We start from the raw sequence: 57,671 nt of genomic DNA on the forward strand, positions 1-57,671 counted from the left end.
TCTGCCCGGAAGTAGACGTCGGGATATTCGCCGTCGACGACGTACGCCGCCCCGGAGGCCAACATCTTCTCCACGGCCTCGACCACTTCCCCGATGGCCTCGCTCGCCGCGACGTAGTCGTGTGGTGGCAGCACCCGCAGCGCCGCCATGTCCTCGCGAAACCGCGCGACCTCACGGGCCGCCAGCTCGCGCCAATCGATGCCGTCGCGCTCGGCGCGCTCGAACAGCGGATCGTCGACGTCGGTGATGTTCTGCACATAGTGCACCTCGTGACCGAGATCCAGCCACAGCCGGTGCACAAGGTCAAACGCCAGATACGTGGCGGCGTGCCCCAGATGGGTGGCGTCATACGGCGTGATCCCGCAGACGTACATGGTGGCGGTGCGACCGGGTGCCACCGGGCGCACCTGGCGATCGGCTGTGTCGTACAGCCGTAGCTCCGGACCGTGTCCCGGCAGTGCCGGGACGGGGGCTGCCGGCCACGAGTGCATAGCATCGACTTTAAGGTGTGGCTCCGGTGTGGCGCCGAGACGGGCCGCGCGGCAGCCGGGAAGGCACCGGCCGTAGAGTCCGTAGCGGTGTAAAGCCGTGGCGCGGCAATCGGTTCTAACCGCCCGACCGAATGGCACTCAGCAGCACATCGACGAGTTCGGGACGGCATATCAGCAGGTCGGGCACGTACGGATCGGGTCGGTTGTAGACGAGCTCAGACCCGTCCAGCCGGGAAGCGTGCAGGCCGGCCGACAGCACCACACCCACCGGGGCGGCCGAATCCCATTCCCACTGGCCCCCGGCATGGATGTACGCGTCCGCGTCGCCCCGGACCACGGCCATTGCTTTCGCCCCGGCCGAGCCGATCCGCACGATCTGGATGTCCAGCCGGTCGCGCAGCCGATGCAGCACCACGGGCGGCCGGCTGGAGCTGGCGGTGACCCGGATCGGCCCGGGGTGGGCCGTCAGGTTGGCCGTGACCGTATCGGTGCGGTAAAGCTCCCCGGCCGCGGGCAGGGCCACCGCCGCGTCGGTGATGGCGCCCCTGGGACCGCCGTCGCGCTGCCACAGCGCCACGTGAACGGCCCAGTCGGCGCGTCCGGGTGTGGAGAACTCGCGGGTGCCGTCCACCGGGTCGATAATCCAGACCCGATCAGCGCTCAACCGGGTCAGATCGTCGTGGGCTTCTTCGCTGAGCACCGCGTCGGCGGGCCGTTCGGCACGTAGCCGACGCAACAGCAGCGAGTTTGCCCGTTGGTCGCCGGCGTCGCCGAGTGCGCACGGATGATCGAACCCGATCTCCTCGCGCACCGCCAGCAGCAGCTTCCCCGCCTCTTCGGCCAGGCTCGCGGCCAGGGCCGCATCCGTCACATCGTGGGAAGCCGGGCTCACCCGACCCAGTATTGCCGAGGCGACCATCCGCCGGAAACTTCAGTCGACACGGCCTTACCCGCCCCCTGGGAAAAGAGCTCATTGACCTTGGCGGCCGGGGACCCTGGCTTCTGTTAGGCACTCACGATTGCGATTGCGTCCAGCTCAGTTGCCGACAAGCCGGCAAGACCGCCGGGGAGCTGTCCGATTGGGGTTCAGGCACCGGCAACGATGGTAGGTTCGGGCGCCGGCAACGATATGACACGATATGACGTGGATAGAGGTGGGTTGGCCCTGCCGGCTGCACAGGGCTACCTCGACGCAGTGGCAGTGGCAGTGGCCGAGCGCCGTGCCGGCGTAGCCGATAAGGGTGAGGAACACCGTTTCGGTGATGACGGTCCGCTGTCAAATGCATCGGTTTCGCAGCAACTTTGGGTGTCGCCGGGCGCTTGTCCGCGATACGTGTAGCGGTCAGCGAACGCCTCAACACAGTCAGCGCCGGTGGATTGTCCTGGGGTTTGGCGTAAATATTTCAGCGCGGTTGCAATTAGGGTCTGTGCGCCGGAGCGCAGGGTCGGGTGGGTGAGGCCATCCCGCGCAGAGGTTCGCCAAAGGTGCCGGGTCTCAGGAAGAGTGGCCAGCAGGTCGGCGGCCACGGGATCGCATGTGGCGGTGTGGACGAGATGGACGGCGGCGGCCCGTAAGTCATGGGGCAAGGCGTCGATCATGCGCAACTCCAGCCAGCCGCGGGGGCGGATGGGCGGGAAAAGCGTCGTGAGGTGGTAACAAAAATCGGCCTCGGTGGGCCACCCAATCGAGTGGCCGTGGGTGATCCAGGTACCGAAACTGAGTCCTGGGGCCACTGCCAGGCTGGCCCCGCCGTTGTTGATGTAGAACACGTCAGCTCCCAGCGCGTACCTGGCCCAGTCGAGTTCGGGGTTGGATGACAGGGGGACGGGGTTGGTGCGTGGCACGCGCTCATCGCCGTCGTCGGCATCGCCCTGCTCGTCTACGGCCTCATCGAAGCCGACCTGCGCGCCGCTCTGGGCCCCAACACCCCACTGCCCGGTCTGCTACCCGAACACCCAGACGCCGTCCCCACCGCCCGCGCCGTGCTGACCGCCTTCACCGACCTACACGCCACCTACACCACCGACGGACTCGTTCTCGACCGACTCACCACAGTCCAACGACTCATCCTCGCCCACCTCGACATCCCCCTACCATGGCACGAAACACGCAGCACCACAACAACATCCAAAACCACAAACCTAAACCCCAACTATGCGGAAAACGCGGCTAGTCTGCTACCGGTGCTGCTCGGAGACGAAGAAGGCCGCGGCTTTTTCAAAAACTCACGATCCAAACGTAATTCGGCGTTCTTTTTACGCAGAGGCTCCAACTCAGCGCGCTCATCAGCATCGAACACCGCGCCAGTATCGCCAGCTTCGGCCGCGTGGCGTTGCAGGCGCACCCAACGCCCCAGCACTGGATCACCGACCCCGATCACGGCGGCCACATGAGCCACCGGGCGGCCGGTCTCAATCACCAGGCGGGCAGCCTGCTCCCCAAACTCCGGGGTGTACTTGCGACGCTTGCCCGACACACGGACATCCTTCCCGCGGGACCAGCAGTCCCACCAGTCAGGTGTCCACCATTAGGGGTCAACCCCACGACAATCCGTGTGATCATGGGTGTGATCACGGATCGTGCGAGTCCCAGGCCCACAATCAGGTCATTTCAGGGCCCCACGGCGTGTCGCCCGAGCCTCCCCATGCCCAGGTTCGTGGAGAAGAGCCCCATAACGACAGCGCGGTCAGCCGGCGGGTCTCGACGTCATCGGACTCAAGGATCAGCCGCCATTGCCCGGGCACCGGCTCGGCCGGCACAGACCCTGGCAGCGCCAGCGTCAGTGCGTGGCGTACTCGTCTTCGTCTAAAATCCGGACGATCTCGGCCAGCTCGACGCCCATCGGCCTGGCTGGAGGATTGCGAGCGGACCGGTTGATGATGTCCTGCAGCTTTGGCTCGGTCTGCCGCTGCAAAGTCGTCTGTTTCGTCTGCCAACGCCGATCGATATTGCGCATGTCATTCTGGCGGTCCGCGACCGAACTCACCCTAAATGTCCGGTTCGTCGTCGGGGCTGACCGTCCGCATCGTCGACGGGCTAGCGCCCGTAGCCCGGGCGGCGGCGACGTAGGTAGCGTTCGAACTCCGCGGCCAACGCGTCGCCGTCGATCTTGCCTAAGGTCTCGTGCATGTCGACTTCGGCGTCGCCGCGCTGCTCCAGCGATTGCACGTATTCGGCCAGGTCCTCGTCTTCGGCGGTCATCTCGGTGACCGCCGCCTCCCACTCTTCGGCCTGCGCGGGCAAATCCCCCAGTGGAACCTCGATGTCCAGCACGTCTTCGACCCGGCGCAGCAACGCCACCGTCGCTTTCGGGTTCGGCGGCTGTGACACGTAGTGCGGCACCGCCGCCCAGAACGTCACCGCCGGAATCCCGGCCGCTACACAGGCGTCTTGGAACACCCCGACAATGCCGGTCGGGCCCTCATAGCGGGCTTCCTGCAAACCGAAGCGCCGCGCAGACTCGGGGGAATACGCTGCGCCCGAAACCGGCACCGGACGAGTGTGCGGAGTGTCGGCCAGCAGGGCCCCGAGGATCACGACGGTGTCGACGTTGAGCTTGTCGGCGATGGCCAGCAACTCGGCGCAAAACGTGCGCCATCTCATGTTGGGCTCCACCCCGTGCATCAACACAATGTCTCGGTCGCTGCCCGGCGGGCGACAGTGTGATATCCGCATCGACGGCCACACCAGTTCCCGGGTAACGCCGTTGACCTGACGGATCACCGGCCGATTGACCTGGTAGTCGTAATACGCCTCGTCGTCGATCTCGATAATCGGGTCGGCTTCCCACACGGCGTCCAGGTGCTCCAACGCGTCGCTGGCCGCGTCGCCGGCGTCATTCCATCCCTCGAACGCCGCCACAGCGACGGTGTGGTGCAATTCAGGCAACGCGGCGCTGGCGTCCGGCGGGATCACATCATCAGCCTACGGCTTTCAGCCCGGCGACGATGCGGGACGTAGCACGTCCCGGGGAGAAGCCGGGCCAGACAGCCCAGCCCGGCGACGATGCGGGACGTATTTGCATAGGCAGGCTATCCTCGCTGAGGTGACTTTCGCTGACGATCATCCATACGACACCGATCTGCTGGACGCATTGTCGCGCCGAGTCATGGTGGGTGACGGCGCCATGGGCACCCAACTGCAGGCGGCAAATCTCACGCTTGACGATTTCCGCGGGCTGGAGGGCTGCAACGAGATCCTCAATGAGACCCGCCCCGACGTCATCGCACGGATTCACCGCCATTACCTCGAGGCCGGTGCCGACGCCGTCGAGACCAACACGTTCGGGTGCAACCTGTCCAACCTCGGTGACTACGGCATCGCCGAGCGGATCCGCGAGCTGTCCCAGCAGGCCACCGCGATCGCGCGCCGGGTCGCCGATGAGTTCTCCACGCCCGAACGCAAACGCTACGTGCTGGGCTCGATGGGGCCGGGCACCAAGCTGCCAACCCTGGGCCACACCGAGTACGCGCTGATCCGCGACGCCTACGCCGAGGCGGCGCTGGGCATGCTCGACGCCGGTGCCGACGCCATCTTGGTGGAGACCTGCCAGGACCTCTTGCAGCTCAAGGCCGCGGTCCTGGGATCGCGGCGAGCGATGGCGCGCTCCGGGCGATACCTCCCGGTGTTCACCCATGTCACCGTGGAGACCACCGGCACCATGCTGCTGGGCAGCGAGATCGGCGCGGCACTGACCGCCGTCGAGCCGCTCGGTGTCGACATGATCGGGCTGAACTGCGCGACCGGGCCCGCCGAAATGAGCGAGCACCTGCGCTATCTGTCCAAACACGCTCGCATCCCGGTGTCGGTGATGCCCAACGCCGGACTGCCGGTGCTGGGCTCGGCGGGCGCGCACTACCCGCTGCAGCCCGAGGAACTCGCCGAGGCGCTGTGCGGGTTCATCGCGGAGTTCGGGCTCTCGCTAGTAGGCGGCTGCTGTGGCACCACACCCGAGCACATCCGCCAGGTGGCCGCCGCAGTCCCACGGGTGCGCCGGGCTGCGCGCGTGATCGTCTCTGAGCCTGGGGTGTCCTCACTGTACTCGATGACGCCGTTCGCCCAGGACGCCTCGGTGCTGATGATCGGTGAGCGGACAAACGCGAACGGCTCCAAGGCTTTCCGCGAGGCGATGCTCGCGCAGGACTACCAGAGATGCCTGGACATCGCCAAAGGCCAGACCCGCGACGGCGCGCACTTGCTAGACGTGTGCGTGGACTACGTGGGCCGCGACGGCGTCGCAGACATGACGGCCCTGGCCAGTCGACTGGCAACGGCGTCCACCTTGCCGATCATGCTGGACTCCACCGAAACCGCGGTGCTGCAGGCGGGTTTGGAGCATCTGGGCGGGCGCTGTGTGATCAACTCGGTGAACTACGAGGACGGCGACGGGCCGGAGTCGCGGTTTTACCAGACAATGGAGCTGGTGGCCGAGCACGGCGCCGCGGTGGTGGCGTTGACCATCGACGAGGACGGCCAGGCCCGGACGGCCGAAAAAAAGGTGCAGATCGCCGAGCGGCTGATCAGCGACATCACCACCAACTGGGGTATCGACGAGTCCGCCATCCTCATCGACTGCCTGACGTTCACCATCGCCACCGGCCAAGAGGAATCCCGGCGCGACGGCATCGAGACCATCGAGGCGATCCGTGAGCTAAAAAGGCGTCATCCGAACGTGCAGACCACACTCGGGCTATCCAACATCTCGTTCGGTCTGAATCCCGCTGCGCGCCAAGTGCTCAACTCGGTCTTTCTGCACGAATGCCGGCAGGCCGGGCTGGACTCGGCGATTGTCCACGCGTCGAAGATCCTGCCGATCAACCGCATTCCCGACGACCAGCGCAATGTCGCGCTGGATCTCATCTATGACCGCCGCCGCGACGGCTATGATCCGCTGCAGGAGCTGATGCGGCTCTTCGAAGGGGTGTCCGCCGCGTCGTCAAGGGAGTCACGGGCCGCCGAGTTGGCCAAGCTGCCGCTGTTCGAGCGGTTGGCGCAGCGCATCGTCGACGGTGAGCGCGACGGTTTGGAAGCCGACCTCGACGAGGCGATGACCCGGAAGCCGCCGCTGGAGATCATCAACGAGAACCTGCTGGCCGGCATGAAGACCGTCGGCGACCTGTTTGGCTCCGGGCAGATGCAGTTGCCGTTCGTGCTGCAATCCGCCGAGGTGATGAAGGCCGCCGTCGCCTATCTGGAACCGCACATGGAGAAATCCGAGGACGATGCGGGCAAGGGCCGCATCGTGCTGGCCACCGTCAAGGGCGACGTGCACGACATCGGCAAGAACCTCGTCGACATCATTTTGAGCAACAACGGCTATGAGGTGGTCAACCTCGGTATCAAACAGCCGATCGCCAACATTCTGGAAGTCGCCGAGGACAAGAGCGCCGATGTGGTCGGGATGTCCGGGCTGCTGGTCAAGTCCACCGTGGTGATGAAGGAAAACCTCGAGGAGATGAACGCCCGCGGGGTCGCGGACAAGTTCCCGGTGCTGCTCGGCGGCGCCGCGCTGACCCGGACCTACGTCGAAAACGATCTCGCCGAGCTCTACGACGGCGAAGTGTATTACGCGCGGGACGCTTTCGAGGGCTTGAAGTTGATGGACGTCATCATGAGAGCCAAGCGCGGTGAGGCGCCCGATGACGACAGCCCGGAGGCCCGGGAAAGGGAAGTCGCCCGCCACAAACAGGCCGAGCGCAAAGCCCGTCACGAGCGGTCGAAACGCATTGCCGCGCAACGCAAGGCGGCTGAAAAGCCCATCGTCGTGCCGGAACGCTCCGACGTCGCCGCCGACGTCGAGGTCCCCGCGCCGCCGTTTTGGGGGTCGCGGGTCGTCAAGGGGCTGGCGGTGGCCGACTACACCGAGCTGCTCGATGAGCGCGCGCTGTTTTTGGGGCAGTGGGGACTGCGGGGTGTGCGCGGCGGTGAGGGGCCGGCGTATGAGGATCTGGTCGAGACCGAGGGCCGACCCCGGCTGCGGTATTGGCTGGACCGGTTGTCCACCGACGGCATCCTGGCGCACGCCGCCGTGGTGTACGGGTATTTCCCCGCGGTCTCCGAGGGTGATGACGTCGTCGTGCTCGCCGAGCCCGGGCCGGACGCTCCCGAGCGCTTCCGGTTCACCTTCCCGCGCCAGCAGCGCGGCCGATTTCTGTGTATCGCCGATTTCGTCCGGTCGCGGGCCCTGGCCGCCGAGCGCGGCCAGGTTGATGTGCTGCCGTTCCAGCTGGTGACGATGGGCCAGCCCATCGCCGATTGCGCCCAGGAGCTGTTCGCGTCGAATGCCTACCGGGACTACCTCGAGGTACACGGCATCGGCGTGCAGCTCACCGAGGCGCTGGCCGAATACTGGCACCGGCGTATCCGCGAGGAACTGAGGTTTTCCGGGGATCGAGCGATGTCGACAGAGGATCCCGAAGCCGTTCAGGACTATTTCAAGCTGGGCTACCGCGGCGCCCGCTTCTCGTTCGGCTATGGTGCCTGCCCGGACTTGGAGGACCGGGCCAAGGTGATGGCGCTGCTGGAGCCCCAGCGTATCGGGGTGACGTTGTCCGAGGAGTTCCAGCTGCATCCCGAGCAGTCCACGGACGCCTTCGTGCTGCACCACCCCGAGGCGAAGTACTTCAACGTGTGAGCGGTGCGCGTCTCAGGGGTAATCCGCCGCGATCGCGGCGCCTGCCGGGCGCACGGCGGTGAGCTGCATGCCACGTGCCGGCCAAGTGGGCCTCCCGCCGGCTTCTGGCCAGTTGACCCGGGGAGGCCACTGCTGATGGTCGTCGCCACCCTCTTCGTCATCGCGTTGGCCGTCTCGATGCGGACCTAGCCTGTGGGGAGGGGGTAACCAGTGCCCAACCGCATCCCTGGCGGCGCCCTCGCAGTGGCGGTCGCGGCCCGGTGATGGCTGACTGAGCGGCCTATGGCGAAACCGCCGTGACTTTGCTATTCGGCGCATGACACAATCGCTGCCCGTGAAGACGTTCGAGGATCTGTTCGCCGAACTTGACGAGCGCGCGCGTACCAGGCCGCCGGGCAGCGCCACCGTGGCCGCCCTGGACGCCGGTATACACATGCTGGGCAAGAAGATCCTGGAGGAGGCCGGTGAGGTGTGGCTGGCCGCCGAACACGAGCCCGACGACGCGCTAGCCGAGGAGATCAGCCAATTGCTGTATTGGACGCTGGTGTTGATGATTTCCCGCGGGCTCACCCTTGATGATGTGTACCGGAGGCTCTGATGGCTGCCCAGCGTTGCGGCGACCAAGCGCCGATGCTGCGAGTCGCGGTTCCCAACAAGGGGGCGCTAAGCGAGCCGGCGATCGAGATCCTCACGGAGGCGGGCTACCGTCGCCGCACCGATCCCAAGGACTTGACCGTCATCGACCCCGTCAACAACGTCGAGTTTTTCTTCTTGCGCCCCAAAGATATCGCGATCTACGTCGGATCGGGGGAGCTGGACTTCGGGATCACCGGGCGGGACCTGGTGCGGGAGTCTGATGCACCGGTACGCGAGCGTTTGGCGCTGGGGTTCGGCAGATCCAGCTTCCGTTACGCCGCCCCCGCCGGGCGCGACTGGACCACGGCAGACCTGGCGGGGAAGCGGATCGCCACCGCATACCCGAACCTGGTACGAAAAGACCTGACCGCCAAGGGGATCGACGCATACGTTATCCCCCTCGACGGTGCCGTGGAGATATCGGTGCAACTCGGCGTGGCTGATGCGATCGCCGACGTGGTGGGGTCTGGCCGCACTTTGAGCCTGCATGATCTGGTGGCCTTTGGCGAGCCGCTTTGCGATTCGGAGGCGGTGCTCATCGAGCGGGCCGCGCCGGACAGCGGCCGTGGCAGCCGAATGGTCGCCGCCCGCGACCAACTGGTGGCCCGGGTGCAGGGCGTGGTGTTCGGTCAGCAGTACCTGATGCTCGATTATGACTGCCCGCGCTCGGTGCTTGCCAAGGCCACCGCGATCACGCCGGGGCTGGAGTCACCAACCATAGCGCCGCTCGCCGAACCGGATTGGGTCGCGGTGCGGGCGCTGGTGCCCCGCCGGGACGTCAACGCGATCATGGACGATCTCGCCGCGATCGGGGCTAAGGCGATCCTGGCGTCAGATATCAGGTTCTGCCGATTCTGAGCGCACCGAGGGCCCGATCGCGTTAGCGGCCCGAAGGAGGCCGAAGGAAATGGGGATCTGCCGGCCTCGCTAGCGGCGGGTCGTGGAAAGCCTTGACCGGCAACGGTTTGAATGTGTCACGCAGCACGTGGCGGCAGTCCATCACGCCGCCGGCTCGGTGCGGCCCTCATCCTCGGTAGACAGGACTAGTTGGTCCGGCCAACCCGGATAGGGTGGTGGTGTGCCCCCGAAAGCCGGGCAGTGCGCCTGGTGCGGGCACCATTCGCATAGCCGTGACGGGTTGGGGCGAAAATCGCCGGTTGCGGCCGCTGCTTGGATTGCTCTCCAGATCGCCATCAGCGTCTTCTCGAAGCGAACCAGCTCCTCGACGTTGGGGGAGTAATCCAGCAACTGGCGGTCTGCCAGATAGATCAGCCGCAACCGGGTCGGCGGTACTCCCCGCGAACGCAGCAGTGCTACCGCGTAGAACTTCAGTTGGAACATCGCCTTGAACTCGGCCATTGCGCGCGCGGCGGGCGGTGCCTTGCCGGTTTTATAGTCGACCACCCGCATTTCACCGGTCGCGGCGACGTCGATCCGGTCGATGAATCCCCGCAGCGGTGTGCCATCGGCCAGCATGACTTCGACGTGCTGCTCGCAGCCTTGTGGGTCGAACCGGGTCGGATCTTCCAGCTGGTAATAGCCGGATATCAGCGCGCGGGCCTGCTCAAGCAGTTGAGCGTGTTGGACGGCATCCAGCCCGGTGGCCAGGCCGGGTTCTTTGCCGATCACCCGCTTCCAGGCGGCATCCACGAGCGTGCTGGCGGTCTTGGGGCCGCGCTGCAGCGCGGGTAGGCGGTAAAGCTGCTCCAGCACCAGGTGCACCACCGACCCACGTAGCTGCGCCGCCGACAGCGGCTCGGGCAACCGGTCGACCACACGGAGCCGGTAGAGCAGCGGACACTGCTTGAAGTCCCCCGCCCGCGACGGTGACAGTGCCAGCCGGGATGGCGAACCCCGATCACCCACCTCATGATCCAAGCGTTTCGCGGGCGGACCCGAAATCCCCGGTGCGGGATCCCTCGTCGGCGGGATGGGGGCGGGCGGCCGGGGGCTCATACCCGCAAGACTAGGGCCGGCAGCCGACAAACCCCGCGCAGCCGGTGCGGCGCGTCGGCTGGCAGGCTAGATCACGTGTGCGCAACCGGCCCGTTCGCCGCGGGTGATCGTGTGCAGCTCACCGACGCCAAGGGCCGGCACTACACGATTGTGCTCACGGCGGGCAGCGAATTTCACACCCACCGCGGGGTGATTGCTCACGACGCGGTGATCGGGCTCGATGAGGGCAGCGTGGTCAAGTCCAGCAATGACGACCCGTTTTTGGTGCTGCGCCCGCTGCTCGTGGACTACGTGATGTCTATGCCGCGGGGAGCGCAGGTGATCTATCCCAAAGACGCGGCTCAGATCGTGCACGAGGGCGACATCTTCCCGGGCGCGCACGTCCTGGAAGCCGGTGCCGGTTCCGGTGCGCTGACCTGCTCTTTGCTGCGCGCGGTGGGGCCTGAAGGCCGGGTGATCTCCTACGAGCTGCGCGCCGATCACGCCGAACACGCCCGCCGCAATGTGCAGGCCTTTTTTGGGCAGGCACCGCTCAACTGGCGGCTGGTCATCGGTGACGTGGCCTACTGCGACCTGCCCGCCGGGTCCGTCGACCGGGCGGTGCTGGACATGCTGGCGCCGTGGGAGGTGCTTGACACGGTGTCGCGAGTCGTGGCCGCCGGCGGGGTGCTGATGATCTACCTAGCGACCGTCACCCAGTTGTCGAGGACCGTGGAGGCGTTGCGGGAGCTGCAATGCTGGACCGAGCCGCGGGCCTGGGAGACACTGCAGCGGGAATGGAATGTCGTCGGGCTGGCCGTTCGTCCCCAGCACACAATGCGGGCTCACACCGCATTCCTCGTTTCGGCGCGCCGGCTCGCCCCGGGCGTCAGCCCGCCCGTGTGGGCACGCCGCAAATACCGCGCCTACTGACTTGCGCGCTGGCGCCACCACCGGGCCGAGCCGCCTTACCTGGTGTCGTCATCGGTTTAGTCGTCGCTGCGGTGCAGGCCGCGGCGCACCGACAGCAGCTCGAATTCTGGGTGCGCGGCTACCAGGCGTTCGGCGGCGTCGAGCACTTCCACCGCGTGGCGACGGTCACCGGATACCGTCGCCACCCCAATGCCGGCGCGTCGGCGCAGATCATGCGAAGCGGTTTCGGCAGCCGACACGCTGAACTTGCGCTGCAGCTCGGCGACCACAGGGCGAATCAGCGACCGCTTCTGCTTGAGTGATCGCACGTCACCGAGCAGCACATCGAACTCAAGCCAGCCGATCCACATCGCCGCGGCCGTCAGCGGGCCGGCGTGGGGCCGGCCGACTGCGACGTGCCGACCGCTAGCAGCATGTCAGCGGTTTGTTGGGACAACTGCCATCCGCCCTGGTGGGGCTTGAACTCCATCGGAAACGAGAATCCCTGGACGCCGCGATTGGGGGTCGTGACGTTGATAGTAGCCACTACTGTGGCCGGATCCCGGTCCGACCACGCGATGTCGGTCGCCGCGAACGCCGCCGGCGCATAGCCGCCGTCACGCAATGCGGTGGCGAATTTGTCCAACGAGGCCGCACTGTCGGGTGTGGCATCTTCAACGAGGCTCAGTTTGTCGGTGCCGGGCACCGAGGGGTCGGCCAGCCGGTAGAGCACGTCGGTCAGGGCCTCCGGTGGGGGTAGCGAAGCGGTCTGCCGGGCGGGGGTCAGAGCCGACGTGCTGGGTGTCACCACGGGTGCGGCCGTCGGTGTGCCTTTGGTTTGATCCTGCGAGCAGCCGGAAAGCCCCGGCGCCACCACAACGGTGGTGACGCTCAGCGCCGCGGCTAGATATCGATGCAGACCGGGATGCATGCAGAAGGTTAGCCACTGGCCCCTTGCACGGCTTGCAGCACCGACATCGCCGACGCGCGAGACAACTTCCAGCCGCCCTGGTCCACGAACGTGACCGTCTGCGTGGTCGGCGCGAGCCTTGGGCCGGAGGCGGTCACATCCGCGGTGGCCGCGCCGGGGCCGGCGGGCTGGATGTTCGTCACGGTGAACGAAAGCGGCAGGTCGCCGTTGGCGGCGGCCTTTTGCATCTGCCGGTCCGCTATCCGGGCCTCGACCGGGCCAATGCCGCCTTCCACCAGATAGCCCTTGCTGATAAACGACACACCCGGGTTGGCGAGGCCGTAAAGCACGTTCGACAACTGCTCGGGTGTGGGCACGTCGGCTCCCGGCTGCAGTGGCAGCGGCGCGCTGAAAACGACGGGCTCGACCTGGGGGGCGGGCCGGGGACTAGATGAAACGGAGGTCACACCTGCAACGGCTGCACCGACGGCGGCGGCCGCCGCCACGCCCGTAACGAGGGATTTCACGATCACAGCTGTCCTTTCGATTAGACCGGCTCAGTAGAGCTTAACCCCGAAATCTGGGTGTCGTATTTCGAGTCCGAGCACGAATCCGAAATCACCGGTAGCGTTGAGCTATCCACCGCGCCAACTTTCGGAGCGGGAAAGGAGCGCACCATGGCTGAATCAGAGCGCGAAGTGTTCGGAGGCCCCATGTCCAGCGACGATGCCGCCGAGCTGGAGGAATTACGGCGAGAGGCGGCGATGCTGCGTGAGCAGTTGGAGAACGCCGTCGGGCAGAGTGCGGTGCGCGGAGCCAGGGATATCCGTCAACTCGAGGCACGCATCGACTCGCTCGCCGCGCGCAATTCCAAATTGATGGAAACCCTCAAAGAAGCCCGTCAGCAACTGCTGGCGCTGCGCGAGGAAGTCGACCGGCTCGGGCAGCCGCCCAGCGGTTACGGCGTATTGCTGTCGATCTACGACGACGACACCGTTGACGTGTTTACCTCTGGGCGCAAGATGCGGTTAACATGCTCGCCCAACATCGACGTGAAAGCCCTCAAGAAGGGTCAAACCGTCCGGCTCAACGAGGCGTTGACCGTCGTGGAGGCCGGCTCGTTCGAGTCGGTCGGCGAGATCTCCACCTTGCGTGAGGTGCTAGCTGACGGTCACCGGGCCCTGGTTGTCGGGCATGCCGACGAGGAACGCGTCGTCTGGCTGGCCGAGCCGCTGGTTTCGCCGGACCTGCCTGACAGTGCCCCCGACGGCGACACCGACGACACCCGCCCCCGTAAGCTGCGCCCCGGGGACTCGCTGCTGGTCGACACCAAGGCCGGTTACGCGTTCGAGCGCATTCCCAAGGCCGAAGTCGAAGATCTGGTGCTCGAAGAGGTGCCAGATGTTTCCTATGACGACATCGGCGGCCTGAGCCGGCAGATCGAGCAGATCCGCGACGCTGTGGAACTGCCCTTCCTGCACCGGGACCTGTATAAGGAATACGCGCTGCGTCCGCCCAAGGGGGTTTTGCTTTACGGCCCGCCCGGCTGCGGCAAGACGCTGATCGCCAAGGCGGTGGCAAACTCGCTGGCTAAGAAGATGGCCGAGGTTCGCGGCGACGACGCGAAAGAGGCGAAGTCGTACTTCCTGAACATCAAAGGTCCCGAACTGCTGAACAAGTTCGTCGGCGAGACCGAACGTCATATCCGGCTGATCTTCCAGCGGGCACGGGAGAAAGCCTCGGAAGGCACGCCGGTGATCGTGTTCTTCGACGAGATGGACTCGATCTTCCGCACCCGGGGCACCGGAGTGTCCTCGGATGTGGAGACGACGGTGGTCCCGCAGCTGCTGAGCGAGATCGACGGCGTGGAGGGGCTGGAGAACGTCATCGTGATCGGCGCCTCCAACCGCGAGGACATGATCGATCCCGCGATTCTGCGGCCCGGGCGCCTCGATGTGAAGATCAAGATCGAACGGCCGGACGCCGAAGCCGCCCAGGACATCTTCAGCAAGTACCTGACCGAAGACCTGCCGGTGCACGCCGACGATCTCGCCGAGTTCGGCGGTGACCGCGCGTTGTGCATCAAGGGGATGATCGAAAAGGTCGTCGATCGGATGTACGCCGAGATCGAGGACAACCGGTTCCTCGAGGTCACCTATGCCAACGGCGACAAAGAGGTCATGTACTTCAAGGACTTCAACTCCGGTGCGATGATCCAAAACGTCGTGGACCGAGCCAAAAAGAACGCCATCAAGTCGGTCCTGGAGACCGGCCAGCCCGGGTTGCGGATTCAGCATTTGCTCGATTCGATCGCCGACGAGTTCGCCGAGAACGAGGATTTGCCCAACACCACCAATCCCGATGACTGGGCGCGGATCTCGGGCAAGAAGGGCGAGCGGATTGTCTACATCCGCACCCTTGTCACCGGCAAGGGCTCGAGCACGTCGCGGGCCATCGACACCGAATCCAACCTGGGTCAGTATCTGTAGCGCCGGGACGGGTTGCGCGGGCCGCAAACGGCCCGCATCGTCGTCGCGCTGGAGTTGAGGGCGCAACTCCTCGGCGGGCCCCAAATGGCCCGCATCGTCGTCGCGCCTAGGCTGGAGACTATGCAACGGATTATCGGGACGGAGGTCGAGTATGGCATTTCGTCGCCGTCCGACCCGACCGCAAACCCGATTTTGACCTCGACGCAGGCGGTCCTGGCGTATGCCGCCGCAGCGGGCATTCAGCGGGCCAAACGCACACGCTGGGACTATGAGGTGGAATCGCCGCTGCGGGATGCCCGGGGTTTCGATTTGAGCCGCTCGGCGGGGCCGCCGCCGGTGGTCGACGCCGATGAGGTCGGCGCGGCCAACATGATCTTGACCAATGGGGCGCGGCTTTATGTCGACCACGCGCACCCGGAATATTCGGCACCCGAGACCACCGACCCGCTGGATGCGGTGATTTGGGACAAAGCGGGCGAACGGGTGATGGAAGCCGCCGCCCGCCATGTTGCCAGTGTCCCCGGTGCCGTGAAGTTGCAGCTGTACAAAAACAACGTCGACGGCAAGGGTGCCTCCTATGGGGCGCACGAGAACTACCTGATGAGCCGCCAGACGCCGTTCTCGGCCATCATCGCCGGGTTGACGCCGTTCCTGGTGTCCCGCCAGGTGATCGTCGGGCAGGGCCGGGTAGGTATCGGGCCGGCCGGCGACGAGCCAGGTTTTCAGCTTTCCCAGCGCGCCGATTACATCGAGGTCGAGGTCGGGCTTGAAACAACGTTGAAACGCGGCATCATCAACACTCGAGACGAGCCGCACGCCGACGCCGACAAATACCGTCGGCTGCACGTCATCATCGGCGACGCTAACCTTGCCGAGACCGCAACCTATCTCAAATTGGGCACCACCGCACTGGTGCTGGATCTGATCGAAGAAGGCCCCCATCACAACCTGGACCTAAGCGACCTGACGCTGGCACGTCCGGTCCATGCGGTGCACGCCATCAGCCGCGACCCGTCGCTGCGTGCCACCGTGGCGCTCGCCGATGGCCGGGAACTGACCGGTCTTGCGTTGCAGCGGACCTATCTCGACCGCGTCGCAAAGCTGGTCGACTCGCGCGATCCGGATCCGCGCGCGGCGGACATCGTGCAAACCTGGGCGGACGTCCTTGACAAACTGGAGCGCGACCCGATGGAATGCGTCGACTTGCTGGACTGGCCGGCCAAGCTGCGGATACTGGAGGGCTTTCGCCAGCGGGAGAATCTGAGCTGGTCAGCACCCCGGCTGCACCTAGTCGATCTGCAATATTCCGATGTGCGGTTGGACAAGGGCCTGTACAACCGGCTGGTCGCGCGCGGTTCAATGCGCCGTTTAGTGACTGAGCAGCAGGTACTCAGCGCCGTGGACAACCCGCCAACAGACACTCGTGCCTACTTTCGTGGGGAATGCCTGCGCCGCTTCGGGGCCGACATCGCAGCGGCCAGCTGGGACTCGGTGATCTTCGACCTGGGCGGCGACTCGCTGGTGCGCATCCCGACACTGGAGCCGCTGCGGGGCAGTAAGGCGCATGTGGGAGCGTTGCTGGACTCGGTGGACACCGCGGTCGAATTGGTGGAGCAACTGACCGCCTGAACGGCGTGGGTCCGGTGACGATGCGGGCCGGGGCGGCCCGAGGAGGAACCGGACAATTGGGCGTGGGTCCGGTGACGATGCGGGCCGGGGCGGCCCGAGGAGGAACCGGACAATTGGGCGTGGGTCCGGTGACGATGCGGGCCGGGGCGGCCCGAGGAGGAACCGGACAATTGGGCGTGGGTCCGGGCGGGCTTGTGGTCGGGCCAGACCGTGTCGACCGGTAGGGTAGAGACACCGGCGTGCGTGTGATGCGCGGCCGCTTGACTAAGCAGGAGGCAGGCGATGGCTCAGGAGCAGACGAAGCGTGGCGGTGGCGGCGGCGATGACGACGACTTCACCGGCAGCGTCGCCGCGGGTCAGGAGCGTCGCGAAAAGCTTGCCGAGGAGACCGACGATCTGCTCGACGAGATCGACGACGTGCTCGAGGAAAATGCTGAGGACTTCGTTCGGGCGTATGTCCAAAAGGGCGGACAGTGACCTGGCCGTTCGGTTACCGTCTGGCCACCAACGCATTGCCCGGAGTTCCCGCAACCACCGTTGGGCTGTCCTCGTTCGCTGATTTGCTGCGCCGTCAGGCGCCGGAACTCCTTCCGGCCGGGTGCGGCGTAACAGACCCGCACGGTCCTGGCAGGCAACTAGCGCACGGCACCACCATTGTCGCGCTGAAATATCCCGGCGGTGTCGTCATCGCCGGTGACCGGCGCTCGACACAGGGAAACGTAATTGCCGGGCGCGATGTGAAAAAGGTGTACATCACCGACGAGTACACCGCGACCGGGATCGCCGGCACCGCCGCGGTCGCCGTTGAGTTTGCGCGGCTGTATGCGGTCGAACTCGAACACTACGAGAAGCTCGAAGGCGTGCCGCTCACGTTTGCCGGGAAGGTCAACCGATTAGCCATCATGGTGCGCGGCAATCTGGCTGCTGCGATGCAGGGCCTGGTCGCGCTGCCGTTGCTGGCGGGCTATGACATCGACGAGACCGACCCGCAAAAAGCGGGCCGCATCGTCTCGTTCGATGCCGCCGGCGGCTGGAACCTTGAGGAAGAGGGCTACCAGGCGGTGGGTTCGGGAGCGGTCTTCGCTAAGTCGTCGATGAAGAAGCTCTACCCGCAGGTGACCGACGCCGATTCTGCGCTGCGGGTGGCCGTCGAAGCCCTCTATGATGCCGCCGACGACGATTCCGCTACCGGTGGGCCGGATCTGGTGCGCGGCATCTACCCGACAGCGGTTACCATCGACGCCGACGGCGCGGTCGACGTGCCCGAGCAGCGGGTCGCCGAGCTGGCCCGCGGGGTCATCGAAAGTCGCTCCCGGGCAAACGTGTACGGCCCGGGTGGGCAGACTTCGCGGAGCGAGACGTGAGCTTTCCCTATTTCATCTCGCCCGAGCAGGCGATGCGCGAGCGTGCCGAGATCGCACGCAAGGGCATCGCGCGGGGCAAAAGCGTGGTGGCGCTGGCCTACGCAGACGGGGTGCTGTTCGTTGCCGAAAACCCATCGCGGTCCCTGCAAAAGATCAGCGAGCTCTACGATCGAGTTGGGTTCGCTGCTGCGGGTAAATTCAATGAGCTAGACAATTTGCGCCGCGGGGGGATCCAGTTCGCCGACACCCGCGGCTACGCCTATGACCGCCGTGACGTCACCGGTCGGCAGCTGGCCAATGTTTACGCGCAGACCCTGGGGACCATTTTCACCGAGCAGCCTAAACCTTACGAAGTCGAACTGTGTGTGGCCGAGGTAGCCCATTACGGCGAGACTAAGCCGCCCGAGATGTACCGGATCACCTACGACGGATCGATCAACGATGAGCCGAACTACGTGGTCATCGGTGGCACGACAGAGCCAATAACCAAGGCGCTCAAAGAGTCTTACACGGAAAATGCCGGCCTGGTCGATGCGGTGCGGATCGCGGTCGAGGCGTTGCGTGCCGGCGGCGCCAACGGTGGTGAGCAACCCCGGCTTGGGGTGTCCACCTTGGAGGTGGCCATCCTTGACCAGAACCGGCCACGGCGGGCGTTCCGGCGGATTACCGGCACCGCGCTGGAGGCGTTGCTACCCAAGCAAGAGGGCTCCGAAACCACGGGCTGATCGGCCCGCTGCGCAGCTGGGACATGAGCGATACCAAGCGCTTTGGTCAATTCTGGCCTGCGAATGAGCATGTTGCCGGGAGACCGAATCGGTGCTATCTTGCGGAAGCACCTCGTTAGGCGAGGCTCCTGGACGGACATAGGCCACTGATCTGACGACGTCGAGAGACGCCCAAGATCAGGACAGATCTCCCCGGCTTAAGGGGTGGTCCCAAGTGGCTTTTCTGCATCGGCAGAGATACGTCGCCCAGTGCCAAAGCTCAACGTGTGAGGGCGCCGCTAACTTTAGCCACGGCATCCCTCTTCGTGCTCTTCGACCGGCATCGAGTGCGGAAGGCAGGTGTTCCCATGACCATCGACGTCGCTGCTGTCCAGTCAGCCCATGGGCTGCGCCTGACCCCTTACGAGGCGATGGTGGAAGATTTGCTGTTCGTTCGCACGGAGCTGGAGATGGCGGGCATCCCGTTCCTTCTCATCCGTGGCGCGGACGGCCGGCCGGCGCTCGTCGTGGACATCGCCTTGAGATCGCGGGTCGCCGAGGCCTTGATGGCCGCTTGCCTGGAAGCTCCGCTGCGCGCCAAGATCTATGACGGGACGGGCCGCCGCTCGGTGTATCTGGGTGATGGTCTGCTGTCGGTGGATCCCGACCCACGGTTGCTGCGGGTGTTTCGCCGGCGCGAATGCCCGCGTTCGGGCATGCGTTACGGCGCTTCCGCCGGGGTCGAACTGCAGTTCTGGGTGTTCGACGGACAGCAAGTCATCTGCCCGATCGAGAACTCGCTGACCCGGCGGGCGTTGCCGGTCAGTGAGATTGTTTATACGACAGTCGAACTTCACGGGCGGGTATGGCCGACGATCGCCGGGATGTTCACCCCGCACGCCGGCGACGTCACATTCGACATCGACATGGTGTTCTCTTGGGTCGACGGCAGCGACCCGGAATTTCGTGCACGCCGAGCGGCTGCGATGGCAGGGTACGTTCTGGGCGAAGGCGATGACGCCGACGCGCGGATTCGTCAGATCGACGAGCTAAAGTACGCCCTGCGCTCGGTGCACGCCTTTGCGCCGTGGGTGCGACGGATCTTCATCGCGACCGACTCGCCGGTTCCGCAATGGCTCGCTCCGCACCCGAAGATCACCATCGTGCGCGCTGAGGATCACTTCACCGACCTTTCCGCATTGCCGGTGTACAACAGTCATGCGGTTGAGACTCAGCTACACCACATCCCTGGTCTCGCAGAGCATTTCTTGTACTCCAACGATGACATGTTCTTCGGCCGGCCGCTTTCACCGACGACGTTCTTCTCGCCCGGCGGCGTGACGAAGTTCATCGAGGCGGGCACGCGTATCGGACTCGGGGCCAACAATCCCGAGCGCAGCGGTTTCGAGAACGCGGCCCGCGTCAACCGCCAGCTGCTGTGGGAGAAGTTCGGCAAGATCATTACCCGCCACCTCGAGCACACGGCCGCTCCGCTGCGCAAGAGCGTGCTGTTCGAACTGGAGCGTGAGTTCCCGGAGGACTTCGCGCGCACCCAGGCGAGCCGTTTCCGGTCCAGCACGGACATCTCGGTGACCAACTCGTTGTATCACTACTACGCGCTGATGACCGGGCGCGCGGTGCAAAACGAGTCGGCCAAGGTGCGCTACGTGGACACCACGACACGGTCCGGGCTGGCGCAGTTGCCGAAGCTCTTAAAGAAGCGCAAGTTCGACTTCTTCTGCCTCAACGACGGCAGCTTTCCGGAGGTAAGCGCCGAGGAGCGGGCACGCGTGGTCGGTGAGTTCCTCGAAAGCTACTTCCCGGTGCCAGCGCCATGGGAGCGAGCGGCTGGGGATGAGTGAGACGCCGGGCGCAATCGCGCTATTCCCGGGTGAGCTGCGGTGCGAAGCGCGGTATCCGGGTGGCCGGCAGGATACTGACCCCGGCGTCGGCGAGTTCACGCCGCACCGCGTCCGGTGGGACGAACCGACCTACCGTGGGCCCGGCGGCCAGCGGTACGACGGTGTGCACCACCGTTTCCGGGTAGCAGTGCACGAGGTTGAACGCCTGCCCCCCGTCGTGACCTCGGGTTCCCGCCGTTAAGAGATCCTGGGTATAGCAGCTGGCCGAGGCCACCGAGACGGGGATGCCGGCGAAGGTGGCCGTCGTGGAGTAGTGCAGGTGCCCGGCCAGGATCGCGCGCACGTCGCTGCCCCAGAGCACCGGGGCCAGGCGCGCTTGATCGCGGAACTCCACCAGGACGGCGAGGTCCTGCACACTGGGAATCGGCGGGTGGTGCATGGCCAGGATGGTGCCAAAGGGAGCGGGTTCGGCCAGTTGATCGGCCAGCCACTTCAGCTGTTCCGGCGTGATCTCGCCATGATGGTAGCCGGGCACCGAGGTGTCCAAAACGACAATGCGTAAACCCTCGATGTCGTGCACTCGGTCCATAGGCGCCATCGTCGGAGCCTCACGCAGCAGGTATTCCCGCACCGCAGCCCGGTTATCGTGATTGCCCATCACCCAGATGACCTCGGCGCCCAGGCGTTCGGCCAACGGCTCAACCAGTTCACGCAGCTTGCGGTAGGCGTCGGGCTCTCCGGTGTCGGCAAGGTCGCCGGTGAAGATCAAGGCATCGGGCTGTGTTTGCGAGCCCTCAAGCCGCTCGAGCAGCTGGGATAATCGGGCCTCCGCGTCGACATCTCCGTACAGGTCGCCGTCGCCGGCCGTGAGATGGGTGTCGCTGATGTGAACGATGACATGGTCCGGCCGCGGATACTCCGCGACCCTGGGTCTGTCCACGGACTGGAGAGGCCTTTCTGCCGACTGCGTTCGCGGTAACGAACGATATCGACTCTACCGGACCGGTGTGGTTAGATCGCGCTTCGGCGGGAGTGTCGGCGAGATCATGCCCGATCACAATGCCCACTGCGGAATCGACGGCGTCAAGCGCCGCGGCGTTCCACACCGGTTACCGCAGACAACCAGTACGCTCGAATTGTGCAGCGGCGGATCATGGGCCTCGAGACTGAATTCGGTGTGACCTGCACATTTCACGGTCATCGTCGACTGTCTCCGGATGAGGTAGCCCGCTACCTGTTCCGCAGGGTGGTGTCCTGGGGCCGCAGCTCGAACGTTTTTCTGCGCAACGGCGCGCGGCTCTATCTGGACGTGGGCAGCCATCCCGAGTACGCCACCGCCGAGTGCGACAGCCTGGTGCAGCTGGTTACCCACGACCGCGCCGGGGAGCGGGTCTTAGAAGACCTGCTCGTCGACGCCGAGCAGCGCCTTGCCGACGAGGGTATTGGCGGCGACATCTACCTGTTCAAAAACAACACCGACTCGGCGGGCAACTCCTATGGTTGCCACGAGAACTACCTGATCGTGCGGGCGGGCGAATTTTCCCGGATCTCCGACGTCCTGCTGCCGTTTTTAGTCACCCGTCAGCTGATCTGCGGCGCCGGCAAGGTGCTGCAAACCCCGAAGGCCGCCACGTTTTGTCTGAGTCAACGCGCCGAGCACATTTGGGAGGGCGTGTCAAGCGCCACCACCCGCAGCCGCCCGATCATCAATACCCGCGACGAGCCCCACGCCGACGCGGAAAAGTACCGGCGGCTACATGTCATTGTCGGCGACTCCAACATGTGCGAGACCACCACCATGCTGAAGGTGGGCACCGCCGCGCTGGTGCTGGAAATGATCGAAGCCGGGGTGGCCTTCCGTGACTTTTCGCTGGATAACCCCATCCGTGCCATCCGTGAGGTGAGTCACGACATCACCGGGCGGCGTCCGGTGCGGTTGGCCGGGGGGCGTCAGGCCAGCGCGCTGGACATCCAGCGGGAGTACTACGCGCGTGCCGTCGAGCACCTGCAGACCCGTGAGCCCAACGCGCAGATCGAGCAGGTCGTTGACCTGTGGGGCCGCCAACTTGACGCCGTAGAGAGCCAGGACTTCGCCAAGGTCGACACCGAGATCGACTGGGTGATCAAACGCAAGCTGTTTCAGCGCTACCAGGATCGCTATCACATCGAGTTGTCCGACCCGAAGATCGCCCAGCTGGATCTGGCCTACCACGACATCAAACGTGGTCGTGGTGTTTTCGATCTGCTGCAGCGCAAGGGCTTAGCGGCTCGCGTCACCACCGACGAGGACATCGATGAGGCCGTCGACACTCCGCCGCAGACCACCCGGGCCAGACTGCGCGGTGAGTTCATCAGCGCCGCCCAAGCGGCCGGACGCGACTTCACCGTCGATTGGGTGCACCTCAAGCTCAACGATCAGGCCCAGCGCACGGTGTTATGCAAAGATCCCTTCCGGTCGGTCGACGAGCGCGTTAAACGGCTGATCGCCAGCATGTAGCGGGGGCCGGTTTCTGACCGACGCGGGATCGGCCCGCGCACCAGCCGAGACCGGGCATATCAAGCGCGCCGTGGCGCGCCACGCGGGGCGTCGGGCAATCTGAGCCTGGCGCTCTAACCTTATATGGGTGGCAACCTCCAAAATTGAAAGGCTGATGAACCTGGTCATCGCCTTGCTGGCTACCCGCGGCTATATCACCGCCGAAAAAATCAGAGCCACGGTCGCGGGTTATGCCGACAGTCGCACCGACGAGGCATTCTCGCGGATGTTCGAGCGTGACAAAGCCGAGCTGCGTGAGCTTGGCATCCCGCTGGAAACCGGGAAGGTGTCGCCCCTGGACCCCACCGAGGGCTACCGCATCAACCGCGACGCCTACGCATTGCCCGACATCCAGTTGACCCCCGAGGAGGCCGCCGCGGTGGCCGTCGCCACCCAACTGTGGGAATCCCCCGAACTGATCACGGCAACCCAAAACGCGCTACTCAAGCTGCGCGCAGCCGGAGTCGACGTTGATCCCGACGCCCCGGTGGCCATCTCTTCGGCCGCCTGGTCCGCCGGTGTGCGCGGATCGCAGGACATTCTCGGAATCCTGTTGTCTGCCATCGATTCCGGGCAAGCTGTGCAGTTTCCTCACCGCTCGTCGCGCGCCGAGCCGTTCACTATGCGCACCGTCGAGCCATGGGGTGTGGTCACCGAGAAGGGTCGCTGGTATCTCGTGGGCCACGACCGCGATCGCGATGCGACCCGTGTCTTCCGGCTGTCGCGGATCGGCGCCGAGGTAACACCGATCGGGCCGCCGGGCGCGAGTCGCCGGCCCGACGGTATCGACTTGCGCAAGCTCGTGGCCGAATCGGTCGCTGCGGCCACTGCGGGGACGACCGGCGCGCAGGCCAGGGTGTGGGTCGCCGAGGGCCGGGTCACGGCGCTGCGGCGCGCCGGGCGGTCCCTTGGGCCGCGGAAGCTGGCCGGCCGCGACGGCGAGGTGATCGAACTCGACATCGGATCCGCCGAGCAGCTGGCGCGTGATGTCGCAAGTCATGGAGCCGACGCCGTGGCGCTGGAGCCGGCGTCCCTGCGTGGCGGCGTGCTGGACCGGCTGCGCGCCCAGGCCGGCATAGGCCGCGCCGGCGACGATGCGGCGCGAAGCGATGAGAAGGAGCGGCGCCCATAGGCCGCGCCGGCGACGATGCGGCGCGAAGCGATGAGAAGGAGCGGCGGCGAAATGACCCAGCTATCCGCGCGCCTGGTGCGGCTACTCAACATGGTGCCGTACTTCCAGGCTCATCCCCGGGTCTCCAGAGCCGAGGCCGCCGCCGACTTAGGGGTGTCCATGAGGCAGCTCGAAGAGGACCTTGACCAGTTGTGGATGTGCGGCCTTCCCGGCTACGGGCCGGGTGACCTGATCGACTTCGAATTTTGTGGCGACAACATTGAGGTGACATTCTCAGCCGGCATCGACAAACCCCTCAAGCTCACTTCGCGGGAGGCCACCGGGTTATTGGTGGCCCTGCGGGCACTGTCGGACATCCCCGGGGTGATCGACCCGAAGGCGGCCCACAGCGCGATTGCCAAGATCGAAGCGGCGGCGGGCACCGTCGGGCACGGCACCACCCACTCGACCGTTGATGAGCCCGCACGCGCCGAGAATCGGGCGGCGGCCGCGGTTCGCGCCGCGGTGCGCAGCAATCACGCGGTGGCAATCGACTACTACGCGGCGTCACATGACACACTGTCCAGCCGGGTCGTCGACCCGATCCGGGTGGTGCTCATCGGCGATCACAGCTATCTGGAGGCCTGGTCGCGCGAGGCGGAAGGAGTCCGGCTGTTCCGCTTCGACCGAATCATCGACGCCCGGGTGCTCGATGAGCCGTCCGCGCCCCCGCAACGCGCGGTCCAGGCGCCGCCGGATACCGCGCTGTTCCGGGCCGATCCATCCCTTCCCGCGGCAACACTGCGAGTGGCCCCCTCGGCGTCGTGGATGTTCGAGTACTACCCGATGCGGCTGCTGCGTGAGCTGCCCGACGGGTCCTGCGAAGCGGCGATGACCTACGCCTCCGACGACTGGATGACCCGCCTGGTGCTGGGGCTGGGGCCCGCTCTGCAGGTGCTGGCCCCTGACTCGCTGGCGCGGCGGGTACGCGACGCGGCGACAGCGGCGCTGGAGGCCTACCGGGTCGCGGCGGGTTCCGATCGAGACCAAAACGACGAGTCGTCTAGCTGCGGTAGCATCGTGGCGACGTCTGGAGGTAACCAAAGTGGGCAGTCTTAGTCCGTGGCACTGGGCGATCCTTGCCGCCGTCATGATCGTGCTGTTCGGCGCCAAAAGGCTTCCCGACACGGCACGGGCGTTGGGCAAGTCGTTGCGCATCTTCAAATCCGAAGTCCGTGAACTGCAGAACGAGAGCAGATCGGAAACATCAGCCGCCCGGCCCGTGGAGCCGACAGAGGTGCGCCCGGTGCCGTCCGAGCGGGTCAATCCGCCTGCGGCGCCCGGGCAAGGCCAGGACGCGCGTCCGGTTTAGCCCGATAACACCGGCGCGGCGCCCGGGCGCCACCGAGTGACGGTCGTGACAGTGTTGAGAGTGTCGGCGCGCACCGCACGCTTGTTCAGGCGGCTCGATCCACGCCTTCGTCGCAGCCGCACCAACCCCGATGCCACGATGTCGCTGGCCGCCCACCTGAGCGAGCTGCGCACCCGGCTGTTGATCTCGCTGGCCACGATCGCGGTCAGCTCCGCGCTGGGGTTTATCTGGTATTCGCATCCGCTGTTCGGGCTGGAAAGCCTGGGGGAGTGGCTGCGTCACCCATACTGCACGCTGCCACCGTCGGCGCGCGCCGACATCAGCTCTGGGGGACAGTGCCGGTTGCTGGCCACCGCGCCATTCGACCAGTTCATGCTGCGGCTCAAGGTCGGGATGACCGCCGGAATCGTGTTGGCCTGCCCGATGTGGCTTTACCAACTCTGGGCGTTCATCACTCCCGGGCTGTATCAGAAGGAGCGTCGGTTCGCGGTGGCGTTCGTGTTCCCGGCGGCGGTGCTGTTCGTAGCGGGCGCGGTGCTGGCCTATCTGGTGCTCTCGAAGGCGTTACGCTTTCTGCTGACTGTGGGCAGCGACGTGCAGGTGACGGCATTGTCCGGTGACCGGTACTTCGGTTTCCTGATCAACTTGCTGCTGGTGTTCGGGATCAGCTTCGAGTTCCCTTTGCTGATCGTCATGCTCAACCTGGTTGGCTTGCTGAGCTATCAGCGGCTGAAATCCTGGCGACGGGGCTTGATTTTCGCGATGTTCGTATTCGCGGCGGTGTTCACACCGGGATCAGACCCGTTCTCGATGACCGCGCTCGGGCTGGCGCTGAGCCTGCTGCTCGAATTGGCCATTCAGATAGCTCGCCTGCACGACAAACGGAAAGCCAAGCGTGAAACGGTGATTCCCGATGAGGAAGCGTCGGTGATCGAGCCGCCATCGCCGGTGACGGCACCGTCGCACATTGCCGGAATCCATGACGACATCACCTGAGAACCGCTTTGTGGCCGGGACCGAGTTGGCCCGGTTCGCCGCTGAGCTGCCCTTCGCGCTGGACGACTTCCAGCGGCGCGCTTGCGCGGCGCTAGAACGCGGCCACGATGTGCTGGTATGCGCACCCACCGGCGCCGGCAAGACGGTGGTCGGCGAGTTTGCAGTGCACTTGGCGCTGGCCGCCGACGGCAAATGCTTCTACACCACGCCCCTGAAAGCCCTGAGCAACCAGAAGCACACCGATTTGGTGGCGCGCTACGGCCGGGATCGGATCGGGCTGTTGACCGGCGACCTGTCGGTCAACGGCAACGCGCCGGTGGTGGTGATGACCACCGAAGTGCTGCGCAACATGATCTACGCCGATTCGCCGGCGCTGCACGGACTCTCCTACGTAGTGATGGATGAGGTGCATTTCCTCGCCGACCGGATGCGGGGCGCGGTGTGGGAGGAGGTCATCCTGCATCTGCCCGATGAGGTGCGCCTGGTCAGCCTGTCTGCGACGGTCAGCAACGCCGAGGAGTTCGGTGGCTGGATTCAGACCGTGCGCGGCGACACCACGGTAGTAGTCGACGAGCATCGGCCGGTTCCGCTGTGGCAGCACGTCTTGGTGGGCAAGCGGCTATTCGACCTTTTCGACTACCGGGCTGGTTCAGAGCCCGGCCCGGGGCGCGGGCCCCGTGTCGACCCGCACCTGCTGCGCCACATCGCGCATCGCCGCGAGGCCGACCGGCTAGCCGAGCGCCGGCCAGGCCGTCGGGGCCCCGGACGGGCCGACCGGCTTTGGGGCCCGAGTCTCTACCGCCCGCCCACCCGGCCGGAGGTGATCCGCATCCTGGACTCCGAGGGGCTGCTGCCGGCAATCACATTCGTGTTTTCCCGGGCGGGATGCGACGCGGCGGTCAAGCAGTGTCTGCGGTCTGCGCTGCGGCTGACCACTGAGGAGGAGCGGGCACGAATCGCGGAGGTTATCGATCACCGCTGCGGCGATCTCGACGACACCGACCTGGACGTGCTGGGCTACCACGAGTGGCGGGAAGGGCTGATGCGCGGCTTGGCTGCGCACCATGCCGGGCTGCTGCCGGCTTTCCGGCACACCGTCGAGGAGCTGTTTACCGCGGGGCTGATCAAGGCGGTGTTCGCCACCGAAACCCTGGCGCTGGGTATCAACATGCCCGCTCGCACCGTGGTGCTCGAACGGCTGGTGAAGTTCAACGGCGAGCGGCATCTTCCCCTGACCGCGGGCGAGTACACCCAGCTGACCGGCCGCGCCGGCCGCCGCGGCATCGACGTCGAGGGCCATGCGGTGGTGATCTGGCATCCCGATGTGGATCCGGCCGAAGTCGCCGGCCTGGCGTCGACCCGCACCTTCCCGCTGCGCAGTTCGTTCAGTCCGTCCTACAACATGACGATCAACCTGGTGCAGCGGATGGGGCCCGAAGAGGCACACCGGCTGCTGGAGCGGTCCTTCGCCCAGTACCAAGCCGACCGGTCGGTCGTCGGGCTGGTCCGCGATGTCCGGCACGGCGAACAGCTGCTCGACGAGATCGCCGCCGAACTCGGCGGCCCCAATGCGTCGATCCTCGACTACGCGCGGCTGCGCGCGCAGGTGACCCAACGGGAGCGCGCTCAGGCGCGGGCAATGCGGGTCCAGCGACGGCAGGCGGCCACCGACGCGCTAGCCGCGCTGCGTCGCGGCGACATTATCAGCATTCCCCATGGTCGCCGCGGTGGCCTGGCGGTGGTGCTGGAATCCGCCCGCGACAGCGCGGATCCACGCCCGTTGGTGCTCACCGAACATCGCTGGGCCGGCCGGATATCGTCTGCGGACTATTTCGGCGCGGTGGCCCCCGTCGGGTCGATGACCCTGCCCAAACGGGTCGAGCACCGCCAGCCGCGGGTGCGCCGCGATCTGGCGTCGGCGCTGCGCTCGGCCGCCGCAGGTCTGGCGAGGCCGGCTCCCCACCGCGACACGGAGCCCGCGGACGAGCTTCCGGACGTTGAATTGGCGTTCCTGCGCCAGCAAGTGCGCCGTCATCCCGCGCACCGCGCGCCCGAGCGGGAGGTCCAACTGCGGGCCGCGGAGCGCTACTTGCGCATCGAGCGTGACAACGCACGGTTGAAGCAGCAGGTGTCGGCCGCTACCCATTCGCTGGCCCAGACGTTCGACCGGATTGTCGGGCTGCTCGCCGAGCGGGGCTTTATCGAGATCGTCGGCGGTGACTATCGCGTCACCGCCGACGGCCGGTTGCTTGCGCGGATTTACAGCGAAAGCGATCTGCTGGTCGCCGAATGTTTGCGCACCGGGGCGTGGGCGGGTCTGGGGCCCGCCGAGCTGGCGGGGGTAGTTTCGGCGGTACTTTACGAATCCCGCGGCGCTGACGGCCCGGTGTCGGTGCAGGCCACAGCCGTGCCCACGCGGCGGTTGCGCCACGCGCTGGAGCGCACTCATGGATTGTCGAACGAGTTGCGCGCTGACGAGCGCCGATATCGACTCACCCCGAGCCGCGAGCCCGACGACGGCTTCGTCGAGGTCATCTATCGCTGGGCCGAAACCGGGGATTTGGCTGCGGCGCTGGCTGGTTCGGATCTGGGCGGTGCGCTGCTTCCGGCGGGAGATTTCGTGCGCTGGTGCCGACAGGTGCTTGATTTGCTCGACCAAATCCGCAACGCTGCGCCCGCCCCAGACCTGCGGACCACCGCCCAGCGCGCTATCGACGACATTCGGCGCGGCGTTGTCGCAGTTGACGCCGGGTAGGCTGGGCGCGAGCTACCGTACATCGGGCGCCGTGTGATCAGGATGTGAACCAGGACTGAGAGGACCGAGCCAACCGATGAGTGGACCGCAGGAACCCGATCCGACGCAGTGGCAGCCGCCCGGTCAAGGCGAGGGTCAGCAAGCCCAGCAGCCACCGGTGCAGGCGTCTCCCTGGCAACCCGGTAGCGATCAGCAGGCCTGGCAGGCGCCCGCCTACACGCCCCCCGAGTATCAGCCGTATCAGCAGCCGTCGGCGCCGTTCTACCCACCTCCCCCTTATCAGCAGCAGTATCCGCAGCCCACCCCGGGCTATCCCCGGCAGGAACCGTACGCCGCACCGCCCGGTCAGTACCCGCCGCAGCCGGGTCCCTACACCGCAGCGCCCGGTCAGTACCCGCCACAGCCGGGCCAGTACGGCCAGACCGGTCAGTACCCGCCGCAGCCGGGCCAGTACGGCCAGCCGCCCGCGCCCTCTCGGCGGTCTGTCGTGGTGATCGGCACGGTAGTCGGAGTGTTCGCGGCGGTCGTCCTGGCGGTGGTGCTGGTGCTCGGCTTTTGGGCGCCCGGGTTTTTCGTCACCACCAAACTGGACATCAGCAAGGCTCAGGCTGGCGTCCAACAGATTCTCAGCGACGAGACCAACGGATACGGCGCGAAGAACGTCAAAGACGTCAAGTGCAATAACGGTCAGGATCCCATCGTCAAAAAGGGTGCCACCTTCGACTGCGAGGTCAGTATCGATGGCACCATCCGCCACGTGACGGTGACCTTCCAGGACAACAAGGGGACCTACGAGGTGGGCCGGCCCAAATAACACCGGGCCGGCTGACAGCTCGTAGGTGATCTCGATGAGGTATTTGGCGTCGAGCGCCGCGTGGTCATTGCTGCCGTGACCCTTGACGGTGTAGGTGCCGTCCAGGGCAACGCCCACTTTGGCTTTGGCGCCCTCGACGGCGGCATCACGGCGGTGCCGGTCACCGTCTTGTCGAGGTTGAACTCGTTAATCGACGCCATGGCGACCAGGAACCTCCGACGAGTCGACCGCCGGCGGGTGGACACCTTGGAGGGACAACCATCCGGCGCCGCGTTGGGTTCGGCGGCCGACGTGGGAAGGCCATCGTCTGTGCAGACTAGGCGAGGAGCGGCCGGATCCCGGGAAGCCGAGCTGTGACGGGTTGGGCAGAAGTTACAAACTGAGGTGATGCTCGTCAGACGCGGTAGCCCCGGAGTGTGTGACGGCACGCAGAGACTTGGGCCGAAGGTGCAGCTTGCAGCACTGGTGCTTCATCGGTCACACAAGTCACCGCTCAGCTCAAGTGGGTATTTGCCCGCCTTCGAGCGATTTCGCGATGTTGTCGTGACCAGGATGCGCTGGCCTGACGATGAGCGACTTGCGGCGCCTGCGGTTGCGTGGAATCGAACTCCTCGACACATTCACGATGGCCTGTTTGACCACGGTCCCGCGACCATCGCCGACCTGGTCGAGGCGCTCGCCTCGCAGGGCTTCGACTGTGGTAAGCCGGCGCCGGAATCGGTGTCGGACGCGTTGCGGTGGGAAGTGCGACGGGCCGCGTGCGGCCGGCTCGGGCGGGCCGCTACGGTCCGGGACGGATGCCACGTGGCGCGGAGCATCGCATCCATCAACGGGTGCTGGCAACTGCGCGCCGAAAAATCGCTCAGAGCCGGGCACACAGCATGTTGACCTGCGCGGTGACTCGCGTGGCAGACGCGGTGGATGGTACCGGCGCCAGCGGCGTGTCCTTGCACGCTCGCAATGGCGGCCACCCGCTCAGCGCGCGAACATCAGCGCGTGGCTCACCTCCTGGATCGCCTTGGTCACCTCGATGCCGCGCGGGCAGCCCTCGGTGTAGTTGAGCGTGGTGCGGCAGCGCCAGACCCCATCGACGTCATTGAGGATGTCCAAGCGCTCGGCGGCGGCCTCGTCGCGGCTGTCGAAGAGGAAGCGGTGCGAGTTGACGATCGCCGCCGGCGGAAGTAGCTGGCCTCATGCCAGAACACCGGGCAGCTGGTGGTGCAGGCCGCGCACAGGATGCATTCGGTGGTGTCGTCGTCACGGGCCCGGTCGGCCGCGCTGTGAATCCGCTTGCGTGTCGGCGGGTTGCCACTGGTGATCGGGTACGGCTTCACCGCGCGGTAGGCGGCAAAGAACGGCGCTATGTCGACCACCAGATCCTTCTGCGCCGGCAGCCCGCGGATGGGTTCGACCGTGATGGTCACCGGCTTGCCCGGCTTGTGCGGCGGCAAATCACGCACCAGCACCTTGCATGCCAGCCCACGCCAGCCGATTATGTCCGTTGATCCGCATGGCGTCCGAGCCGCGCACGCCGTGCGCACAGGAGCGCCGGAAGGTGAGCGTGCCGCGCCCCTCGGGGATCGGCGGCGGGTCGTGCTTGATGCAGTTCTGATAGCGCGTCTGCAGGATCATGTGGCCGGTCCGGCCCAAGTCGTCATTGCGCCGGCGGCTCGCCCAGTGCTTTTTGCAGGCGGGCTGCCGGTGAGCCCACCCCGTGGCGGGTGGCCAGCGTGGCGACGCGCTGCGGGTCGGCCGCGGCCGCCGGCAGGGTGTCGGACGGCGTTGACAAGGTGACCGGCGCGTCGGTGGCCACCCGAACGACCGGGACCGCGGCCTGGATGTAGCCGGCGGCGGCCACTAGCTTGCTTCGAAGGCCCCTGCCCATCGGCGACCGTGGGTCCCGGGCCGCCTCGAGAATCCGCTCCAGCGAGCCATGCTGAGTCAGCAGCGCGGCCGCGGTCTTCTCGCCGATGCCTGGCACACCCGGCAACCCGTCGGATGGGTCGCCGCGCAGCACTGCCAGCTCGGCGTAGGCCGCACCGGCCCGCCGCACCGGCAGCCCATAGTGGCTGGCTACCTCGGTGGGCCCGAACATCGTCGCTTTCGACAGGCCGCGGCCCAGGTAGAGCACCCGAACGGAAACGGGATCGTCGGCTACCACCTGCAGCAGGTCACGGTCCCCGCTGATCACCACGACGGGATCGCGGCGTTCCGCGGCGGCCAGTGTGCCGATCACGTCGTCAGCCTCGAACCCGGGTGCGCCCCCGGTGGGGATCCCGAAGGCGTCGAGCAGCTCGAGAATCGTGTCGACCTGCGCTGTCAGCTCGTCGGGCACCTCCTCGAGGTCGGATTGGCCATCCGGTTGCGTGCGGGCGACACGGTGGGCCTTGTACGACGGGATCAGCTCCACCCGGAACCGCGGTCGCCAGTCCAGGTCCAGGCACACCACCAGCCGGGCCGGCCGGTGCCGGGCGATGACGAGGGCCAGGGAGTCGAGGAACCCGCGCACCGCGTTGACCGGCCGGCCGTCGGGCGCGGTGATCGATGAGGGCAGCCCATAGTAGGAGCGAAACCACATGCTCGCACCGTCGAGCAGCAGCAGCGGCGCGGGCATAGTTGTCATCCTGCCAGCTTGACGACGTAGCCTGACGGGCGTGGACTCCCGGCGATTCGACGCCCCGGTGTATGCCCGCCGGCTGGCCGCGGCCGCAGCCGCTACCGCCGAGGCGGGCCTGGCCGGGCTGGTAATCACCCCGGGCCACGACCTGCGGTATCTGGTCGGTTCGCGCGCGCAGACTTTCGAGCGGCTCACCGCACTGGTGGTGCCGGCATCCGGAAACGCGAGCGTCGTGGTGCCCCGGCTGGAGCTGGCCGCGCTCCACAACTCCGCGGTAGCCGAGCTGGGCCTGCCGGTGCGGGACTGGGTTGACGGTGACGACCCCTACCGGCTGGTGGCCGCGGCGCTCGGCGGTGTGCCCGCCGCGGTGGCCGTTAATGACTCCATGCCCGCCCGGCATCTGTTAGCCCTGGCCAGCGCCCTCGCAGCCCTGCCGGCACTGGCCACCGGTGTGCTGCGTGGGCTGCGAATGATTAAAGACCCGGCGGAAATGGACGTCCTGCGTAAGGCCGGGGCGGCCATCGACCGGGTGCACGCCCAGGTGCCGGGATTCCTCACACCGGGCCGGACCGAGGCCGATGTTGCCGCCGAGATTGCCGAGGCGATTGTGGCCGAGGGACATTCGGAGGTTGCGTTCGTGATCGTCGGTTCGGGCCCACACAGCGCCGACCCGCATCACGAGTGCTCGGACCGGGAATTGCGGGCCGGGGATGTGGTGGTGGTGGACATTGGCGGCGTGTATGAGCCGGGATATCACTCCGACTCGACCCGCACCTACTGCATCGGTGAGCCCAGCGCCGAAGTAACACAGCGGTATTCGATCCTGGAACGCGCCCAGCGGGCGGCCGTGGCCAAGGTGCGTCCGGGCGTGACCGCCGAGCAGGTCGACGCCGCCGCCCGTGATGTGCTGGCCCGCGCCGGGCTGGCCGAGCAGTTCGTGCACCGCACCGGCCACGGGATCGGGCTGGCGGTGCACGAGGAGCCTTACATCGTCGCGGGCAACGGGCTGCCATTGGCCGCGGGAATGGCGTTCTCGGTCGAGCCGGGCATCTACTTCCCGGGCCGCTGGGGGGCGCGCATCGAGGACATCATCATTGTGACCGAGAACGGCGCCATGCCCGTCAACAACCGGCCGCGCGAGCTGGTCGTGGTACCTGTCGGCTGAACCCGCCGTGACCGTGCGCCGCGAGAGCCAGTGCCCCGCACCGGAAGTTCAATGCCCGGGCCGGCGTGACTAGGCTAATCGAATGATCAACCACGACCGCGCCGCCGCCCGCAGGGAGATCGCCGACGCTTTGCTCACCGCGTTGGAACGCCGTCACGAGGTGCTCGATCTGATCGTGGAGGCGAAGGACCGGCCATCGGCGGTCGACGGCATCGTTTCGTTGCTGGGCACCTCACGCCTGGGCGCCGAGGCGGTGATCGGCATGTCGTTTGACCAGCTCACCAGGGATTCGCGCAAAAAGATCGCTGCCGAACTCGACGACTTGAACAGGCAACTGACCTTCACCCTGCGGGAACGGCCGGCGAGCTCCGGCGACACCCTCGTGCTGCGCCCATTCGCCGGCGCATCCGATCGCGATATCTTCGCCGCACGCACCGCGGACATCGGCGCCCCCGGGGACGGATCCCCGGGGTCGGCCGGCGATCTCGACGAGGAGATCCGCGCGGCGCTGGCGCGCATCGACGCCGAGGAGGCCGCCTGGTTTGTCGCACTCGACGGCACCCAGAAAGTCGGGATGGTCTTCGGTGAGCTCGTCGGGGGCGAGGTGCATGTCCGGATCTGGATCCGCCCCGAATGCCGGCATCGTGGCTACGGCACCGCCGCCCTGGCCAAATCGCGGCCGGAGATGGCGGCCTATTTCCCCGCGGTACCCCTGGTGATTTGGGCACCCGGAGCCCGGCCTGGGTAAGCGGTTGTGGGGCCGCGCCGCGGGCGCCAGTGCCGGCCGGGCCCGCTAGCCGCGCTCAAGCAAATGCGCGGAACCCAGCACCCGTTCCACCCGGACCTCGATGACCACTCGCCGGGGGTTGGGTCGGGGGGTCCGGTACCGCTGGGCGTACCGCAGCTCCGCGTCACGCACGGCGGCGATGTCGCTGTTGACGGTGGCCCGGCCCTCCAGCGAAAGCCAGCGGGCGCCGTCCACCTGGCTGAGCACCGCGATCCCGGCGCGCTCGGCGTTGAGCGCCTTCTGCGAGCCGCCGGTGGTGATCACCCGGGCGATGTGCGTTGAGGGGTCGAAGGTGAACCCGACCGCCACCACGTGGGGAGAGTTGTCGGCGCGCAGCGTCGTCAACATGGCCAGATGGCGTTCGGTGAGAAACGCCAGTGCCTCACTGGTGAGCCGGGTCGTGGTGTGTGCCATCACCGCCCACGCTAGCGCAGGTCATAATCGCAGCCGTGGACGACACGGGCGCCGGGCCGGCGGTGATATGTGGCGGCCGCGGCGAGATCGGCACCGAGCGTGCGCTTCGCCTGGCGCCGGGGTGCGGGTGCTGATCGTGCGACCCGGGTTTGTCATCGGACGGATGACGCGGGGGATGGCGCCCGGCCCCGTCGCCACGATGGGCCGCGCCGACGACAACGTCAAGCGCGGCCGGGCGGGGGTATCGTTCGGGTGCGGGGGAGGGTGGTGCGCATGATCGTGGTGGTCGGCATCGGCGCGGACGGCATGGCGGGGTTGTCGGAGGTGTCGCGTTGTGAATTACAAGGGGCCACAGTTATTTACGGTTCACAACGGCAACTGGGCCTGCTCGACGAGACGGTGGTGGCGGCGCGGCGGGAGTGGCCGTCGCCGATGCTGCCCGCGCTGCGCCGCCTCGGTGACCGCCCACCCGGTGATGCGGCCACGGTGCACGTGCTGGCCAGCGGCGATCCGCTGCTACACGGTGTCGGTGCCACGCTGCTGCGGATGTTCGGGCCCGAGCGGGTGCGGGTGCTGCCGCACGTCTCGGCGGTGACGCTGGCGTGCGCGCGGCTGGGCTGGAGCGTGCCGGACACCGAGGTCATCAGCCTGGTCACCGCATCGGCGCACACCGCGGTGCGCCGCGGCGGCCGGGCGGTCGTGCTCTCGCGTGACCGGTCCACGCCGCAGACCCTGGCGGTGCTGCTGGACGCGTGTGGTCGCGGCGACTCCGAGTTCAGCGTGCTCGAGCAGCTCGGCGGTCCCGGGGAACGCCGCCGCGACGGCACCGCGCGCCAGTGGGCCGCCGACGCGCCCGTCGACGTCGACGACCTCAACGTGATCGCGGTGCGCTATCTGCCCGACGAGCGCATGTCGCCAGTGCCTGACCACGCGTTCCGGCACGACGGGCAGATCACCAAGCACCGGATGCGCGCGGTGACTCTGGCGGCGCTGGCGCCGCGTCCGGGGGAACGCTTGTGGGACGTGGGCGCGGGCTCGGGCAGCATCGCCGTCGAGTGGTGCCGCAGTTGGCGTGGCTGCACCGCGGTGGCGTTCGAGCGCAATGAGCACCGCCGCCAGAATATCTGGTGCAATACCGTGGCCTTCGGTGTCGACATCGAGGTGCGCGGGGAGGCGCCGGAGGCTTTCCAAGGCGCTGCCACGCCGTCGGCGGTCTTCATCGGCGGCGGGCTCACCCGACCCGGTCTGCTCGACGCCTGCCTTGACGCCTTGCCCGCGGGTGGGCGACTGGTTGCCAACGCGGTCACCGCTGAGTCTGAAGCTGTTGTTGCACAGGCGTATTCACGCTTTGGCGGCGAACTGCGACGTTTTCAGCACTACCATGGCGAGCCGCTCGGCGGCTTCACCGGCTGGCGCCCGCAGCTGCCGGTCACCCAGTGGGAGATGTCCAAGCCGTGACCGTCTACTTCATCGGGGCGGGCCCCGGTGCCGCGGATCTGATCACGGTGCGCGGGCAGCGGTTGCTCAGCCGATGCCCGGTGTGCCTCTACGCCGGGTCGATCATGCCGGGGGACCTGCTGGCCTGCTGCCCGCCGGGGGCGCGGATCGTCGACACCGGCCCATTGACCCTGGAGCAGATCGTCGCCGAGCTGGCCACCGCCGACGCCGCCGGGCATGACGTTGCGCGGCTGCACTCCGGTGACCCCTCGCTGTACAGCGCGCTGGCCGAGCAGTGCCGCCGCCTGGGCGAGCTGGGCATCGGATACGAAATCGTGCCCGGGGTCCCGGCTTTCGCGGCCGCCGCCGCCGCCCTGGGCCGCGAGCTGACCGTTCCCGGGGTCTCGCAGACGGTGACCCTGACCCGGGTGGCCACCGTGTCGACGCCGATGCCGCGCGGTGAGGACCTCACCGCGCTCGCCCGATCCGGCGCCACCCTGGTGCTGCACCTGGCGGCCGCCCAGATCGATGCGATTGTCCCGCAGCTGCTGAGCGGGGGGTATCGGCCCGAGACACCCACTGCGGTGGTGGCTTTCGTTAGCTGGCCGCAGCAGATTGTGCTGCGCGGCACCCTGACCGATATCGGAGGGCAGATGCGCGGCGCGGGGATCCGCAAAACCGCCGTCATCATCGTCGGTGACGTGCTCGCGGCCGAGGGATTCCTCGACAGCTACCTGTATTCGGCGGCCCGGCGCGCCGGTCAGGAATTTTCGCCGTCACCCCGCGGCCGGGAGGCGCACTGATGCGGGTTCTGCTGCTCGGCGGCACCGCCGAGGCACGAGCACTGGCAAACGTTTTGCATCCCGGCGTCGACATCATCAGCTCGCTGGCCGGCCGGGTGCCGCGTCCCGCGCTGCCCGCCGGCCCGGTGCGGGTCGGCGGGTTCGGCGGCGTCGACGGCCTGCGCCGCTGGCTGCGCGACGAGCGGATCGGCGCCGTTGTCGACGCCACCCATCCGTTTGCGACGACCATCACCGCGCACGCCGCGAAGGTGTGCAAAGAGCTGCAGCTGCCCTACCTGGTGCTGGCCCGCCCGCCGTGGGATCCCGGTGACGCCATCGTCGTGGCGTCGGATATCGAAGCAGCGGAAACTGTTGCTTGTAAAGGTTTTTCGCGAGTGTTTCTGACCACCGGCCGCTCCGGTGTGGCGGCCTTCGCCGCCAGCGACGCGTGGTTTTTGATCCGTGCGGTCACCGCGCCGGAGGCGGCCGTGCTGCCGCGCCGCCATGAGATCGTGCTCTCGCGCGGGCCGTATCACTACGACACCGAGTACGCGTTGTTGCGCGAGCACCGCATCGACGCACTGGTCACCAAGAACAGCGGCGGCGAGATGACCAGGGCAAAGCTGGACGCCGCGGCGGCGCTGCACATCGCGGTGGTGATGCTGGCGCGCCCGTCGCTGCCGGCAGGGGTGCGTGTGGTCGGCACCGTCGACGAGGCCGTCGAGTGGGTCGCCCAACTGCCGGGCCGCAGGCCCGGCTAATCAGGCGTCAAATGCACCCCTACGGCAAGCCGGCTTCCCGCATAATACCGGGTAGGGTATATATCTTTAGTCGGAGCGGTGCGGCCGCAGCCACCACGGCATCGAGTGATTCGCTGCGCCGCAACGGTGCGGGCGTGGAACTATTACCGGCAAGGACGAGGACGCTAGCGGAGGGACCGTCACATGTTGACCATGCTCAAGCGGGCTTGGGTGCCGCTTGTCGTCATAGTCGTCGTCGCCATCAGCGGCGCCGCCGTCTATCGGCTCCGCGGCGTCTTCGGCTCCGACGAGGTTTTCAAGTCGACCGGCACCGCCGAGAGGATCGTGAATTTCAATCCCAAACGCGTGACCTACGAGGTTTTCGGGCCCAGCGACACGGCGGGAACCGTGAGCTACTTGAACAAGTTGGCGGAACCAGAGCAGGCGAACTTCACCAGCCTGCCGTGGACTTATACGCTCACGACGACGATACCCGCCGTGATCGCCGACGTGGTGGCCCAAGGCAACACTGACAGCATCGGGTGTCGTATCACCGTGAACGGTGAGGTGAAGGACGAGCATGTGTCCCGTGAGCATCACGCCCAGGCCTTCTGTCTGGTGAAAGCCGCATGAGCACCGGCGACGGCGCCCGCCCGGTCTTCATGCGGGCGGTGCGAACGTTCGCGGTGCCGATCATCCTGGCATGGCTGCTCGTGACGCTCGCCGTGAACCTGCTCGTGCCGCCTATCGAGGTGGTCGCAAGAAAGCACGCGGTGACGATGTCGCCGCAAGATGCGCCGGCGGAGATCGCCGCAAAGCGCATCGGGAAGAAGTTTCACGAGTTCGATTCCGACAACCTGGTAATGGTCGTTCTGGTCGGTGATAACGAGCTCGGCGAGGCGGCGCATCGTTATTACGACACGCTGGTGGCAAAGCTGCAGGCCGACCCCAAGCATGTGCAGCACGTCCAGAACTTATGGGCAGATCGCATCACTGCCGCCGGTGTTCAAAGCAGTGACGGCAAAGCCGCCTATGTCCTTTTGAACATAGCTGGCGATCAGGGCAGCACGCTGGGAAACCAGTCCGTCGACGCGGTGCGAAAGATCGTCGACAGATCGCCACCGCCGCCGGGAATCAAGGCCTATGTCACCGGTCCGGGCGCGCTGACAACGGACATGAACGAGGCCGCCGACAAAAGCATGTTCAAGATGATGGGCGTGACCGGCGTGGTCATCATGATCATGCTCTTTCTCGTTTATCGCTCCGTCAGCACCGTGCTTCTCGTCCTGGTGATGGTCGGCTTTGAGATGGGCACGGCCCGGGGGGTCGTCGCGATTCTCGGGAATTACGACCTCTTGGGATTTTCGACGTTCGTGGTCGCCATGCTGTCATCGCTGGCCATCGCGGCGGGAACAGACTACGCGATATTCCTGATCGGCCGCTACCACGAGGCGCGTCAGTCCGGTCAAGATCGGGAAACAGCCTACTACACGATGTTCCGGGGAACCTATCACGTCATCTTGGGCTCGGGGCTGACAATTGCCGGAGCGTCGTTTTGCCTGCATTTCGCGCGGCTGGCCTACTTCAAGGCCCTGGGCATTCCCTCCGCCCTGGGGTTATTGGTCGTTATCGCCGGGGCGCTGACCGTTGCTCCCGCCATTGTCGCCGTGGCCACGCGGTTCGGCCTGCTCGACCCGAAACGGATGATCAAGGCGCGCGGGTGGCGCAAAATCGGCACCGCCGCCGTCCGCTGGCCGGGGCCGATCTTTGCGGCATCCTTGCTTATCGCTCTCGTCGGCATGCTCATCATGCCGGGCATGAAGATCAGCTACAACGATCGCTACTACATCCCGGCCAATCTTCCCTCGAATATTGGATACGCTGCGGCGGAGCAGCATTTCAGCGCCGCCCGGCTAAATCCGGACATCCTCATGATCGACGCCGACCACGACATGCGGAACTCGAGCGACATGATCATCCTGGACCGGATCACCAAAGATATCTTCCGCACACCCGGCATCGCCAGAATACAAAGCATCACCAGGCCGCTGGGAAGCCCGATCGAACACACGTCGATACCTTTTCAAGTCAGCATGCAGGCGATTCCGATACAAGAAAACCTGCAATTCATGAAAGACCGGATGGCCGATATGCTCAAGATGAGCGACGACCTCGGCGTCATGATCGGGTCGATGGAGCGGATGTATGACGCGATGCGCCAGATGACCGACACGACTCATCACATGAACATCGACATGAAAGAACTCAAAGTCACCGTCGACGAGATGAGAGATCACCTGGCGGATTTCGATGACTTCGCCAGGCCGCTGCACGGTTATGTCTACTGGGAAAAGCACTGCTTCAACATCCCGATCTGCTGGGCGACGAAATCGCTATTCGATGCGCTCGACGATGTCGACAAATTCAGCGCAGACATGGACGGGCTGCTCAAGGACATGGATCATATCGACGCGGTGCTCCCAAAAATGCTCGCGGAATTTCCGCCGATAATCGCGGTCTCGAAGTCCATGCGTGGCAGCCTTCTTACCATACACAGCAGTTTCGCGGGGCTGGTCAACCAGATGGCGCGAATGACGGACACGGCCAGTGCGATGGGCGAGGCGTTTGACTCCTCGAAGACCGGCGACTACTTCTACCTGCCGCCGGAGGCGTTCGACAACCCCGACTTCCAGAAAGGCCTCAAACTCTTCTTGTCCCCCGACGGCAAGGCGGCGCGCTTTATCATCACCCACGCCGCGGACCCCGCGACACCGAAGGGCATCGCCGCGGTCAAGCCGGAACTCAGCGCGGCCCGGGAGGCCGTGAAGGGCACACCCCTGGCCGACGCCAAGTTCTATGTGACCGGGACCGCGGCGATTTACAACGACATCCAAGTCGGGATGAAATATGACCTGCTGATCGTGGGCATAGCGGCGCTGACGCTGATATTCGTTGTCATGGTGGTCATCACCCGCGCCCTGGTTGCCTCCCTGGTGATCGTCGGCACGGTGCTGGTGTCGCTGGGCGCCGCCTTCGGGCTGTCGGTGCTGGCGTGGCAATACATTTACGGCCTGGATTTGAACTGGATCGCGCCCGTGTTCGGGTTGATCATTCTGCTGGCGGTCGGATCCGACTACAACCTGCTGCTGGTGTCGCGGTTCCAGGAGGAGATCGGGGCCGGATTACGAACCGGCATCATCCGCTCCGTGGGGGAAACCGGCCAAGTCGTCACCGCGGCGGGCCTGGTGTTCGCGTTCACCATGATGTCGATGGTGGCCAGCGACCTGAGCTCCATCGGCCAGGCCGGCAGCACGATCGGCCTGGGCCTGCTGTTTGACACCCTGGTCGTGCGTTCGCTGATGACACCGTCGATTGCGGCGCTGCTGGGGCGCTGGTTCTGGTGGCCGCAACGAGTGCGCCGGCGTCCGGCCAGTTATCTCCTTCGTCCCTTCGGGCCACGACGGCTGGTTCGCACCCTGCTTCTGGGCGAGGATTCGGAAGCGGTGACCGACAGGCTCCAGGAAGTGTCTGGCTGAAGTGCCTGGCTAGCGAAGTTTGCCCACAGATCGCCCCAAGAGCTCTGGCCATGTCGCGGTAGGCCCGGAGAGGGGGCGCCGGGGTTAACGCTGCCGGGCGACGATCACAGGCGTGTACACCGTCCGCAGCACCGTTGTGCAGACCGACCCGAGCAACATCCCGGTAAAGCCGCCGCGCCTGGGACCGCCCACGACCACGAGTTGGGCTGAGCCAGCATGCTCGAGGAGACGCTCGGCGGGCCGGTTGACAACGACCATGCGGTGCACGGTCACCTGCGGGTAGCGCTGCTGCCAGCCGGCCAACCGCTCGGCTAGGGTTTGCTCGGCCGCAGATTGCCGGGCCGACCACGATGTCCTGGTCAATCCGGTCCACTCCCGGTTCGCCAAGGCGGGGACTTCGGCGTCGGTCCAGGCGTACAGGGCGATCAACTCCGCGCCCCGCCGCGAAGCTTCGTCAAATGCCAGAGCGGTAACCAGCTCCGATGCCGGCGAGCCGTCGATACCGGCAAGCACCGGCCCGTGCAGCGGCAGTGACACCTCGCTGTGGATCACCGCGACCGGGCAATGGGCGTACTGCACCAGCCCGGGGATAACGGATCCGAAAGGCACCCGTTTCACCGCTCGCTGACCGCGGCAACCCGCGACCACCATTTCGGCTTTCCTGGACAAGTCGACAAGCGCGGGAACCGGCGCCCCGGAGATCAGCTCCTCATAGATCTGCGGGCGGCTGCGCTCGTCGGTCATGCCCTCGACGAGCGCAGCCGCGTCAGCCAGAGCCTGTTTCGCCTGCCCATCCGGCTGCGGCGACGCCGCGACATACACCAGGGTGAGCGCCGCGTTGCGCAGCATCGCCTCCTGAGCGGCCCAGCGCAGTGCCGCCTCGGAATGAGAGGATCCGTCGAAGCCGACGACAATTCCCGGCTGCGCTACCCCGCTCGACATGGGCCGCCTCGTCCCTGCATAATCCGTTCCGCACCTTCGACGGTACCCCATGGCGGCTGCCGGAGAGGCGTTGGTGCGGCGCGCTAATCGCTAATAGCGCGCTGAGGGTGGGCCCAAGGCCCAACGATGACGGGCGAGGCGGATCTGGGTGCGCGGACGCCTCCGGAATCCGCCATGTGGCCTAACCCCGCCGGGCGACGATCACCGGCGTGTGGGCCGCGTGCACCACCGCCGTGCTGACCGACCCGAGCAGCATGCCGGCAAAGCCGCCGCGCCCGTGGCTGCCCACGACCACAAGCTGGGCCGAGTCGGCGCGCTCGAGCAGATGTTGTGCGGGCCGGTTGGGAACGACCACGCGGTGGACGGTCACGTCGGGGTAGCGCTCCCGCCAGCCGGCCAACCGCTCGGCTAGTGTTTCCTCGGCCGCAGATTGCAGGGCCGACCACGACGTCCTGGTCAATCCGGTCCATTCCCGGTTCGACATGTCGGGGATCTCGGCGTCGGTCCAGGCGTACAGGGCAACCAATTCCGTCCCCCGCCACGAAGCCTCATCAAACGCGATGGCGGTAGCCAGCTCCGAGGCCGGCGAGCCGTCGATCCCAACAAGCACCGGTCCGTGTGGCGGTGCGGCGGCCTCGTCGCGAATCACCGCGACCGGGCAGTGGGCGTGATGGACCAGCCCGGTGCTCACCGAGCCCAGCAGCACGCGTTTCACGGCTCCCTGGCCGCGACTACCCACGACGACCATGTCGGCTTTCGCGGACAAGTCGACGAGCGTGGGAACCGGCGGCTTGGAGATCAGCTCGCTGCTGATTGGGGGGCGGCTGCGCTCCTCGGTCATGTCCTCGACGATCGTCACCGCCTCGGCGAGCACCTGGCGCGCCCTACCTTCCAGCTGTTGCAGGAACTCCGCCGGAATGACGCCGCCCGGCCACTGCTTCAGCATCGGCGAGCCGGCCGGGATCGGGGCCGCGGCGTACACCAGGGTGAGCGCCGCGTTGCGCATCATCGCCTCGTTGACGGCCCAGCGCAGGGCGGCGTTGGAATGAGGGGACCCGTCGATGCCGACGACGATTCCCGGCTGCGCTACTTCGGTGGACATGTGCTGCCTCGATCCGGAAATAGTTTGGTTACGCCCGTTCGACGGTAACGACGTTAGAAGCCCGCCGACGGGTGGTCACGGGGCATTGGTCCCCGGCATTGGTGACCAAACGACCTTCCTTCCGCTGAGCTTCCCGGGCCCGCCCGATCACTGGGCCGGCGGCGCGCTCACCCGGGGTAGCGCCGCGGAGTGAACACCCGGTCGACGGAATCCGCGGAGTACCACTGTGTTTGCGAGGAACCGATGATCAGCAAGCAGCGCATGTCGACGTCGGCCGGGTCCAGGTCCGCCAACCGCACCACCGTGACCTTTTCACCGGGACCGCCTACCGAGCGGCCGATCACCACCGGGGTGCCCGGATCGCGATGGGCCAGCAGCACCTCGCGCATCGCGGCGACCTGCCACGTGCGGGTTTTCGACGCCGGGTTGTAGATCGCCAGCACCAGATCGGCGGCGGCCGCCGCGGAAAGCCGCGCGGCGATCACCTTCCAGGGTTTGAGCCGATCCGACAACGAGAGCACCGCGTAATCGTGGCCCAGCGGGGCGCCGACCCGGCTGGCGACGGCCTGCGCGGCGGTCATCGCGGGAACCACCCGCACCTGCACGCCCGGCCATTGCTTGGCCTCCTCGAGCACCGCGGTGGCCATCGCGAACACGCCGGGGTCGCCCGACGACACCACCGCGACCGCCCGGCCCTGCTCGGCCAGCGCGCAGGCCAGTCGGGCGCGGGCGATTTCGTCGGTGTTGTCGGAGGGGTGGCGGCGCTGAGCGTCGCGCACCGGCACGCGATCCAGGTATGGCCCGTAGCCGATCAGATCGGTGGCCGCGGCCAGCTCGCGGCGACATTGTGGGGTCATCCAGTCGGCCCCGCCGGGTCCCAGCCCCACCACCGCGACGCCGCCCGCGGGTTCGGGCCGGCGTCCCCCGGGCAGCAGCGCCAGCGAGAAATACGGCACGTTGGTCGCATCGACCTCCGCGGCCGGCGACACCCGCTGCCCGGGCGTACTGGCCTGCTCCACATAGACCGCCTCGCCGAGGCGGCCGGACAGCGAAAGCGCTTCCCGCACAGCAGGATAGGAGCGACCCAGCTTCAACACGACGGCGGCGTCCGTGTCGGCGAGCCGGTGGGTCAGCTCGGCGAGGCCCAACGTGCCCGGCAGCACCGACAGCACCTGGTCGCCCGCCACCAGCGGAGTCGCGATGGCCGCCGCCGCCGCGCTGACCGACGTCACGCCCGGCACGATGACCGCGTCGAACCGCTGGGTCAGCCGCGTGTGCAAATGCATGTAGGAGCTGTAGAACAACGGGTCGCCCTCGGCGAGCAGCGCCACGTCGCGTCCGGCCTCCAGATGCGCGGCGATCCGCTCGGTGGCCTCGGCGTAGAAATCCTCCAGAGCGCCGGCGTAGCCGCCCGGATGGTCCGTCGCCTCGGTGGTGACCGGATAGATCAGGTGCTCCTCGATGTGGCCGGGCCGCAGATAGGGTGCGGCGATGGCGCGCGCGATGCTGCGGCCATGGCGGGCGCTGTGGTAGGCGACCACATCGGCGTCGCCGATCACCCGGGCGGCTTTGACCGTCACCAATTCGGGGTCGCCCGGCCCCAGCCCCACCCCAAAAAGCGTTCCCCGCTTAGTCATCTGTCCCGGATGCGATCGCGTTGACGGCCGCGGCGGCCAGCGCGCTGCCGCCGCGGCGGCCCCGCACGACAAGATAGGCCATTCCGCGCGGGTGGTCGATGAGCTCCTGCTTGGCCTGCGCCGAGCCGACGAACCCGACCGGCCCGCCCAGCACCGCGACCGGCGCCGGCGCCCCCGCGTCGATGAGCTCAAGAAGCCGGAACAGCGCGGTGGGCGCGTTGCCGAGCGCCAGCACCGCGCCGGCCAGCCGGTCGGCCCACAGCTCCACGCCGGCCGCCGAGCGGGTGATGCGCCCGCGGGTGGCCAGTTCGGCAGCCCGCGAGTCGGCGACCAGCGACACCACCTCGTTGCCGGCGGGCAGCCGTTTCCTGGTGATCCCGGCGGCCACCATCGACGAGTCGCACAACACCGGGGCCCCGCCGCGCAGCGCGGCACCGGCTATGGTGACAACGTCGTCGGTGTAGGCGATGTGCTCGGTGAGGTCGACCTGGCCGCAGGTGTGGATCAGCCGAACCACCACGCGCGCCACATCGTCTGGAAACCGCGCCAGGTCGGCTTCGGCACGGATGATCGCGAACGACCGCCGATAGATCTCGGCGGGATCGCGAATGTAGTCGAGCACCCGCTCACCCTACGGTTTGACCCGGGCGTGGCGCTCGGCTATACCCGGCGTCGCCGCGCACGGATCGTCCGCGTCCCGCAGCAGTCGGTATCCCTCTCCGGTGGCCACCAGCACCTGACCCACCGGCGGGCTGCCGCACGCCCGCGCGCAGCCGACGAAGTGCCGGTGGCCGGTGCTGTCGGCAGCGCGGGCGGCCGCGGCGGCGTCAGCGCGCACATCGGCCGCCGAGTAGGCGCAGCCCGGGCTGCCGGTGCACGCGCTCACCCTCAGCCAGGGGGACGTCTCGTCGACAACCAGGTCCGCCGCGCCCAGCACCCGAAGCGCCGCGCCGGCCGCGGTCTCCTCGAGGTCGCACACCAGCACCGACCGCCACGGGGTGATGACCAGTGGCGCGCCGATGCCCGCCAGGCACTCGGCCACCCGAGCGCTTAGCACCCCCAGCGGCACCGCGGCGCCCAGCGCGATGCGCCCGTCGCGCTGGGGTAGCCAGCCCACCGGCGGCCTGGTGACGGGGGTGGCCGGCGCGCCGGACTGCCCGGCATCGGGAAGCAGCGCGCCGATATCGGCCAACTCCGCTACCCGCCAAGCCGTTTTACGGACCACTAGGAATCGCGCCGCCAGCCCGGTCAGCGTCGGCACGACCTCGCCGGCCGATAGGCGCACACCGGTGTCGCGCCCGGCCAGCAGCAGCGCGACACCGTCATCGACAACCTGGACACCGACATCGGCACCCAACCCGGACACATCGGCGCGCCCGTCATCCAGGCTGAACCAGAACCGCCCCGGCAGCCGCGCGAGCGCGGGTTCGGCCTGAATCGCCTCGTCCAACTCGGTGACCCACCCCCGCACATCCGCCAGACCCCCGATCCGGCCGGACAACGGCGACGCGACGATATTGCGAACCCGCTCATGCGTCGCCGAGGGCAACAAACCCGCCCCCGCAAGGGCGGTTGTCACGTTCGCGGGATCGCAGACACCGCGGATCTGGACATTGCCGCGTGAGGTCAGCTCGAGGCTGCCCGAGCCGAAACGGCGTGCTGCCCGGGCCAGCGCCGCGAACTGCCCGGCGCTGATCATTCCGCCGGGCAGGCGCACCCGCACCAGCGCGCCGTCGGCCGCCTGGTGCACCCGCAGCGCCCCCGGGCAGGCGTCGTGGGCCCGGCTTCTGGTCACCCCTTTACCGTAACCGGTCCTGCCCGGCTGAATCGCGTGCGGTACGAATGGGGGGTGCCCGAGCCGACCGTAGTGCTGCTCTCGACGTCTGACACCGATCTGATCACCGCCCGCGCCAGCGGCGCGAACTACCGGTGGGCCAACCCGTCCCGGCTGCCCGACGCCGAGCTCTCCGGGCTCCTCGGGGGTGCCGACGTGGTTGTGGTGCGGGTTCTCGGTGGCTATCGCGCCTGGCAGGGCGGCATCGACGCGGTTTTGGCCAGCGGAGTTCCCGCGGTGGTGGTCAGCGGCGAACAATCCCCCGACGCCGATCTCACCGCGCGCTCGACCGTGCCCGCCGGGATCGTGTTGCAAGCTCACGCGTACCTCGCCCAGGGCGGTGTGGCCAACCTGCGCCAGCTGCATGCTTTCCTGTGTGACACCGTGCTGATGACCGGCATCGGCTTCAGCCCGCCGGTGAGCATGCCCACCTGGGGAGTGCTGCCGCGCGCCGCGGCGCCCAGCACCGGCCCGGTGATCGCGGTGCTGTATTACCGCGCCCAGCAGGTGGCCGGCAACACCGCGTACGTCGAGGCGCTGTGCGGTGCGATCGTGGCGGCCGGCGGGCGCGCCTTGCCGGTGTATTGCGCGTCGCTGCGCACGGCCGAGCCCGAGCTGCTGGCTACCCTGCGGCAGGCCGATGCACTGGTGGTTACCGTGCTGGCGGCCGGCGGGGTCAACCCGGCGGTGGCCAGCGGTGGTGGCGAGGACGACAGCTGGAATGTCGAACACCTTGCGGCCCTCGATATCCCGACCTTGCAGGGACTATGCCTGACCAGCTCGCGGCAGCACTGGCAAGACGCCCGCGACGGACTCGGCCCGCTGGATGTCGCCAGCCAGGTCGCGGTGCCCGAGTTCGACGGGCGCATCATCACGGTTCCGTTCTCGTTCAAAGAAATCGACGACGAAGGCCTGATCTCATATGTCCCCGACCCGGAACGCTGCGCCCGAGTCGCGGGCCTGGCGGTTCGATACGCGCGGCTGCGCCACATCGCCGCCGCCGACAAGCGGATCGCGATCGTCTTGTCCGCCTACCCCACCAAACACGGCCGCATCGGCAACGCCGTCGGCCTGGACACGCCAGCCAGCGTCGTCAAGCTGCTGCGGGTGATGCGCGAGCACGGCTACCAGATCGGTGATATTCCCGGTGTCGACGCCCAGGACGGTGACGCGCTGATGCGGGCGCTCATCGAACGCGGTGGCCAGGACCCTGATTGGCTCACCGCCGGACAGCTGACCGCTAACCCGATTCGGGTGTCCGCCAAGGACTATTGTGCCTGGTTCGCCACCCTGCCCGCAGCGCTGGCGGACGCGGTGCAGGCGCACTGGGGACCCCCGCCCGGGGACCTGTTTGTCGACCGCACCAACGATCCCGATGGCGAACTCGTCATCGCCGCTTTGCAAGCCGGCAACATTGTGCTGATGATCCAGCCGCCGCGGGGTTTCGGCGAAAACCCGGTGGCGATCTACCATGACCCGGATCTGCCGCCGAGCCATCACTACCTGGCTGCGTACCGCTGGCTGGATGCCAGCTTCCCCAACAGTTTTCACGCCGACGCCGTCGTGCACCTGGGCAAGCACGGCAACCTGGAGTGGCTGCCCGGGAAAACCTTGGGCCTCTCAGCGGCGTGCGCGCCCGACGCCGCGCTGGGTGACCTCCCGGTGATCTACCCCTTTTTGGTCAACGACCCCGGCGAGGGCACCCAAGCCAAGCGGCGCGCGCACGCCGTGCTGGTCGATCACCTCATCCCGCCGATGGCGCGCGCCGAAACCTACGGCGACCTAGCCCGTTTGGAGCAGCTGTTAGACGAGCATGCCGCCATCGCCGCACTGGACCCCGCCAAACTGCCCGCGGTGCGCCAGCAGATCTGGACGCTGCTGCGGGCCGCCAAGATGGACCACGACCTGGGGTTGACCGAACGCCCGGACGACGACTCGTTCGATGACATGCTGCTGCGAGTCGACGGCTGGCTCTGCGAGATCAAAGACGCCCAGATCCGTGACGGATTGCACATTCTCGGACACAAGCCGACGGGAGACGCCGAACTCGACCTGGTGCTGGCAATTCTGCGGGCCCGCCAGCTCTTCGGCGGCCGGGTGTCGCTTCCCGGCCTGCGTCAGGCATTGGGGCTGGCCGAGGACGGCAGCGATACCAAGGCCTCGGTGGATCATGCCGAGGCTCAAGCACGGGAACTGGTTGCCGCGCTGCAGGACACCGGCTGGAACCCGGAGGCCGCCGAGCGGCTCACCGCCGACCCCGGCGTCGCGGCGGTGCTGCGGTTCGCCGCCGCCGAGGTGGTGCCCCGGCTGGCCGGCGCGGCCGCCGAGATCGACGAAGTGCTGAACGCCCTGGACGGCCGGTTCATCAAGGCTGGCCCCTCGGGTTCGCCGCTGCGCGGCATGGTCAACGTGCTGCCCACCGGCCGCAACTTCTACTCCGTGGATCCCAAGGCAGTGCCATCGTACCTGGCCTGGGAAACCGGTGTGGCGCTGGCAGATTCGCTACTGCAACGCTACCGCGGCGATTACGGGCGCTGGCCGCGCGCGGTCGGCCTGTCGCTATGGGGCACCTCCGCGATGCGCACCGGCGGGGATGACATCGCCGAAGTGCTTGCGCTGCTGGGTGCTCGCCCGGTCTGGGACGACGCGTCGCGACGGGTAATCGGGCTGACCCCCGTCCCGCTGGGCGAGCTGGGGCGTCCCCGGATCGACGTGACGGTGCGGATCTCGGGGTTTTTCCGGGACGCGTTCCCGCACGTGGTGACGCTGCTCGACGATGCCGTGCGCCTGGTGGCCGGTCTCGACGAGCCGGCCGAGGATAACTATGTGCGCGCACATGCTGAAGCCGACTATGCCGAGCATGCCGATCAACGCCGCGCCACGACAAGGATTTTCGGGTCCAAGCCGGGAACCTACGGGGCGGGACTGCTGCCGTTGATCGATAGCCGAGCCTGGCGCGATGACGCCGACCTGGCGCAGGTGTATACCACCTGGGGCGGTTACGCTTACGGACGTGGCCTGGAGGGGTGTGCGGCCACCGACGACATGACCCGGCAGTATCAGCGCATCGTGGTCGCGGCCAAAAACACCGACACCCGCGAGCACGACATCGCCGACTCCGACGATTACTTCCAATACCACGGCGGCATGGTGGCTGCCGTGCGGGCCCTGACCGGCCGCGCGCCCGCGGCCTATATCGGTGACAGCACCCGGCCCGAGGCCGTCCGCACCCGCACGTTATCGGAAGAGGTCGCCCGGGTCTTTCGCGCCCGCGTCGTCAACCCCCGCTGGATGAGCGCGATGCGCCGTCACGGCTACAAGGGCGCCTTCGAGATGGCGGCGACGGTGGATTACCTGTTCGGATATGACGCCACCGCCGCGGTGATGGCCGACTGGATGTATGAACAGCTCACCGAGGCCTACGTGCTGGACGCGCAGAACCGCAAATTCCTGGCCGAGTCCAACCCCTGGGCCCTGCACGGGATGGCCGAGCGGCTGCTCGAAGCCGTCCACCGGGGACTGTGGTCCGCCCCGCGTCCGGACACCCTCGACAGGCTGCGCCAGGTGCTTTTGGAAACCGAGGGCGACCTGGAGGGCTGACGCCTGGGCGCACCCGTGAGCGGCCCGCCGAGTCCGCGCTGGGATATGGCGTTAGGCATGGGGTTTAGGCATGGGGTTTGGGCATGGGGTTTGGGTGCCCCCGAAAATCGTGCGTTGGGCTACGCCCGCGTTAGGCCGAGGTGTCCCCGCGCAAGTGTTCGGCGAAGAACGCAAAGACCCGGCTCCAGGCGTCCTCGGCTGCGACCGGGTTGTAGCCGAACCCGGTGACGCGAAGCAATGGCTGGGCGGGAAGCTGGTTGGCAAAGCCGTGCCCGGCGTGCGGATAAACCTTGATATCCGCGGTGAGGTGTTTGCTCAGGACGGTCCGACGCAGTCGCGCCGGCGCTCCGATGCCGAGAGGGTCACGCCCGCCAAAACTGGCCACGATCGGGCAGGCCCCCTCGAGCGTTTCGTCGAGGTTACGTGGCAAGGGAGTGCCGTAAAACGGTGCAGCTGCGCCAAAACCCTTGGGCGCCATCACCAATGCAAACTGGCCTCCCATACAGAAGCCAGCGATACCGACCCGGCCGGTGCATTCCGGCATGGACTGCAGGTGATCCCGCGCCGCCAGGATATCGTCGAGGGCCCGGCCCCGCTTGGTCAACAGATCCCGGAACACCCTGCTGACGCAGCGCGCCCAGCCGCCCCGGGCGAACAGGTTCGGGGTCAGCGCCACATACCCCGCCGCGGCAATGTGATCGGAGATCCGCTGCTTATCCCGGCCATACCCGATCGCATCGTGAACCACCACCACGCCCGGCCACGGACCCTGCGCTTCGGGAAGGCTCAGCAGCGCGTCGATCGGCCCGGCGGGCGTGTCGATATCGATCGTCGTCACAGTGCCCATCTAAGCCCATTTGCGCCTCTCGTCACGCCCGGATTCGTCGACGGCTGGGACGAATCCCGCTGGCCGGAGAACGCAGCGCCCAGCACCGCGGACCTGGACGCGGTGCTCGGTGGCCGGCCGGCGTATCTGGCGCGCGTCGACGCGCACTCCGCGCTGGCCTCCAGCGGGCTGCGGCGGCTGGTTCCCGGCTTAGCGAAAACAGCGGGCTTCAGCGCAGCGGGTCCCGTTGTCGGCGATGCTCACCGGCTGGTTCGGGCCGCCGCCCGAGATCTGCTCAGCGGCGCGCAACTCGTCGAAGCCGCCGCGGCGGCGCTGGACGCCGCCGCCGCATCCGGCATCGTCGCGGTGCATGAATGCGCGGGTCCCGACATCGGCGGGCTGGACGACTGGCGGCGGCTGCGCGACACCGACCACGGTGTGGAGGTGATCGGCTACTGGGGCCACGCGGTGAGCAGCCCAGCGCAGGCCCGCACGCTGATATGCGAGACCGGCGCGCGAGGACTGGCCGGTGATCTGTTCGTCGACGGGGCCCTCGGATCCCGCACCGCCTGGCTGCGCGAGCCCTACGCCGACGTCCCGGACTGCGTTGGCGCCTGCCACCTGGACACCGACGGCATCGCGGCGCATGTGCGGGCCTGCACCGAGGCCGGCGTGCCGCCCGGGTTCCACGTCATCGGTGACGCCGCGGTCGCGGCGGTGGTCACCGCCTTCGAGCGGGTGGTCGATGCCCTGGGAGTGGGCGCCGTCGCCCGCTGCGGGCACCGCGTGGAGCACCTGGAGATGGTGACCGCCGATCAGGCGGCCAAGCTGGCCGGTTGGGGGGTTATCGCCAGTGTGCAACCCAATTTCGACGCGCTGTGGGGCGGCGCCGACGGCATGTACCGCCGCCGTCTTGGTGCCGACCGAGCCAGCGGGCTCAACAACTTCGCGCTGCTAGCATCCCAAGGCGTGCCCCTCGCGTTTGGTTCCGACGCTCCGGTCACGGCCCTGAATCCCTGGGAGGGTGTGCGCTCGGCGGCCCACCATCGCACGCCGGGCAGCGCGCCGGCATCCTACGCGGTGTGGGACACCAGGCAGGCCGACCTCGGCGCACCGGGGGCGACCGTCGGACCCGGCTTTGCCGACCCGCCTTCGCTCATGCCCCCGCTACCATCGCTGAGCGGCACCTTGCCCCGTTGTCGGCAAACGGTACATCGCGGCGTGGTCATCTATGGGTAACGAATATGGGTAACGACCCTCGGCGGGATGACGCAAAGCCGCTGTTCGGCCGGGCCGACGCGAACCGCCCGGCGGCCGCAGCCGACGACCCCGACGTCAACACCGCCGCAGCTGCCGATGCCGACCCCGACACCGGCTTGGACCCGAGTGGTGACGCGCCCCCGCACGTGCCGGCAGCGTCAAGGCGGGCCTGGCGGCCCGGGTCGCCGGTACCCCGGCGGCTGCGGAAGCGCAGCGGCACCGCTCGCACCCGACTGGCCCGGCTGGGCGCCGCTGCGCCGCGATGGCTGGCCAGGGCTTTGCTGCCCCGCCTGCCCCGACTGGGCGCCACCATCGTGGCCGGTTTGCTGCTGTGCGCGAGCTTCCCGCCGCTGAAGTTGTGGTGGTCCGCAATCCTCGCGGTTGCGCTGCTGGCCTGGGTGCTCACCCGCCAGGCCACCACCACGCTCGGCGGACTGGGGTACAGTTTTCTGTTCGGGTTAGCGTTCTACCTGCCATTGCTGCCGTGGATCAGCACGCTGGTGGGCGCAATACCGTGGCTGACGCTGTCGATCGTGTGCGCCGCGTTTCCGGGACTCTTCGGCCTGCTGGCGGTCGTGGTGCGGTGCCTACCCGGCTGGCCGATCTGGTTCGCGCTGCTGTGGGGCTCACAGGAATGGCTGAAGTCGGCCGTCCCCTTTGGTGGCTTCCCATGGGGCGAGGTAGCCGCGGGTCAAACGGATGGCCCCTTTCTGCCGCTGGTTCGGCTGGGCGGGGTCGCGTTGCTGTCGGTGGCAATCGTGCTGCTGGGCTGCAGCATCGCCGCGCTGGCACTAGAGACCCACCGGTGGTGGCAGGCGGGCCGGCAGGCCCGCGGCGGTGGCCGGGGCCCCCACGGCAGCCGCACCGATACCCAGGCGGTCGACATGCCGCCGGCGGTGGTGCTGCCGGCGTTCTGCATTTGCCTGACGCTGTTGACCGCGGTGGTCGTCTGGCCACCGGTGCGGCATTCGGGCGCGGGATCGGGCGATGACCCCCCCGTCACCGTGGCGGCGGTGCAGGGCAATGTGCCCAAGCTCGGCCTTGACTTCAACGCCCAGCGCCTCGCGGTGCTGCGCAACCACGTTCAGGAGACTCTGCGCCTGGCGGAAGACGTGCGTGCGGGTCGGGCGCCGCAACCGCAGTTCGTCGTCTGGCCCGAAGATGCGTCGGAAATCGATCCGCTGCTCAACCGCGACGCCGCCCAGCAGATCTCGGCGGCCGTCGACGCGATCCGCGCGCCGATCCTCGTCGGCGCCCTGTTCGAGGTGCCGGGCATGCGGCCGGATCATCCCGCATACACGAACACGGTGATCGTCTGGAATCCCGGGACCGGCCCGGCTGATCGCCACGACAAGCGGATCATCCAGCCCTTCGGGGAGTACCTGCCCTGGCGCGGGTTTTTCCGCCGGCTCACGCCGCTGGCTGACTTGGCAAACTACATCGTTCCGGGTAAGAGCGTCGGCGTGGTGCGCGCAGCGGGTATTCCGGTAGGCGTTGCCACCTGTTGGGAAGTGATTTTCGACCGTGCGCTGCGGGAATCGGTCCGCAACGGCGCGCAACTGTTCGCCATGCCCAGCAACAACGCCACCTTCAACAAAGCCATGAGCGAGCAGCACCTGGCCTTCGACAAGCTTCGTGCGGTGGAACACGACCGCTACGCTGTGGTCGCCGGCACCGTCGGGATCAGCGCGGTGATCGCGCCGGACGGCCGGGAAGTGGAGCGCACCGACTTTTTCGTGCCCGCCTACCTGGACACCCAGGTGCGGCTGAGGACGACGCTGACGCCGGCGGGCCGCTGGGCCCCGATACTGCAGTGGCTTGTCCTGACGGCGGGTGTCGCAGCGGTCCTCGCCGCGATACGGCACAATGGGTGGTTCCCGCGTCCGAACCGTCGCCACGAGCCGTCAGCGGTTGCCTCCCGCGCGCCTTCGGGCGACGCTGAGGGCGCCACCCCGCCCGATGAGGGCATCACCGACATCCCGCCCGGCGGTGACCGACAGGCGGCCGGGCGATACCGAGGAGCACCATGACCATTGGCCAGCCGGCGTCGCCGGCCGGGGGCTGTCGTCCCAGCCAGCGCACCCTGGTGATCATCCCTACCTTTAACGAGCGCGAGAATTTGCCGTCGATACTTCACCGGCTGCGCCGCGCTCGTCCGGATGTACACGTGCTCGTCGTGGACGACAGCAGCCCCGATGGCACCGGCGAGCTCGCCGACGAGCTGGCACGGGCGGACCCCGACCGGGTGCACGTGCTGCATCGGCGAACCAAGGACGGGCTGGGTGCGGCGTACGTGGCGGGGTTCGCCTGGGGATTAGCCCGGCGGTATTCGGTGCTGGTGGAAATGGACGCCGATGGCAGCCATGCGCCCGAGCAGCTGCACCGCCTGCTGGACGCCGTTGATACCGGCGCGGACCTGGCCATCGGTTCGCGCTACGTCGAGGGCGGAACCGTCCGCAACTGGCCGTGGCGGCGGCTAGTGCTCTCCAAAGCGGCCAACGTGTATTCCCGACTGCTGCTGGGTCTCGGCGTTCATGACATCACCGCCGGCTTCCGCGCCTACCGGCGTGAGGTGCTGGAAACCCTCGACCTCGACACCGTGGATTCAAAGGGGTACTGCTTTCAGATCGACCTGACCTGGCGCACCGTCCGCAACGGCTTCACGGTCGTTGAAGTGCCCATTACCTTCACCGAGCGCGAACTCGGGGCGTCGAAAATGAGCGGCTCGAATATCCGTGAAGCAGTGCTCAAAGTCGCGCGTTGGGGAATCGAGACCCGACTAACGCCCAACCGCGCCGCGCCCGCCGACGATCGCGCCTAACGGTGCTGGCCGGGTGAGAGCGGGTATCTCGCCCGCCCGGAAATGCCCTCGCCCGGAAATGCCTGCGACCACGGTGGGCAATGCCGGGAGGCTCAGGGGTGGTTGATCAGCTGCTGGAACTCCCGCGGCGGCGCGCCCTGATGATCTCCAGCCGTTCCTTCAGCAGTTCCTCGAGCTCCTCGATCGTGCGGCGCTCAAGCAGCATGTCCCAATGCGTGCGCGGTGGCTTGACCTTTTTCGGTTCTGGCAGGTCACCTTCGATCAGGGTGCCTTCCAGACCGTTGCGGCACAGCCAGGTGGGAGGGATTTCGGCGTCATCGGCGAACGTGACCTCGAACTCCTCACCGTTCTCGGTGCGGTAGCGGGCAATTTGACGCGGCGCCAAATCATGGTTGCGGTCGGTCTCGTAGCTCACAGCTCCGAGGCGGCTACCCCTTAGGACGCGATCAGCCATCGGGCCTTACTCCTCTGAATAGCTTCTCTACCTGATTCTTTGCCCAGTTCTTTACCACGGTTATTCTTCCCGCGATGATCAACGCGTCAACATCCGGCACGGTTCCCGGGCGGGATATGATCGCCGCTCCTTTCCAGGTCGCTCGTCCGGCTCACGGCGCACACCAGGCAAGCCGCCTCAGGGCTGGGCCGTCCGCCGGCGGCAACCGGGATACCTCCACGATACCGGGAACGTGGCGGGCGCGACGAGAGTGACCGGGCGGTGTCATCGGCCGCTGGTGGTGGGTTGCCCGCTTACCGGCGGCGCCACCGGGGCACGTCCGATACGGGCGGAGTGACGCCCCTCGTGCTCGCCGGAGGCCGGCAGGTACAGTCGCGCCATGGACCACAGGCGGCACCGGGACCCGCTGACAACCCGGGGTGCGAACGGGCTGGGCCAGTCGGCGCGGCGCAACGTAGTCGGGTGCTAAAGGTGCTAAATCGGGAGCATTGCGCGTTTTGGTAAGCAGTTTTGGTTTTGGCAATCCCGCCCAAGTTGGCCATACTCAACCACCGACGTTCTCGGGCTGAGCAGCAGGCAGCCTACGTCGTCACGTGGTGCAGCAACTTCAATGACTCGGCGAGAGCCGCATTCGGCGTTCCGAGACGACCAACGCCAGGCGAAGGGTAGCGACATGGTTGATCAACTCCAGCATGTGACCGAGGCGCTGCGGAAATCGCTGGTGCAAATCGAGCGGCTGAAGCGCAAGAACCGCGCGCTGCTGGAACGGTCGAGCGAACCGGTCGCCATTATCGGGATGGCGTGCCGGTTTCCGGGTGGCGTGAGTTCCCCGGAGGACCTGTGGGAGATGCTGGTCGAGGGCCGCGACGTGATGTCGGAGTTCCCCACAGATCGCGGATGGGATCTGGGCGGGCTGTTCAACCCCGACCCCGACGTCCCGGGCACGTCCTACACCCGCCACGGGGGGTTTGTCGATGACGTCGCGGGTTTTGACGCCGCCTTTTTCGGGGTGTCGCCGGCCGAGGCGCTCGCGACCGACCCGCAGCATCGGATGCTGCTGGAGTTGTCGTGGGAGGCGTTGGAGCGGGCCGGGATTGACCCCACATCGCTGCGGGGCAGCGCCACCGGGGTGTTCGCCGGGCTGATAGCGCAGGGCTACGGCATGCTCGCCGAGGAGATCGAGGGCTACCGCCTGACCGGCATGACCTCCAGCGTGGCGACCGGGCGGGTGGCCTATGTGCTGGGGTTGGAGGGCCCGGCGGTGTCGGTGGATACCGCCTGCTCGTCCTCGCTGGTGGCGCTGCATATGGCGGTGGCCTCGCTGCGCTCCGGTGAATGCGACCTCGCCCTGGCGGGGGGAGTGACCGTCAACGCCACACCCACGGTGTTCGTCGAGTTCAGCCGGCACCGGGGGTTGGCGCCGGACGGGCGGTGCAAGCCGTTTGCCGCCGCAGCCGACGGGGTCGGCTGGTCCGAGGGTGGGGGGATGCTGGTGGTGGAGCGGTTGTCGGATGCGCGGCGGCTGGGGCATCCGGTGTTGGCGGTGGTGGCTGGTTCGGCGGTCAAT

General features: G+C 67.2%; 47 protein-coding genes, 5 pseudogenes and 1 riboswitch (2 of these 53 cut by a window edge). Of the genes and pseudogenes, 30 read left to right on the forward strand and 22 right to left on the reverse strand.

Annotated elements, in window-relative coordinates:
* The 6 genes from mshC to MSM1_RS19615 form a co-directional block, all read right to left on the reverse strand.
* Positions 1-491 carry the start of a cysteine--1-D-myo-inosityl 2-amino-2-deoxy-alpha-D-glucopyranoside ligase gene (gene mshC, locus MSM1_RS19590; protein ID WP_213445500.1) on the reverse strand. It extends 745 nt beyond the left edge of the window, so 491 of the gene's 1,236 nt are visible here — the first part of the coding sequence; its start codon is at positions 489-491; the stop codon falls past the left edge of the window.
* A gap of 115 nt (positions 492-606) precedes the next feature.
* On the reverse strand, positions 607-1,410 hold the full coding sequence (locus tag MSM1_RS19595; protein ID WP_213445502.1) for an inositol monophosphatase family protein: 804 nt from the start codon (positions 1,408-1,410) through the stop codon (positions 607-609).
* A 263-nt stretch (positions 1,411-1,673) separates the two neighbouring features.
* Positions 1,674-2,336, reverse strand: coding sequence for a glutamate-cysteine ligase family protein (locus MSM1_RS23110; RefSeq protein ID WP_213445504.1), 663 nt, complete (start codon positions 2,334-2,336; stop codon positions 1,674-1,676).
* A gap of 308 nt (positions 2,337-2,644) precedes the next feature.
* A complete protein-coding gene (locus MSM1_RS19605; protein WP_213445507.1) occupies positions 2,645-2,968 on the reverse strand; it encodes a transposase in 324 nt (107 codons plus the stop codon).
* 303 nt (positions 2,969-3,271) lie between these two features.
* Complete coding sequence (locus MSM1_RS19610; protein WP_213445509.1) at positions 3,272-3,478, reverse strand: hypothetical protein; 207 nt, start codon at positions 3,476-3,478, stop codon at positions 3,272-3,274.
* A gap of 50 nt (positions 3,479-3,528) precedes the next feature.
* Entirely contained in the window at positions 3,529-4,407 is an 879-nt protein-coding gene (locus MSM1_RS19615; protein WP_213445511.1) for a PAC2 family protein, read from the reverse strand.
* A gap of 130 nt (positions 4,408-4,537) precedes the next feature.
* Between MSM1_RS19615 and metH the strand changes: the two genes are divergently transcribed.
* The 3 genes from metH to hisG all read left to right on the forward strand — a co-directional run bounded on the left by metH (position 4,538) and on the right by hisG (position 9,619).
* The gene (gene metH / locus MSM1_RS19620; RefSeq protein WP_213445513.1) at positions 4,538-8,125 is read left to right on the forward strand and encodes a methionine synthase; all 3,588 of its coding nucleotides are present in this window, start codon (positions 4,538-4,540) and stop codon (positions 8,123-8,125) included.
* A gap of 316 nt (positions 8,126-8,441) precedes the next feature.
* Positions 8,442-8,723, forward strand: coding sequence for a phosphoribosyl-ATP diphosphatase (locus tag MSM1_RS19625; RefSeq protein WP_213445515.1), 282 nt, complete (start codon positions 8,442-8,444; stop codon positions 8,721-8,723).
* Positions 8,724-8,755: 32 nt separating this feature from the next.
* On the forward strand, positions 8,756-9,619 hold the full coding sequence (hisG, locus tag MSM1_RS19630) for an ATP phosphoribosyltransferase (protein ID WP_213445799.1): 864 nt from the start codon (positions 8,756-8,758) through the stop codon (positions 9,617-9,619).
* A 141-nt stretch (positions 9,620-9,760) separates the two neighbouring features.
* Here the strand turns inward: hisG and MSM1_RS19635 are convergent, their stop codons facing one another.
* Positions 9,761-10,627, reverse strand: coding sequence for a RecB family exonuclease (locus tag MSM1_RS19635; RefSeq protein WP_307857459.1), 867 nt, complete (start codon positions 10,625-10,627; stop codon positions 9,761-9,763).
* A gap of 165 nt (positions 10,628-10,792) precedes the next feature.
* On the opposite strand from MSM1_RS19635, the gene MSM1_RS19640 reads away from it, so the two are divergent.
* On the forward strand, positions 10,793-11,629 hold the full coding sequence (locus MSM1_RS19640; protein ID WP_213445519.1) for a tRNA (adenine-N1)-methyltransferase: 837 nt from the start codon (positions 10,793-10,795) through the stop codon (positions 11,627-11,629).
* Between the two features lie 56 nt (positions 11,630-11,685).
* On the opposite strand, the gene MSM1_RS19645 is transcribed toward MSM1_RS19640, so the two are convergent.
* The 3 genes from MSM1_RS19645 to MSM1_RS19655 are packed head-to-tail and all read right to left on the reverse strand — an operon-like array spanning position 11,686 to position 13,051.
* Entirely contained in the window at positions 11,686-11,979 is a 294-nt protein-coding gene (locus MSM1_RS19645; RefSeq protein ID WP_213445521.1) for a DUF503 domain-containing protein, read from the reverse strand.
* An 11-nt stretch (positions 11,980-11,990) separates the two neighbouring features.
* Positions 11,991-12,527, reverse strand: coding sequence for a hypothetical protein (locus MSM1_RS19650; RefSeq protein WP_213445801.1), 537 nt, complete (start codon positions 12,525-12,527; stop codon positions 11,991-11,993).
* Positions 12,528-12,547: 20 nt separating this feature from the next.
* Positions 12,548-13,051: a hypothetical protein gene (locus tag MSM1_RS19655; protein ID WP_213445523.1), complete on the reverse strand. Its 504-nt coding sequence runs from the start codon at positions 13,049-13,051 to the stop codon at positions 12,548-12,550.
* Positions 13,052-13,195: 144 nt separating this feature from the next.
* On the opposite strand from MSM1_RS19655, the gene arc reads away from it, so the two are divergent.
* From arc to MSM1_RS19685, 6 genes are all read left to right on the forward strand, one after another.
* Positions 13,196-15,007, forward strand: a complete 1,812-nt coding sequence (gene arc / locus MSM1_RS19660; protein ID WP_213445525.1) for a proteasome ATPase — start codon at positions 13,196-13,198, stop codon at positions 15,005-15,007.
* 120 nt (positions 15,008-15,127) lie between these two features.
* Positions 15,128-16,636, forward strand: coding sequence for a pup deamidase/depupylase (gene dop, locus MSM1_RS19665; RefSeq protein ID WP_213445803.1), 1,509 nt, complete (start codon positions 15,128-15,130; stop codon positions 16,634-16,636).
* Positions 16,637-16,918: 282 nt separating this feature from the next.
* Positions 16,919-17,113 (forward strand): ubiquitin-like protein Pup, encoded by a 195-nt coding sequence (locus tag MSM1_RS19670; RefSeq protein WP_213445527.1) that lies wholly within the window; start codon positions 16,919-16,921, stop codon positions 17,111-17,113.
* Positions 17,110-18,000, forward strand: a complete 891-nt coding sequence (prcB, locus tag MSM1_RS19675) for a proteasome subunit beta (protein WP_213445529.1) — start codon at positions 17,110-17,112, stop codon at positions 17,998-18,000. The genes MSM1_RS19670 and prcB overlap by 4 nt, the downstream gene beginning before the upstream one ends.
* Entirely contained in the window at positions 17,997-18,725 is a 729-nt protein-coding gene (gene prcA, locus MSM1_RS19680; RefSeq protein WP_213445532.1) for a proteasome subunit alpha, read from the forward strand. Before prcB ends, prcA begins: the two co-directional genes overlap by 4 nt.
* A 104-nt stretch (positions 18,726-18,829) precedes the next feature.
* Positions 18,830-19,003: riboswitch (M-box (ykoK) riboswitch) on the forward strand.
* Between the two features lie 69 nt (positions 19,004-19,072).
* Complete coding sequence (locus MSM1_RS19685; RefSeq protein WP_213445535.1) at positions 19,073-20,566, forward strand: stealth family protein; 1,494 nt, start codon at positions 19,073-19,075, stop codon at positions 20,564-20,566.
* Positions 20,567-20,585: 19 nt separating this feature from the next.
* Here the strand turns inward: MSM1_RS19685 and MSM1_RS19690 are convergent, their stop codons facing one another.
* On the reverse strand, positions 20,586-21,506 hold the full coding sequence (locus tag MSM1_RS19690; RefSeq protein WP_213445537.1) for a phosphodiesterase: 921 nt from the start codon (positions 21,504-21,506) through the stop codon (positions 20,586-20,588).
* A gap of 198 nt (positions 21,507-21,704) precedes the next feature.
* On the opposite strand from MSM1_RS19690, the gene pafA reads away from it, so the two are divergent.
* The 7 genes and pseudogenes from pafA (at position 21,705) to MSM1_RS19725 (ending at position 30,150) form a co-directional block, all read left to right on the forward strand.
* Positions 21,705-23,063: a Pup--protein ligase gene (gene pafA, locus MSM1_RS19695; protein ID WP_213445540.1), complete on the forward strand. Its 1,359-nt coding sequence runs from the start codon at positions 21,705-21,707 to the stop codon at positions 23,061-23,063.
* Positions 23,064-23,190: 127 nt separating this feature from the next.
* On the forward strand, positions 23,191-24,234 hold the full coding sequence (locus tag MSM1_RS19700) for a YafY family protein (RefSeq protein ID WP_213445542.1): 1,044 nt from the start codon (positions 23,191-23,193) through the stop codon (positions 24,232-24,234).
* A gap of 51 nt (positions 24,235-24,285) precedes the next feature.
* Positions 24,286-25,245 (forward strand): annotated as a pseudogene (locus tag MSM1_RS19705) (helix-turn-helix transcriptional regulator); the annotation flags it as partial.
* A gap of 73 nt (positions 25,246-25,318) precedes the next feature.
* Positions 25,319-25,585 (forward strand): Sec-independent protein translocase subunit TatA, encoded by a 267-nt coding sequence (tatA, locus tag MSM1_RS19710; RefSeq protein ID WP_213445547.1) that lies wholly within the window; start codon positions 25,319-25,321, stop codon positions 25,583-25,585.
* Positions 25,586-25,723: 138 nt separating this feature from the next.
* The gene (gene tatC, locus MSM1_RS19715) at positions 25,724-26,581 is read left to right on the forward strand and encodes a twin-arginine translocase subunit TatC (protein WP_236057235.1); all 858 of its coding nucleotides are present in this window, start codon (positions 25,724-25,726) and stop codon (positions 26,579-26,581) included.
* On the forward strand, positions 26,565-29,336 hold the full coding sequence (locus tag MSM1_RS19720) for an RNA helicase (RefSeq protein ID WP_213445551.1): 2,772 nt from the start codon (positions 26,565-26,567) through the stop codon (positions 29,334-29,336). The genes tatC and MSM1_RS19720 overlap by 17 nt, the downstream gene beginning before the upstream one ends.
* A gap of 76 nt (positions 29,337-29,412) precedes the next feature.
* Complete coding sequence (locus tag MSM1_RS19725) at positions 29,413-30,150, forward strand: DUF4333 domain-containing protein (protein ID WP_213445553.1); 738 nt, start codon at positions 29,413-29,415, stop codon at positions 30,148-30,150.
* A gap of 33 nt (positions 30,151-30,183) precedes the next feature.
* Here MSM1_RS19725 and MSM1_RS23115 read toward each other — a convergent pair.
* The 3 genes and pseudogenes from MSM1_RS23115 to MSM1_RS19735 form a co-directional block, all read right to left on the reverse strand.
* Positions 30,184-30,539 (reverse strand): annotated as a pseudogene (locus MSM1_RS23115) (hypothetical protein); the annotation flags it as partial.
* Positions 30,540-31,125: 586 nt separating this feature from the next.
* Positions 31,126-31,716, reverse strand: a pseudogene (locus MSM1_RS19730) (succinate dehydrogenase iron-sulfur subunit); the annotation flags it as partial.
* 88 nt (positions 31,717-31,804) lie between these two features.
* The gene (locus MSM1_RS19735) at positions 31,805-32,764 is read right to left on the reverse strand and encodes a 5'-3' exonuclease (RefSeq protein ID WP_213445555.1); all 960 of its coding nucleotides are present in this window, start codon (positions 32,762-32,764) and stop codon (positions 31,805-31,807) included.
* A gap of 40 nt (positions 32,765-32,804) precedes the next feature.
* On the opposite strand from MSM1_RS19735, the gene MSM1_RS19740 reads away from it, so the two are divergent.
* Both MSM1_RS19740 and MSM1_RS19745 read left to right on the forward strand, forming a co-directional pair.
* Positions 32,805-33,932, forward strand: coding sequence for a Xaa-Pro peptidase family protein (locus tag MSM1_RS19740; RefSeq protein WP_213445557.1), 1,128 nt, complete (start codon positions 32,805-32,807; stop codon positions 33,930-33,932).
* 82 nt (positions 33,933-34,014) lie between these two features.
* The gene (locus MSM1_RS19745) at positions 34,015-34,680 is read left to right on the forward strand and encodes a GNAT family N-acetyltransferase (protein ID WP_213445560.1); all 666 of its coding nucleotides are present in this window, start codon (positions 34,015-34,017) and stop codon (positions 34,678-34,680) included.
* Positions 34,681-34,725: 45 nt separating this feature from the next.
* On the opposite strand, the gene MSM1_RS19750 is transcribed toward MSM1_RS19745, so the two are convergent.
* Positions 34,726-35,133, reverse strand: coding sequence for a F420-dependent biliverdin reductase (locus tag MSM1_RS19750; RefSeq protein WP_213445562.1), 408 nt, complete (start codon positions 35,131-35,133; stop codon positions 34,726-34,728).
* Positions 35,134-35,230: 97 nt separating this feature from the next.
* Between MSM1_RS19750 and MSM1_RS22225 the strand changes: the two are divergent.
* The 6 genes and pseudogenes from MSM1_RS22225 to MSM1_RS19775 all read left to right on the forward strand — a co-directional run.
* A pseudogene (locus MSM1_RS22225) lies at positions 35,231-35,329 on the forward strand (oxidoreductase); the annotation flags it as partial.
* Positions 35,330-35,406: 77 nt separating this feature from the next.
* Positions 35,407-36,591, forward strand: coding sequence for a precorrin-6y C5,15-methyltransferase (decarboxylating) subunit CbiE (cbiE, locus tag MSM1_RS19755; RefSeq protein WP_213445564.1), 1,185 nt, complete (start codon positions 35,407-35,409; stop codon positions 36,589-36,591).
* On the forward strand, positions 36,588-37,373 hold the full coding sequence (gene cobM, locus MSM1_RS19760; RefSeq protein ID WP_213445566.1) for a precorrin-4 C(11)-methyltransferase: 786 nt from the start codon (positions 36,588-36,590) through the stop codon (positions 37,371-37,373). The genes cbiE and cobM overlap by 4 nt, the downstream gene beginning before the upstream one ends.
* Positions 37,370-38,113, forward strand: coding sequence for a cobalt-precorrin-6A reductase (locus tag MSM1_RS19765; protein WP_213445805.1), 744 nt, complete (start codon positions 37,370-37,372; stop codon positions 38,111-38,113). The genes cobM and MSM1_RS19765 overlap by 4 nt, the downstream gene beginning before the upstream one ends.
* A 183-nt stretch (positions 38,114-38,296) precedes the next feature.
* The gene (locus MSM1_RS19770) at positions 38,297-38,725 is read left to right on the forward strand and encodes an MmpS family transport accessory protein (RefSeq protein WP_213445568.1); all 429 of its coding nucleotides are present in this window, start codon (positions 38,297-38,299) and stop codon (positions 38,723-38,725) included.
* A gap of 29 nt (positions 38,726-38,754) precedes the next feature.
* Positions 38,755-41,628, forward strand: a complete 2,874-nt coding sequence (locus MSM1_RS19775) for an RND family transporter (protein WP_213445807.1) — start codon at positions 38,755-38,757, stop codon at positions 41,626-41,628.
* 84 nt (positions 41,629-41,712) lie between these two features.
* Here the strand turns inward: MSM1_RS19775 and MSM1_RS19780 are convergent, their stop codons facing one another.
* From MSM1_RS19780 to cobG, 5 genes are all read right to left on the reverse strand, one after another.
* Positions 41,713-42,570: a universal stress protein gene (locus MSM1_RS19780; RefSeq protein ID WP_213445571.1), complete on the reverse strand. Its 858-nt coding sequence runs from the start codon at positions 42,568-42,570 to the stop codon at positions 41,713-41,715.
* 181 nt (positions 42,571-42,751) lie between these two features.
* Complete coding sequence (locus tag MSM1_RS19785; protein ID WP_213445573.1) at positions 42,752-43,672, reverse strand: universal stress protein; 921 nt, start codon at positions 43,670-43,672, stop codon at positions 42,752-42,754.
* Between the two features lie 167 nt (positions 43,673-43,839).
* On the reverse strand, positions 43,840-45,309 hold the full coding sequence (locus tag MSM1_RS19790; protein ID WP_213445575.1) for a precorrin-2 C(20)-methyltransferase: 1,470 nt from the start codon (positions 45,307-45,309) through the stop codon (positions 43,840-43,842).
* A complete protein-coding gene (locus MSM1_RS19795) occupies positions 45,302-45,931 on the reverse strand; it encodes a precorrin-8X methylmutase (protein ID WP_213445577.1) in 630 nt (209 codons plus the stop codon). Before MSM1_RS19795 ends, MSM1_RS19790 begins: the two co-directional genes overlap by 8 nt.
* Positions 45,932-45,940: 9 nt before the next feature.
* Positions 45,941-47,104 (reverse strand): precorrin-3B synthase, encoded by a 1,164-nt coding sequence (gene cobG / locus MSM1_RS19800; protein WP_213445579.1) that lies wholly within the window; start codon positions 47,102-47,104, stop codon positions 45,941-45,943.
* A 54-nt stretch (positions 47,105-47,158) separates the two neighbouring features.
* Here cobG and cobN point away from each other — a divergent pair, with 54 nt between their 5' ends.
* On the forward strand, positions 47,159-50,743 hold the full coding sequence (cobN, locus tag MSM1_RS19805; RefSeq protein WP_213445581.1) for a cobaltochelatase subunit CobN: 3,585 nt from the start codon (positions 47,159-47,161) through the stop codon (positions 50,741-50,743).
* A gap of 130 nt (positions 50,744-50,873) precedes the next feature.
* Here cobN and MSM1_RS19810 read toward each other — a convergent pair whose 3' ends face one another.
* On the reverse strand, positions 50,874-51,581 hold the full coding sequence (locus MSM1_RS19810; protein ID WP_213445583.1) for a dienelactone hydrolase family protein: 708 nt from the start codon (positions 51,579-51,581) through the stop codon (positions 50,874-50,876).
* A 51-nt stretch (positions 51,582-51,632) separates the two neighbouring features.
* Between MSM1_RS19810 and MSM1_RS19815 the strand changes: the two are divergent.
* From MSM1_RS19815 to MSM1_RS19825, 3 genes and pseudogenes are all read left to right on the forward strand, one after another.
* Positions 51,633-52,808, forward strand: a pseudogene (locus MSM1_RS19815) (amidohydrolase family protein); the annotation flags it as partial.
* 5 nt (positions 52,809-52,813) lie between these two features.
* Complete coding sequence (lnt, locus tag MSM1_RS19820) at positions 52,814-54,859, forward strand: apolipoprotein N-acyltransferase (protein ID WP_213445585.1); 2,046 nt, start codon at positions 52,814-52,816, stop codon at positions 54,857-54,859.
* Positions 54,856-55,650, forward strand: coding sequence for a polyprenol monophosphomannose synthase (locus MSM1_RS19825; RefSeq protein WP_213445588.1), 795 nt, complete (start codon positions 54,856-54,858; stop codon positions 55,648-55,650). Before lnt ends, MSM1_RS19825 begins: the two co-directional genes overlap by 4 nt.
* Positions 55,651-55,756: 106 nt before the next feature.
* Here the strand turns inward: MSM1_RS19825 and MSM1_RS19830 are convergent, their stop codons facing one another.
* Positions 55,757-56,104 (reverse strand): RNA polymerase-binding protein RbpA, encoded by a 348-nt coding sequence (locus MSM1_RS19830; protein ID WP_213445590.1) that lies wholly within the window; start codon positions 56,102-56,104, stop codon positions 55,757-55,759.
* Between the two features lie 673 nt (positions 56,105-56,777).
* On the opposite strand from MSM1_RS19830, the gene MSM1_RS19835 reads away from it, so the two are divergent.
* On the forward strand, positions 56,778-57,671 hold the 5' portion of the coding sequence (locus MSM1_RS19835; protein ID WP_213445592.1) for a type I polyketide synthase. The gene runs 11,631 nt beyond the window's last position; only the first 894 of its 12,525 coding nucleotides appear in the window; it begins with the start codon at positions 56,778-56,780; its stop codon lies beyond the right edge, outside the window.

It is taken from the genome of Mycobacterium sp. SM1, from assembly GCF_018361265.1.
Taxonomy (GTDB): domain Bacteria; phylum Actinomycetota; class Actinomycetes; order Mycobacteriales; family Mycobacteriaceae; genus Mycobacterium.

What these genes read in the sequence shown, in the direction of transcription:
- MSM1_RS19595 (WP_213445502.1), bottom strand. Translation starts at nt 1,410, where the DNA reads ATGGTCGCCTCGGCAATACTGGGTCGGGTGAGCCCGGCTTCCCACGAT.
- MSM1_RS19625 (WP_213445515.1), top strand. Translation starts at nt 8,442, where the DNA reads ATGACACAATCGCTGCCCGTGAAGACGTTCGAGGATCTGTTCGCCGAA.
- hisG (WP_213445799.1), top strand. Translation starts at nt 8,756, where the DNA reads ATGCTGCGAGTCGCGGTTCCCAACAAGGGGGCGCTAAGCGAGCCGGCG.
- MSM1_RS19645 (WP_213445521.1), bottom strand. Translation starts at nt 11,979, where the DNA reads ATGTGGATCGGCTGGCTTGAGTTCGATGTGCTGCTCGGTGACGTGCGA.
- arc (WP_213445525.1), top strand. Translation starts at nt 13,196, where the DNA reads ATGGCTGAATCAGAGCGCGAAGTGTTCGGAGGCCCCATGTCCAGCGAC.
- dop (WP_213445803.1), top strand. Translation starts at nt 15,128, where the DNA reads ATGCAACGGATTATCGGGACGGAGGTCGAGTATGGCATTTCGTCGCCG.
- MSM1_RS19670 (WP_213445527.1), top strand. Translation starts at nt 16,919, where the DNA reads ATGGCTCAGGAGCAGACGAAGCGTGGCGGTGGCGGCGGCGATGACGAC.
- MSM1_RS19685 (WP_213445535.1), top strand. Translation starts at nt 19,073, where the DNA reads ATGACCATCGACGTCGCTGCTGTCCAGTCAGCCCATGGGCTGCGCCTG.
- tatC (WP_236057235.1), top strand. Translation starts at nt 25,724, where the DNA reads ATGTCGCTGGCCGCCCACCTGAGCGAGCTGCGCACCCGGCTGTTGATC.
- MSM1_RS19720 (WP_213445551.1), top strand. Translation starts at nt 26,565, where the DNA reads ATGACGACATCACCTGAGAACCGCTTTGTGGCCGGGACCGAGTTGGCC.
- MSM1_RS19725 (WP_213445553.1), top strand. Translation starts at nt 29,413, where the DNA reads ATGAGTGGACCGCAGGAACCCGATCCGACGCAGTGGCAGCCGCCCGGT.
- MSM1_RS19735 (WP_213445555.1), bottom strand. Translation starts at nt 32,764, where the DNA reads ATGCCCGCGCCGCTGCTGCTGCTCGACGGTGCGAGCATGTGGTTTCGC.
- MSM1_RS19745 (WP_213445560.1), top strand. Translation starts at nt 34,015, where the DNA reads ATGATCAACCACGACCGCGCCGCCGCCCGCAGGGAGATCGCCGACGCT.
- MSM1_RS19750 (WP_213445562.1), bottom strand. Translation starts at nt 35,133, where the DNA reads ATGGCACACACCACGACCCGGCTCACCAGTGAGGCACTGGCGTTTCTC.
- cbiE (WP_213445564.1), top strand. Translation starts at nt 35,407, where the DNA reads ATGATCGTGGTGGTCGGCATCGGCGCGGACGGCATGGCGGGGTTGTCG.
- MSM1_RS19770 (WP_213445568.1), top strand. Translation starts at nt 38,297, where the DNA reads ATGTTGACCATGCTCAAGCGGGCTTGGGTGCCGCTTGTCGTCATAGTC.
- MSM1_RS19775 (WP_213445807.1), top strand. Translation starts at nt 38,755, where the DNA reads ATGCGGGCGGTGCGAACGTTCGCGGTGCCGATCATCCTGGCATGGCTG.
- MSM1_RS19780 (WP_213445571.1), bottom strand. Translation starts at nt 42,570, where the DNA reads ATGTCGAGCGGGGTAGCGCAGCCGGGAATTGTCGTCGGCTTCGACGGA.
- MSM1_RS19785 (WP_213445573.1), bottom strand. Translation starts at nt 43,672, where the DNA reads ATGTCCACCGAAGTAGCGCAGCCGGGAATCGTCGTCGGCATCGACGGG.
- MSM1_RS19790 (WP_213445575.1), bottom strand. Translation starts at nt 45,309, where the DNA reads ATGACTAAGCGGGGAACGCTTTTTGGGGTGGGGCTGGGGCCGGGCGAC.
- lnt (WP_213445585.1), top strand. Translation starts at nt 52,814, where the DNA reads ATGGGTAACGACCCTCGGCGGGATGACGCAAAGCCGCTGTTCGGCCGG.
- MSM1_RS19825 (WP_213445588.1), top strand. Translation starts at nt 54,856, where the DNA reads ATGACCATTGGCCAGCCGGCGTCGCCGGCCGGGGGCTGTCGTCCCAGC.
- MSM1_RS19830 (WP_213445590.1), bottom strand. Translation starts at nt 56,104, where the DNA reads ATGGCTGATCGCGTCCTAAGGGGTAGCCGCCTCGGAGCTGTGAGCTAC.